Consider the following 57,671-nt stretch of genomic DNA (forward strand, 5'->3'; position numbering starts at 1 on the left):
GGAAATCGGAGTGAGTTTAGTCTGCATGCGCTGAACGCTGGTAAATTCGGTGACGGGCTGTAAAAGGTTACGCCTGGCATCGGATTTACCAGCAGTGAAGCAGCAGGCGGGCTGAAATCGTCTCCGATTTACTATAAATAGCAGGCTAAGGATGTACAAAAACTTTCACTTAAGAATGTACAGACTTTTCTGGATTATCTGTACATTTTTATTCCGTAACTTTTGTACATCGTGAAATATTCCATGACAATTGCAGACCTAAGAACATGAGTTATGAAAAAAGCAGGGAATGAGAACATTAAGTTTTCATTTCCTGCTTTTTATCTGCGTTAATTTAATGCTTTGCGATGATAGGGTTAATTCCATTAAAAAAACTGATTATAGTATGAGTGAAATATATTTTGAGCCAGTGCATAACCTTGCGAATCATAGGATATATCTATATTTTCGTGGTCTCCTGCCTGACCTTTGATTTTCTGCCCAATTAAAGTCCAAGTATCCTGAAGTTGATAATTTAAATTAATCCCCGAATCTTTTCGCAGAGCATTTTCTACATTTGATTCAATCGCGTCTTCAGTCAATGTTTTATTATTCTGCAGCATATTCAAGACAATCTGCTTACGTGTGGTCTTAACACTATGGTTGTAGTCATAATTAAAGATTACTGAATTGGAGGCTATCATGCAATATTTATAATTTACATAATAGGTTTGTGCGCTCAGTGTATAATATGGCGGAGCATAACGGATGGATTTAACAGAATAGGTATCCAGATACATAGCATTCACCGAATCTTCATCTACTTTTAAATATCGATTCGGATTATTTTCCAGTGTAGATAGGGATATGGCGAAGCTGGAGACCGGAATACATAGAATAGCGAGCAGTATGATCATAATTTTCTTCATAAAGATACTCCTTAGTGGTTCAAATATTCGAGGTATAACTAATTAAAAGTCCTGATTGTAGTAGGTTTTGAAAACGGCTTGTGCCATCCAATAAGGTCTTTCTGGATAAGCAGCATCATCAGAAATAGTTTCATGGGCAGAATCTTTTAACAACTGTCCATTAAATTTCCAGGATGCCAGGTATGTCATGCTATAGGTAATTCCAGAATTTTCCTGTACGGCAGTTTGTGCCCTGGAAATAATTACATCGTCATCAAGCGTTTCACCATTCTGATTCATATCAGAAACAATCCGGGTTAACGTGTAGTGCATACTGTAGTTATAGTCATAATTAAAAGTCTGGGTGCAGAGACTGATGTAATCATATGGGTAAAGTACAAAATAGGTTTTGGCACTCAGCGTGTAATATGGTGGAGAATAACGGATGGATTTGACGGAATATGTATCCAGATACATTGCAGCGGTGGAGTCTTCATCTACCTTTAAATATCTGTCCGGATTATTATGGAGCGTGGACAAGGTTATGGCGTAGCTGGAGAGTGGAATACACAGGATAGCGAGCAGGATAATCAGGATTTTTTTCATAAGATGTACCTCACTGTGCGAATAATGTTTATGCTATACATATAAATGAATAATTTATTATCTTTATTGTATCATCATGAATGGCCGAATTTTTACACATTGGATTTGATACGATATAGAAAATAGAGAAAAAAGATGAAAAAACAGACACAGTATAATTCCTTAATTACTTTGTTTTTTTACGCTTATCATTTATCCGCAATCAGAGAAAGGAGAAAAAATGTGTGACGTTCGAAGACTATTAAAAAATTGCCTGCTAATTCTATGTGTATGTATATTAATCCCGGCGTTTTGGTCTGGAGCGGCTGAGCCTGAGCTGGTACAGATTTCTGATTATACGGCCAATGAATTTTATCAGGGACTTAAAATACATAATGCAGCGAAAGAGACTAATTTACCTATGTCAGAAATGATAGATGAAATACAACCAAACAAGCCGTATGATATACATGCTATTATCAGTGGCAAAGGGGATGATGCAGTGGTTATCGGTCTTTTTACCAACAAATCAGGTTATGTGTCCAAGATTACTATTCAGGGAAATGCACATAGTGGAACTGCATTGAGTACGGCTTATAAATGGGAATATGTTGTTTTAGGGGTATTAGGGATAGATGATGCAACGGATCAGGATTTTATGTCATTTCTGGAAGGACAGAATCCGCCATTTCAAACAGCAATCTGGAATGAACAATCCAACCGAAATATTTTGGTCGAACATGGGCCATCACCTACCACGGTTAACTTGTTTTATATTCGTTTAACTGCATATGATCAGACGTTTGAATGAGAGGACGAGGAACATGTTTAAACGTATATTTTTTATGTTGAGCTTGCTGGTATTTGTAATCTGTGGTCAGACTGGTTATGCATATGGAACGAATGTGGCTTTAAATGACACAATTACAGCAGATGGCTTTGAAAAATCATTTAATGCAGTGGATGCTGGGGATTTGAGTTACGTGAAACTTTCAAAGGTGGAACAAACAAAGGCTGAAGAACCAGGCGAAATATCATGGTTTTATTGCTATGGGAATGAGAATTTTCAGACCGCCAATGGAATGTATTCTCCATATATTATTTTGGGGATTGATAAGTTGAATAGAATAAGACTGTTATCCGTATATGTTGACTCACAGGAAGATATGGAAGCATCATGGAAGTTATTAATGACTGAAATGCGAATAGCACTGGCTACTCTGGGAGAAGATAAGCAGGAGGATGGATCTAATGCGACATTCGCAATGTTGGATGCTTTAAAGAAGGGAATGGGAACCTATTGGAATTTTAAGAACAATAGACGGTTTATTCTCACCAGAAATTTTATTTCTGCAGAAACTCACCAAGGAGTTATGTTGAGTGTTCAGGCTGAGGAACAGTAAGAAAAATAAATTAAATTGCACCTAACGTAGTTAGTTATTGAGGAATATTTGCATTGGCTGGGTGAAGTAATTATATCTTGATGAAATGCTAAAATCTGAAATCTTTTGAATTTGCGTATGAATTTATGGCAGGGTCTGTAAACCAAGTTTGCGGACTCTTTTTTGTTTAAAATCTTCGCTATATGGTATACAATCTAAAAATAAGCATATATGGGGGGCTATTGAATGAGTAAGTTTTTTAAGGCTATGGCCCTGGCCGTTCTGATTGTAGGATTGGCTGGCGGGCTTTATGTGGGGAATCTTATATATACGGAATTTATGACGGCTCCATGGGACGTGGTTCTTGGTGTTAACGATGATTCCAGGGATATGTCGGTGATAAAAGCGGCAGAAAGTAAATACAGGTGGAAAGAGGTATTTATAACGGCTCCGGATGGTACGCGTCTGGCAGGTACTTACGTACCGGCAGCCAGAGATTTGCACAAGACGGTTATTATTTTTCATGGAATCTATCATAATCGGGGAATGTCGCTTACGTATGTTCCTATGTACCGGAAACTGGGATACAATGTGCTGCTTGTGGATCATCGTGGATTTGGAGAAAGCGGCGGCAGGGGTACCACCTGGGGAACGTATGAAATCGGGGACATTAATGCGTGGGTAACATGGCTCCGTACGAAGGATGCCCAGGTGAAGATTGGAATGCATGGCGTTTCCTTAGGGGCAGCGATGGAACTTCTGTATGCTCAGACGGATGGAGGACATACGATTGCATTCTATGTAGCTGACAGTTCATATGGAAACATTATGAGCATGGCCACGGGGAAGCTGGAGTCTATCCGTTCCGAAAGCCCGCTTATAAAAGGGGTAAAGATAATTACACCATTTGTAGAAGCTGCGACCTGGTTTCATACAGGCCATATGCTGGACTATTATGATCCTGGAGTTGCAGTGAAGCATATGACATCACCTGTATTGTTTATTCATGGGACGGATGATACACTGGTTCTGCCGGAGGAGGCCAGGGCGCTGTATGCGGCCTGCACCAGCCAGAAGAAGGAGATTTATTTTGCCAGAGGAGCCAGCCATGCCATGGCTTATCAGACAGATACAGGAGAATATGAACAGAAAGTTTATCAGTTTTTAGGAGAACATCCATCATCCGGCAGCAGAAAGAAATAACAGCCGGCAGTTCCGGAAGATTGTGAGCCGATATGGCGGAAGAGGTCAATATGGATGATATAAATCAGGTCTGGGACAGAATACTGCATATTAAGACTACTGGCAGGGATGACAGTATATCTGATTTCACCCGGTATCCTTATGAGCCGACAGATTATCCGGTACTTGCCCGTTTGTGTGAAAGCGGGTATATAGGGAAGAACAATACATTGGTGGATTATGGCTGTGGAAAAGGACGCGTGGATTTCTTTGTAGCTTTTCATACCAAATGCCATGCTATAGGCATTGAATATAATCCCCGTCTGTATGAACGGGCATTGCAGAACCGAAAGCAGGCCCCTTCAGGAAATCGAACGGAATTTATTCTGGGAGATGCTGTGGATTTTTTAGTTACTCCTGCAGTCGACCGTGCTTTTTTCTTTAATCCATTTTGCACAGATATTTTGTGTCAGGTGCTGGATAATCTCAGGGAATCCTGTAAAATATCCCCAAGGAACATGCTTCTTTTCTTTTACTATCCATCTGCATCTTATGTGGAAATGTTGAAAATGCGGGAAGAAATAGAATTCCTTGAAGAAATTGATTGCAGTGACTTATTTCCTCATAATGGAAGAGAATATATACTGGTTGTAAAGATGCATGTATAATAAGGGGAAAGAAAATGAAAAAAGATAGATTGGACAAACAGCTTGAATTTATATTAGCGATAGATAAGGAAAAGAATATATTTCGTCAGACCTATGTATCCGATGCATCGCGTATGGAGAATGATGCAGAGCATGCCTGGCATATGGCTGTTATGTGTATGATTCTCTCCGAATATGCGGAACATCCCATTGACAAGCTGAAAACCATGACCATGCTGCTTATTCATGATCTGGTAGAAATCTATGCCGGGGATACCTATGCCTATGCAGGGGTGGATGCCGAAGAGATACACCAGAGGGAATACGCAGCAGCTGAAAAGTTATATGGTATGCTTCCCGAGGAGCAGGGAATTTATTTCATGAATCTGTGGAAGGAATTTGAAGAAGGGAAATCCCCGGAAGCGCAGTTTGCCCGAACTATGGACAGAATTCAGCCAATGATGCTCAATGCAGCTACGGATGGCAGAGCATGGAAGGAGCATAAGGTGAGATTGTCACAGATTATGAAGAGAAATGAGCATACGGCAGAAGGTTCTTCTGTGCTATGGGACTATGCACTTAAACATTTTGTTATGCCGCATGTGGAAAGTGGCGAAATTATAGATGATGAAACACATTCCACTGGGCTGAAGTAAGGAATAGAGATAACAGGTTGTCTGACTGAGGTGGAACATATTATGGAAAGCAAACAGATTTTACTGATTAACGATCTTCCTGGTTATGGTAAGGTAGCTCTGGCGGCTATGATGCCGGTACTGGCTCATATGGGGCATATTCTGTATACACTGCCTACGGCGCTGGTATCGAATACACTGGATTATGGTCAGTTTGAAATTATGGAAACCACAGAGTATATGAAAAACACATTGAAAGTGTGGAAGAATCTGGGGTTCCATTATGATGCCGTTGCCACGGGGTTTATTGTATCTGAAGAGCAGGCTCAGCTGATTGCCCATTACTGTGAGGAACAGAAAAAGCAGGGAACCCTTATTTTTACCGACCCCATCATGGGAGATGACGGGAAACTCTATAATGGGGTGACAGAGAGTGCATTGATGCATATGAAGCACCTGACTGCCTGTGCAGATGTCATAGTACCTAATTATACAGAAGCCTGTTTGCTGGCCGGTGTGGAATATAAGGCAGAAGGTATAGATAGAAAATCTATGGTGGAATTGATTGAAAAGCTCAGACAGGCTGGAAGTAAATCCATAATTATCACCAGTGCTGTTGTAGAAGGTCAGGATGTGGTTTGCGGATATGAACATAAGACAGATTCTTGGTTTATGATTCCATTTCACAAGATTCCTGTCCGTTTTCCAGGGACCGGAGATATTTTCTCATCTCTGGTACTAGGGCATATGCTCCATGGTATGCCGCTTAAGGATTCTGTAAAGCAGGCTATGGATATGGTGGCAGCGGTTATTGCCCGGAATGCAGGAAATGAAGATAAGTATAAAGGTATTCCGCTGGAAACAGAACTGGATATGTTGAAATAACACAGCTATGTTGTGTAATGGCTGAAGTTATTGCAAGTGCAGGCTGGCGAAGAGCTCTTTTTCTGATAAAAATCAGGAAAGGGCTTTTTTGTTGTTCAATAGCGTGGAAGTTTGAGAAAAAATTGCCATTGTACGCTCTGAAGGAATGATTTGTGCAGCCGTTTTCAATGAAATAGGATTGTTGTACAGAAGCTTTGTTGCCTTCGGGGGAGCCCAGAGGAGAGTTCAGGCCATTCTCTGAGTGTTTTTATTGCGAGATTAATAAACGTACATTTATTGATAAAGAAGTGTGCATAAAACGTAAAGATAATGCAATTTAGTATTGAACAATGGTAGACGTAATGATACAATGTAATCGTAATAAATGTAAGGAGACCGTAATCCAGGGCTCATGTCACATGGGAGGTTTTTCATGTATAGTATTGCAGCAAAGCAGGCTAAGGGAAAGTTTGCACAGGATAATATTTTTGCAGCGAATAACAAGGCGGTAGCGCTGGCAGATAAGCTGGGAAATGATAAAGTCATTAACGCCACCGTAGGTTCCATTCTGGATGAAGATGGCAATCTGGTGGTTTTGGATGTTGTACAGGAAGAATATAAAAAGCTGACTCCACGCCAGTATTCTTCTTATGCGCCGATCCAGGGATATGCTGAATATCTGGATGACTGCATTGATCAGTGTTTTGGTGAATCCCGCCCTGCCGGATATATCCGCGCATGCTCCACTCCTGGCGGCACAGGTGTTCTTCACCATGCAGTACATAATTACAGTGAAATTGGGGATGAAATCCTTATCACCGACTGGCACTGGGGTGCTTATGACAGTGTAATCAAGGATAATAACCGTAAGATTCGTACGTTCTCCCTTATTAACAAGGAAGGCCATTTTGATCTGGATGATTTCCGTATTCAGCTTAATGACCTGGTATCTAAGCAGAAGAATACGGTTATCCTTCTCAACGGTATTGCTAATAACCCGACTGGGTACTGCATGACCGTAGCTGAATGGCAGGCAGCGGTTGATGCCATCAGAGCAGCAGTGGAAAATACAGATAAGAATGTAATCCTTGTTCCGGATGTGGCTTATCTTGACTACAGCGGAGAAAAGAAGGAATGCAGAAAGTTCTTCAAGGTTTTTGGCAATCTGCCAAAGAATATTCTTGTCATTGTTGCCTATACACTGAGCAAGGGCTTTACCCTGTATGGCCAGCGCATGGGTGCCATGATTGGGATTACATCTGATGAAGGGGTAGCTAAGGAATTTGTAGATATCAATCAGTATTCCAGCCGTGCTACCTGGTCTAACTGCAACTCTGCTCCGCAGCAGGCTATGATTGCTATCTGCAGAGATCCGGCTAAGATTGAAAAACTGGATGAAGAACGTAAATTCTATTTTGAAATGATTCAGCAGAGAGCCAATATTTTCATGAAGGAAGCGGATGAACTGGGAATCAAGTATGTACCATATATTTCCGGATTCTTTATTACCATTCCTATGGAAGGGGCACAGGCTGTATGCGATAAGCTGCAGGAAGATAATATTTTCATGGTTCCGCTGAAAAAGGGAATCCGTCTGGCTGTATGCTCTGTTTCCAAGAAGAAGATGCAGGGCCTGGCTGGCAAGCTCAAAGCAGCAATGGATGAAGTGGGTGTCAGACAGTAAGTGTCAGGATAAAGTCTGCAGGGAAGCAGATTATTGATGGGGTAAGGCACATATATTGTGCTTTGCCCTATTATTTTTTCAGGAGGTTTTTTATGGAAAGCCTGTTTGCCGCCGTTAACGCGGTGCTTTCTTTCATTACACCGGTATCCGATTTTTTCTGGGATTTCCCAAAGAATTTTACCTGGTATCAGCAGATACCGATTCTGGGAAATTTCTCACTGGCCATCATTGTGCTGGTCGGTTCCGGGCTTTATTTCACATTCCGGCTTGGATTTATTCAGGTACGGTATTTTAAGAAAGGGATCCGGCTTCTGGTGCACAGGCGCCGGTCCGATTCAGGGATTTCCCCTCTGGCGGCCTTCTTTCTGAGTTCGGCCATGCGTGTAGGGCCGGGCAATATTATCGGGGTTACCGGGGCTATTGCGGCTGGTGGTCCGGGGGCACTTTTCTGGATGTGGATTTCGGCCTTCTTCGGTATGGCTACCGCCTATACGGAAAGTGTTCTGGCTCAGCTGTTTAAGGAAAAGCGCGGGGATGAATTTGTGGGAGGACTTCCCTTCTACGCGCGCAAACTCCTGGGGGATAGAGCTTGGATAGGCGTGGCGCTGTCCTGTGTATATATTCTCTATGCCATGTTCTGCCTTCCTGCCCAGGGATTTAATGTAGTCACATCCATCGGAGCTATGGCGGAAGTGGCCACAGGAACATCCATACCGGTACAGTCTTCCTTTTATTATGTAGTGTCCATACTGGTGGTAGGGCTGGCCGCGCTGATTGCCTTTGGGGGCATTAGGCGGGTAACCCGGGCGACCGATGCCATGGTGCCGGTTATGGCGGTTGTGTATGTAGGTACGGTGCTTTTCCTTATTGTTACCAATCTGCATAGGGTCCCCTATTTCTTTGAAGCGGTGTTTGCCGGGGCCTTTAAGCCGGAAGCTGTATTTGGCGGGGCCTTTGGTGTGGCTCTGGTTCAGGGGGTTAAGCGTGGACTTATGTCCAATGAAGCTGGACAGGGTACCATAACCATGGCGGCTGCGGCTGCGGACGCCAGACATCCCTGTGAACAGGGACTGGTAGCGGCTCTGGGAGTATTTCTGGATACCCATATCATCTGTACCATGACAGGATTTGTAGTCATTATGGCACAGCAGTGGTCGGCCAATCCCGCTGGCTGGGAAGCGGCAGGGACATATCCTAAGTTCATGCTTTCCATTCATGCCATGGCGCCAGGGGCGCTGGATACGGTGGCTATGTTCCTGGTATCGCTGTGCTTCTGCCTTTTTGCCTATACGACCATGGTAGGGATGATTACATTCTCAGAAATTGCGGCCAACCGTATTTCTTCCACTCCGGCACTGATTTACAGTATCCGTCTGCTTGGTGTATTTGTAGCCGCCTTTGGTATTTTCTGCAATATTGCCGGATATGATCTGAGTAATCTCTGGGCCTTTTCGGATCTGGGAAATATCATTATTGTGTACTGCAACATTCCGCTGCTTTATATGGGGTTCCGGTATGTTCTTGGTGCAACCAGACAGTATAATCCGGACAGAGGCTCCGGATTCTGCAGTGATTCCATTGGGTTAAATACCTGTTGCTGGAGTGAACAGAAACAAAGGTAATTTAAAAAGCTTTGAATAACACATAGCGTTATTCAAAGCTTTTTTGATTGGCGACAGGCAGCGGGGCCCCTCCATATTGTGATTATTCTATTTTCCGGGAGGTGAGCCGGAGAGTGATATAGGAATCTTCCTGACTCAGTGAAATATAGGACTTAGGCCCTTCCCAGTAGGCATAGGCATCTCCCTTGATGGCGGGGGTGCCGTAAAGCTCTTTAACTGCTTCATAGCGGTGAGTGTACGGTCCGGACATATAGATTATGACAGCCTTTAATTTCTGACTGTAAAAGATGAGTTCCGCTGCAATGGGGCCTTTTATACCCAGTTCATTTTTTTTATTGGGAAGGATGGCTGCATAATGCTGCCCTGCGGCTTCTTTTCCCAGATATTCGAGTACAAATTTTTTCTGCATCGATGGCAGTGTCTCATTCCATGTCAGTTCCTCAAAGCCGCCGGGGTCATGGGACATCTGAGCCAGGTGCCGGGATTCTGCGGCATGAATTCCCGGGCAGGGCCAGCAGAGAAAGGCCAGACCCAGTAACCCGGCAGCCAGATATTTTGTATTCTTCATATATTCATCCCCTTTTGCCAAGCAACATAGTATTAAGACTATTGTATATGCATGCAGAGGAAAAGAGCAAGAGGGAATCTTGCAGACAGTTATTCGATGACGCAGTATCGGATAAGTAAGGCAATAAAAAACAGCCCGAAGGCTGTTTTTTATCATCTAAGCTGGCTATGGAAATAAATTATTTTTCTGCCTTTTCAGCAGCTTCTTTTTCCTTGCGTTCTTTGATTTCCATATCAAAGGATTTCTGAAGTCTTACATAATTCTGACGACGTTCCATCGCATCCCGTTCTGTCTTTTCAAAGAGAGCTTCGGCCTCTTCCGGGAAGAGTTTCTGCAGGGAAGAGAAGCGGACTTCTCCGAGGAGGAAGTCACGGAAATTGCCCTTTGGCGGACGGCTGTCCAGATGGAATGGGTTCTTACCCTGTTCTCTGAGCTGTGGGTTGTAACGGTAGTTGCACCAGTAACCACACTGAACGGCTTCCTTTTCTTCCTGGATGGAATGGCCCATACCCTTTCTGATGCCATGGTTGATACATGGGCTGTAGCAGATGATAAGGGATGGTCCCGGATAAGCTTCAGCTTCCGCGATAGCACGGAATGCCTGGTTCATGTCTGCACCGAGGGCAATCTGCGCTACATAAATATATCCATAGGAAATGGCAATCATGCCCAGATCCTTCTTCTTGGTCTTCTTGCCGGAAGCGGCGAACTTGGCAATAGCTGCAGCCGGAGTGGACTTGGAGGACTGACCGCCTGTGTTGGAGTATACTTCGGTATCCAGAACGAGGACATTGATATCTTCGCCGGAAGCCAGAACCTGGTCCAGACCGCCGAATCCGATATCGTAAGCCCAGCCGTCGCCGCCGAATATCCACTGGCTCTTCTTAATGAAGTGGTCTTTCAGTTCCAGCAACTGGCTGTATTCCGGATGAGCGGCTGCCGCGCTTTCCAGTGCTGTTTCCAGACGCTGTGCGCGCTGGCGTGTGCCGGCCCCTTCACTTCTGTGGCTGAGCCAGTCTTCCATGGCTTCTCTGGTTTCGCCTTCTGCGGATGGAAGGAGATCTTCTACCTTGCGGGTCAGACGTTCACGGAGTTTATTTTCTCCGAGGAGCATACCCAGTCCAAATTCCGCGTTATCTTCAAAGAGGGAATTTGCCCATGCCGGACCGTGGCCATTGTGGTCGGTGGTATATGGCATGGATGGAGCGCTGGCACCATAAATGGAGGAGCAGCCGGTAGCATTGGCAATCATCATGCGGTCACCAAAGAGGCTGGTAACCATATGGATATATGGAGTTTCGCCGCAACCTGCGCAGGCGCCGGAGAATTCAAAATAAGATGGCTGATACTGAGACCACTGTAGTGTGCCAGGGCGGAGAGGATTTTCCTTCGCCGGCAAGGAGATGGCATAATCCCAGTACTTCTGTTTTTCAATCTGTGTATCGATCGGTTTCATGACCAGAGACTTTTCACGGGTTGGGCAGACATTAGCGCAGAGTCCACAGCCTACACAGTCTTCCTGGCTTACAATAATACGGTATTTGAGTCCCTTTACCGGGCCACGGAAGTCTTTTACAATAAATCCTTCCGGTGCGTTAGCCGCTTCGTCTTCAGTTACCAGGAATGGGCGGATAGCTGCATGTGGGCAGACAACGGAGCACTGGTTACAGCCGATACAGTGTTCAGGAATCCATTCTGGTACGTTAATTGCCGTGGCAGCACGTTCATATTTGGTGGTGCCTGGAGTCATGGTGCCGTCTTCATGGTTAGTGAAGGTGGATACCGGGAGGGAGTCGCCTTCCTGGCGGTTCATGACATCACATACGTCGGAGACAAAGGCCGGACGCGGAATGCGGGCCAGTGTGCCGCCTGTGGTGGCATGTTCCCATTCTGCCGGAACCGGTACTTCCACAATGTTTTCCATACCTGCATCTACAGCATGGCAGTTCATATCGACTACGTTCTGTCCCTTACGGCCATAAGAGTGTTCAATGGATGCATAAAGCAGTTCACGGGCTTTGTCATCCGGAAGAATACCGGTAAGGTGGAAGAATGCAGCCTGCATAACCATGTTAATGCGTCCACCCAGGCCAATCTTACGGGCAATGTCAAAAGCGTTGATGATATAGAAACGGGCGTGGAGAGCAGCCAGCTTTCTCTTCATGGAAGCAGGGAGTACCTGATCCAATTCTTCTGAGCTCCAGCGGCTGTTCAGTACAAAGGTACCGCCTGGTTTAAGTCCTTTCAACAGATCATACTTATAAATATAAGATGGTCTGTGGCAGGCAATATAGTTAGCCTGGGTAATCAGATATGGCTTGCGAATCGGATTAGGGCCGAAACGAAGGTGGGAAATGGTTACGCCTCCGGACTTTCTGGAGTCATAGGAGAAATAGCCCTGTGCATACATGTCCGTGTTATCGCCGATAATCTTGATGGCATTCTTGTTAGCACCGACAGTACCATCGGAACCAAAGCCCCAGAACTTGCAGGCAATGCACCCATCATCTGGCTGTGGGAAGGAAACCGGAGCCAGGGAAAGATGGGTTACATCATCGGTGATGCCAAGGGTAAAGTTATGTCTTGGACGATCGGCTTTCAGATGTTCAAATACAGCCATAATATCTTCTGGAATGACATCCTTGGAGCCGAGTCCGTAACGGCCGCCAATGACGCGGATATCCCTGTCAGATGCGGCTACAGCACTCTGTACATCCAGATACAGCGGTTCGCCAATAGCACCTGGTTCGCGTGTGCGGTCCAGTACGGCAATCTTCTTTACCGATTCCGGAAGCTGGCTGAGGAAATGCTTTACAGAGAACGGACGGTACAGATGAACGTTCATGACGCCCACCTTTTCGCCTTTAGCCAGCAGAGCGTCGGTGACATCCTTGGCAATATCGGAAACAGAGCCGATGGAAATGATGACACGTTCTGCATCCTTTGCGCCATAATAGTCAAACAGATGATAGTGACGGCCGGTCAGGCGGGCAATGTCATCCATATATCCCTGCACAATGTCCGGAATAGCCAGATAGAATGGGTTGGCTGCTTCGCAGTGCTGGAAATATACATCCGGATTTTCAGCGGTTCCGCGGATAACCGGATGGTTCGGAGTCATGGAATGTTTTCTGAAACGGGCCAGTGCCTCTTTGTCGATCAGCGGTTCCAGTTCATCATAATTGAGGACTTCGACCTTCTGGATTTCATGACTGGTACGGAATCCATCAAAGAAATTGATGAATGGTACACGGCCTTTGATGGCTGCCAGATGGGCAATAGCGGACAGATCCATAATTTCCTGCGGATTGGATTCAGCCAGCATGGCACAGCCGGTAGCACGGGCGGACATTACGTCCTGATGATCACCGAAAATAGAAAGCGCATGGTTGGCCAATGCGCGGGCAGCAATATGGAAAACACCTGGAAGAAGTTCTCCGGCTACCTTATACATGTTAGGCAGCATGAGCAGCATCCCCTGAGATGCAGTATAGGTGGAAGTGAGGGCACCACTTTCCAGAGCTCCATGGAAGGCACCGGCAGCACCGCTTTCCGCCTGCATTTCTACTACATGTACAGTATCGCCGAAAATATTCTTTTTTCCGTGGGCAGCCCATTCGTCCACCATTTCGGCCATAGGGGAGGAAGGGGTAATCGGGTAAATTGCAGCTACTTCAGTAAAAGCGTAAGAAATATACGCTGCCGCAGTATTCCCGTCCATAGTTTTTGTCTTTCTCAAAGAGAGCACACTCCTTTTCAATGCAATGGATGTCTGTGTAAATTGAGTTAGCTCATACAAGTATGATAAAATATCATAAGAACTAACAGTTTTTCGTATAATGAATACGATGTCACATACTTTACTATTATTACGCCGAACACGTCATTTTTCGACACATCCTTGTATATTATAGGATAAATAAAGAGTAAGTACAATATAAGAGTACTATTATATTGCCCATGACCTGTATGTATCAGGTGGGATAGAACGGACCTCAATGAAGGAGCTGGTTGTATGGATTACCGTCATCTGAAATATTTTATGGAAGTAGCACAGCAGAAGAGTTTCAGCAAAGCTGCCCGCAGTCTGCATATTTCCCAGTCGGCTATCAGCCGTATGATAAAATCACTGGAAGATGAAATGGGGGTTACTCTGTTTCTCCGTAATGCTAAAACGGTTGAACTGACGGCGCCTGGGACTATTTTCCTGAATTATGCCAAGCGGGCACTGTTTGTATTTGAACACCTCAAATCTGACTTCGAAAATGAATTCAATCTTAAGCAGGACACGGTGGAAATCGGACTTCCGCCAATAACGGATGCCCATGTATTTGCCAAGCTGCTCGGAGAATTTAAGAAGGTTTACCCGCAGGTGGCTATAAAGCTGTATGAGCACGGTTCCAAGATTGTTGAGTCATCTGTGCAGGAAGGGGTTATCGATGTAGGTATTATCTGCACGATTCCAAACAAGAATTTTGAATCCTTATTTCTCTCAGAAGACCGTATGTGCGTGGTTATGCCGAAAGGATACAAGCTGGAAGCCTATGATGAAGTACCGATGAAGGCATTGGCCGATTGTCCGCTGGTTCTGTACCGGGACGATTTCAATCTGCATGATGATATCCTCAGCAACTGCCGGAAGATTGGTTTTACTCCGAAAATCGTATTTGAAACCAGCCAGCGGGAGCTTATGCTGCAGACTGTGGGATGCGGACTGGGAGTGGCCATTCTGCCGAGCAGGCTCTGTGCTGTGGATTCCCGGAAAAACCAGGTCTCTGTGCGGCCGCTTACGGAACCGAGGATGACCCATCATCTGTATGCTATCTGGAAAAAAGGACGTTATCTGTCCCGGGCGACCAGGCTGTGGATTGAATTCACAAAAGAACATCTGGAACTGCTTCATGAAAATGTTATCGGGGAATGAGCATTCCTGCGATAATCGGTATGCAGGATAAAAGCCTGTGGCTGAAAAGGGCGGCAGGCTTTTTGTATTGGTGGAAAGGGAAGAGCTGGATTTTCGGACAGCCTTTTACGGAAAAAGGCCAGGTTATATACTAATGTGTGTTAAAATGTAAGAGAATTCACCGGAATTTCCGGCTGGATGTGCTTATGATTCATTGGGAACCATCCCATGTCGGGGAATGAGGAATGTATGCTGAATCAGATAACCGCTTTATTTATGACAATGCGTGCCTGGGATATTCTGGATGTTCTGGTAGTTACGTTATTTTTATATAACCTTTATGTACTTATAAAGAACACCCGTGCTACGGCCCTGCTTAAAGGGTTGCTGCTTCTTGGGCTGTTCACACTTCTGGCCGGGTGGCTGCAGCTTCATGCGGTCAGCTGGATTATGGAGAAGCTGATGACCATGATACTGGTCGCTTTGCCGGTTGTATTCCAGCCGGAACTGAGAAGGGCACTGGAGCAGATTGGACGGGGCAAGTTTTATGTATCATCTCCCATTATGACAGAGCAGGAATGGACCAACGTTATCGATAACGTTGTGGATGCGGCAGTGGAAATGGGTAAAAAAAAGATAGGGGCTCTTCTGGTATTTGAACGTACGGTGGGGCTGGATGATTACATTGATACGGGGATCCGTATTGAAGGACTTGTTTCGGAAGAATTGCTGGGCAATATTTTTATTGTGAATACACCACTTCACGATGGAGCAGTCATAATCCGGGAAAACCGGATTATGGCAGCAGGGTGTTTGTTGCCGCTTACCAGAGACCGCTCGCTGTCATCAGAACTGGGGACCCGTCACCGGGCTGCCATTGGTATTTCTGAACAGGCCGACTGTGTGGTGCTGGTAGTCAGTGAAGAAACCGGGACGATTTCCTATACCTATGGAGGACATATTTACCGCCATATGGATGCAGAAACACTGAGAAACCGGCTTCGTGGTTTCCTTATGCAGGGACATCGCCGTGGTGTCAGTGATGTGATACAGAAATGGAGTCCGCTTAAGAAATGAAAATAACTAAATTACACTGGTGGCTTCCGAAAATATTATGTTTCATTGCTGCCTGCGCTTTATGGGTCTATGTAATGAATGAACAGAACCCACAGGTTGAAAATACATATACCGTACCGGTAGAGGTACGGAACCTGGATCGATCCCTGGTGGCAGTGGATTTACCCGAAAAGGTAAAAATTGTTGTCCGCATGTCCCGCAGTGAGATGATTAATACCCGAAGCGATGATATTAAGGCATATGTTGATCTTACCCGGGCAGATGCAGGGAATGTAAAGGGAGTGCCGATTCAGGTTGTCCTTCCTTCTTCTGATGAAACTGTAGTTTCCATTGATCCTAAGAGTGTGGATATCCGGGTAGAACCTTATGCAGTGAAGAGTCTGCCGGTTACGGTATACTTCTTCGGAACACCGACTGAAAGCTTTACTCCATCCGTACAGCAGGTGACACCGGATACTATTACTATTGCCGGCAGCAGAAGTCAGGTGGCTAAGGCGTCTAAGGCCGTGGTATCTGTCAATGTGGCGAACAAGACGGAATCCTTTACCGAATTTGAGACGGTCAATGTGCTTGATGCATCCGGACGGGCAGTCAAAGGGCTGCAGATTATGCCGGTACAGGTACAGCTTGCGATAGGGGTAACAGAAGATAAGAGAACGGCATCTCTTCCTCTTGTGGTAAACACCACCGGAACCCCGGCGCTGGGATACTCTGTACATCGAGTAGTGTCTAGTCCGGCTATGGCTACGGTAACTGCGCCGGTAAGTCTCTTTGCTTCACTGAAAGAGATTAATCTTCCACCTGTGGATGTATCAGGGGCCAATGCCTCGGTACAGAGGGATGTGACTATACCGATACCGGAAAATGCAACTATTTCGCCTGCGACAGCCAGCGTGTCAGTCGAAATAGGTCCGTCCAGCCGGTAGTTCTTGACGAAAATCAGAAAAAAGCGTTATTATGGTTCAGTTGTATTGTATGAGCGATTCAAAGACCTGTACAATTTGGGGAGGATTTATATGGTTACTTTATTTGGAACCGATGGCGTCCGTGGTGTTGTTAATGCAACCTTGCTTCCGGAGCTGGCATTTCAGCTGGGAAGAGCGGCTGGTGCTTATTTTAGCGGAGAGGCAGGAGTACATCGTTTTCTGGTAGGACGGGATACCCGTATCTCCGGCACTCTGATTGAAGCGGCACTGGCTTCCGGTCTCTGTGCGTCCGGAATTGATGTGGATATTGTGGGAGTTATTCCAACACCAGGGGTAGCCTATCTGACCCGGGTCAAGGGTTATGATGCCGGGGTAGTTATATCTGCTTCCCATAATCCGTTCCCGGACAATGGGATTAAGTTCTTTGACAGCCATGGGTTCAAACTTCCAGATGCGACCGAAGAAAAGATTGAAGAGCTTCTCAGGCACAGCGACGAAATACCAAGACCGACCGGAGAAAAAGTAGGGGTTATCCGCCATGTACATGATCTGGCCGACATTTATCGCAACTATGTAAAGAGCACGGCAGGCACAACTTTGTCCGGTTTCCGCATTATAACGGATTCCGCCAATGGGGCAGCCAGTGACTATCTCCCGCAGATTCTTGAAGAACTGGGAGCGGAAGTCATTGCCACCCACAGAGAGCCAAATGGAGTGAACATCAATAATAACTGCGGTTCCACCCATATTGAAAGTCTGCAGGAACGCGTGCTTGCGGAAGGCGCAGACTGCGGTATTGCCAATGACGGGGATGCGGACAGATGTCTCTTTGTAGATGAAAGAGGACAGGTCCTGGATGGGGATCATCTCATGCTTATCAATTCCCTGCGTATGAAGAAGGAAGGCCGTCTGAACCATGATATGGTGGTAGGCACGGTTATGAGTAATCTGGGATTTGGCAAAGCGCTTAAGGAACACGGAATTAATACGGTTTCCACCAAGGTAGGGGACCGCTATGTACTGGAAGAAATGAGAAAGAACGGCTATTCCATCGGGGGAGAGCAGTCCGGTCACATTATTTTCCTGGATTACAATTCCACAGGGGATGGTCTGATTACGGCAGTACAGACACTGGTTACGCTCAAGGAAAGCGGAAAGAAATTGTCTGAACTGCGTGACCTCATGACCACGTATCCGCAGATTCTGAAAAACGTAAAGGTTTACAGCAAGATTGGCTGGGAAGACAATGAGCTCATTCAGGCAGCCATTGAAGCTGGAAAACAGGAACTGGGAAGCGAAGGCCGCATCCTTGTCCGTGCCTCTGGAACCGAACCGCTGATCCGTGTTATGGGGGAAGCCAGCTCCCTGGATATGTTGGAACGGATTATTAATGATATTGCGTCCGTCGTTCAGCAGGAACTGGGCATTGAAAATGAATAAAATCAGAAAAACAGCCTGCGGGCTGTTTTTTGATGGGCGATTATATTTCTGAGGAACAGATTAAGGTGGAATAAAGTCCGCAATTCGAGTATGATAGGTTCAACATAAAAAGACTTATCAGTTATTTCTGAAAGAAGTAATCCCTATGCGTCATACACTGGAAGAAACATTACATAATACAGGCATCATGGTGATTGATGGGGCGATGTCCACAGCGCTGGAAGCCTTGGGCTGCAATCTGGCGGACTCTCTCTGGAGCGCCAAGATACTGGCGGAAGCTCCGGAAAAGATTAAACAGGTACACAGCGATTATTTTAAGGCTGGTGCTGACTGTGGAATCACGGCCAGCTATCAGGCCACCATTCCAGGATTTATGGCCAAAGGGGCAACCAGAGAGGAAGCGGAAGGATTCATACGCCGGGCAGTAGAGCTTTTTAAAGAAGCGCGCAGCGAGTGGTGGGAAGAAGAAGGCCGCGAATCTGGCAGGACATATCCTCTCTGCCTTGGAGCGGTGGGACCTTATGGCGCGTATCTGGCGGATGGTTCAGAATATCGCGGACATTATGGAATTACCCGGGACGAACTGGAAGCCTTCCACCGTCCAAGAGTGGAAATCCTGTGGGGCGCCGGGGCGGATCTGATTCTTTTTGAAACCTGTCCATCTCTGGAAGAAGCTAAAGTGGAAGCAGGGATTGCGGAAGATATGGGAATTCCGTACTGGATCAGCTTCAGCTGTCAGGATGGTGGACATACCTGCGAAGGAACGCCGATTGAGGAATGTATGAAGGAATTTGAGCAGAGGGACAAGTATCCGAATCTGCAGATGGTGGGCATAAACTGCACGCATCCACAGTACATTACCGAACTGATCCGCCGTATGAAGAGTATAACCTCACTGCCGGTGGCTGTATATCCTAACAGCGGTGAAATATATGATCCGGTAACCAAGACCTGGCATGGGGATTTTGTCAGTGGCCGATATGAACAGTGGGCACTGGAATGGATGGAAGCCGGCGCGTCCGCGGTAGGGGGATGCTGCCGCACCGTGGCAAAGCATATTGAAGAAGTAAGCCATGCCCGTGAAAAATTTCTGAACAGATAACGAAATGAGGTCCCGTGTATGAAGAAAAAGGCGGCACTGTTGCAGATGAGACCGGAATGGGCCAGCCCGAAGGCAAACCGGAAACAGGTGGAACAGCTCGTTTCCCGGGCTATGGAAGAGGCGGAAGACATCCTGGTACTTCCGGAGCTCTGGGATACTGGATTCTTCCCTTCGGAAAATCTGGACAGTCTGGCTGATGTGGACGGATGTAAGGCCAAAAATTTTCTGTCAGAAATGGCCAGACGCTATCGCGTGAATATCGTAGGCGGCTCCGTACTGGTAAAAGAAGGAAGCTGTTACTATAACCGGGCCTATGTGGTAAACCGGTCAGGACAGGTAACTGCTGAATATGACAAGGTACATGGATTTTCCCCGGCAGGGGAACAGAAGCTGTTTACCGGAGGAAATCGTACGGTACATTTTCTTCTGGACGATATTCCATGCTCTATGGCCATCTGTTACGATATCCGCTTTCCGGAATTCATCCGCAGAGAAGCGCTGGAAGGGGCTAAACTGTTCTTTGTGCCTGCGGCATGGCCGCTCAGACGGATTGAACACTGGAAGATTTTAAACCAGGCCAGGGCCATTGAGAATGAAATGGTTGTCTTGGCGGTTAATCAGGCCGGGCTTGTGAACGGTACGATGTATGGCGGCGGTTCTATGGCGGTAACACCGCTGGGAAGCATGCGCTGTCTGCATGAGGAGGAAAATCAGATTCTCCGGGTGGAATTCGATATGAATGAGGTGGATAAGGCCAGACAGTCGATTCAGGTGTATCAGGACCGTCGGATAGATATGGACAGACTCTGAAGGCATAGAAAAAAGGACAGGAAAACATTTCGTTTTCCCGTCCTTTTCTGTATCTTGAACGGATGAAGTTTACATATGGTCGAAAAATGCGGTGACAGCGTCTACCAGATAAGAGGTATCCTTGACGCCGCAGGTTTCATATGAAGAGTGCATAGCCAGCTGCGGAAGGCCGATGTCCACGGTGGGCATGGCGAGCCGTGTGTTGGAAATATGTCCCAGCGTAGAGCCGCCGGCCATATCGGAACGGTTGGTAAATACCTGAACCGGGATATGAATGGTCTGGCAGAGTCTGCGGAAACGGGCAGCAGTGAATCCATCGGTAGCATAGTGACGGTTGGCGTTGTACTTAATGACAATGCCGCCGTTTAATACCGGCTTATTCACCGGATCGGCCAGCTCCGGATGATTCGGATGTACGGCATGGGCATTATCGGCAGAAATCATAAAACCTCTGGCGGTAAGGGCCATAATCTTATCCATGGAATATCCAAGGGCCTGGCCCAGGCGGAATACCGTATTTACCAGGAATGTGGAGCCGGCGCCTTCATTGGAGCCGCTTCCGATTTCCTCGTGGTTGAACAATACATACATGCATATGTCCTTATCCTTCTTTGACATGGTGAACCCACGGAAGGAACCGAAGGCGCACTGCATATCATCCAGACGGGGAGAGGAAAGAAATTCACCTTCTACGCCCCAGATGGTAGCGGGTACACGGCTATACAGGAACAGGTCATGTCCAAGAATGTCTTCTGCCTTTACTTTGGCGGCGCGGGCAATCATATCCATAAAGGAGGTGCCTGTGCTGGATGTGCCGTACAGAGGGAGAAGTTCCTTCTGTACATTCCAGACATGCCCTTTGTTTACGGTCTTATCCATATGGATGGCCGTGGATGGAATAACCAGTGTTGTGCCATCCATGGCAACAAGATGAGGAACGATGCGGCCATTGTCATTGACATAGACGCGGCCGGCCACGGAAAGCGGGCGGTCGAGCCATGACCCCATATTCATGCCGCCGTATCCTTCTACATTGAGACGGATATACGGGCCGTCCCGGAGTTCCGGATTTTCCTTAATCTGGAATGTGGGAGAATCCGCGTGGGAAGCCACAATGCGGAATGACTGCGGTTCTTCTTCCGGAACGGTAAATGCAATCAGCGCAGCACCGTTTCTGGTTACCACATAATGTCCGCCCTTTTCGATGGTCCATTCGTCTTCTTCACGAAGTTCGGTGAATTTGGAATAGGTCAGAGCGGCCTTCATGCTTCGTACGGTATGGTACGGAGACGGGCTCTTCGCGATAAAGTGAATTAAATCCTTTGAAATATCTTCAGGAGATGGTTTGTTTGTAATTTTCATAATTATTTCTTGTTGTGGCTGGTCTTTCTCTGATATACAGCTTCTGCCATAGCGGCACGATCCTTAATGACCTGGTTCGGGGAATTGATGGATTCCGGAGCGAAGTTGCTGGTGTAGTGCAGCTTCTTGGTTCTCTTTTCCATTTCCTTGACCTGAATGGTTCCCGCGGTTCTGTCATAAACGTAGGTATAGGTGCAGGTTCCATTGTCCGGCAGGGTTTCCACCCCTACAAATTCAAGAACTTCATGGCCATCTTTTGTGGTCTTTACATGGGTCTGTTCCATATCGATGGTCATGGTGTCATTGTATTTCCAGAAAGTTTCTGCATGAGCAGTAATTCCGCCAGCTGTGGTCAGAGCTGCGGCAATGCCTAATGCAATCAGAAATTTTTTCATATGATTCACTCTCTTTCTTAAATAGATAGGTTAAAATCCGGATGTTTTCATTATAACATAGAGTGTTATCTTTTTTTGTACATCCGGAAAGAAAGGAGAATTTAATGGCGGAAATTTTCCGCTGGTTAGTGATTTTTCATACACACCCACCCTGGCGTGTCGTGGTATAATGATTACACATGAAATTTATCATAATCTGTTGTTTATAAATACAAAGGGGAATCGTATGCAGGCGGATATAAAACTTGTGGCCATTGATCTGGATGACACCCTGCTCAGGGATGATATTTCCATTTCTGACTATACAAAAGAAGTGCTGCAGAAGATCAAAGCGCAGGGAGTACGGATTGTCATTGCTACTGGGCGGATGTTTAAGGCGGCCCGTCCATGGGGGATGGTCCTTAACCTGGGGGATGTGCCCATGGTGGTCTATACCGGGTCGATGACGGCGCGTTGTGAGAGCGGCACCATCCTTAATGAGCATCTGATGAATCTGAATACAGCAAGACAGATACTGCAGACCGGAAGGGAACATGGCTGGTATATGCAGAGTTATATTGATGATGAACTGTATGTACCCTATCGGGATGACCGGACAGACAGTTATGAGAAGAACTGTGGGGTTACGGCGCATGTGCTCGGCGACGCGTTCTGGGTACCGGAAAAGGCGCCGCTAAAGGTACTTGTGTATGAAAACGATCCGGCGGTTATGGAAGAGGTCAGCCGTGTCATGATTGAAAAATATGGGGACAAGGCAGGATATGTCCGTTCCAGCCGGTATTTTTTTGAACTGAACAGCAAACAGGCTTCTAAAGGAGAAGCGCTGACTGAACTTTGCGCCCAGTGGGATATTCCGCTTCAGAACATAGCGGTTTTTGGCAATGCTCAGAATGACGTGTCCATGCTGAAACTTACCCCGTGGTCATTTGCGGTGGCAAACGCTGCGGAGTCCGCCAGACAGGCGGCACGATTTATAACCGCATCCAATAATCAAGATGGTGTAGCGAAAGCACTGGAAAAATATATATTGAAATAAGATGCAGGAGGCAAAGAATGGATAAAATGGATAATTTCCGCTTTGTGATTGTTACCGGTATGAGCGGAGCAGGGAAAACTACGCTGATGCAGTATCTGGAAGATATCGGATACTATTGCGTGGATAATCTGCCGGCCATCCTTCTTTCGAAGTTTGCCGACCTCTGCTGGAACAGCACATCAAAAATACAGTATGTGGCCGTAGGGACAGATACCCGGGGAGGCACGTTCTTTGATGCTCTCCCACAGGCCTTATATGAACTGGAACAGAGAGAAATACCGCATGAAGTGGTATTTATGGAAGCGTCCAACGAAGCGCTGATCCGCCGGTACATGGAAACCAGAAAGACACATCCGCTGTCTCACGGCAACCGGATTCAGGACGGCATTGAGGAAGAACGCAAGATTCTGGCGGCTATCCGTACCCAGGCGGATATGATTATTGATACTACGGATATGAAGGCCAAAGACCTTCGCGGGGTAGTAATCAGCCGCTTCGGCATCCACAGAAATCATGATGAAATGGACATCACGGTCTTCTCCTTTGGATTTAAGTACGGGGTGCCTATTGACGCAGACATCGTATTGGATGTGCGTTTCCTTATCAACCCGTTCTACGTGCAGAAATATAAGCACTGGACAGGCCGGGTGAAGGAAGTCGCCGACTATATAGAAAAGGAACAGACCACAAAGGATTTCCTGGTTCACCTCTATGATTTCATCGACTTTGTAGTCGATCAGTTCCAGCGTACAGGAAAACGGCAGCTTACCATTGCCATCGGCTGTACAGGCGGGATGCACCGCTCCGTGTTTGTGACAGAAAAGCTGGGCGCGCATCTGGCAGAAAAACACAGCCATGTCAATATTGAACACAGGGATATGCATCGCAATAAAGTAGAACATGATGCGGATGGTGAGTAACCATGAAATGGTATGTACAATGGCTATATCCCGGACTGAAGATTAAGCGCTGGCTATTTCTCTTTTCCATTGGACTGATGACTCTGGTATTCGGAGCGACTATGCTGATGAACTATCAGATTTTCGGCATTCTGGAAGAGGAAATATTTATGCTGGCCTATCAGATGACCGGAAACTACAGTTATACGGCCCTGGTCTTATTCGGCATATTCCTTTCCATCGCGGGCATACTGATGATGATGATTGGGGTGCGCAAACTGGTGAAACGTTTTATTGCGCTGGTGGTGCCGGATGATCAGAACCGGGTATCCCGGCAGGTGCTGGGACGCATTGAACTGGCCAAGGGGCCGCATATTGTGGCCCTTGGGGGAGGACATGGGCTGTCCATGCTTCTCCGAGGTTTGAAGAATAAGACATCCAACCTGACCGCCATCGTGACGGTGGCCGATGATGGAGGATCGTCGGGAAGACTCCGTGAAGAAATGGATATTATCGCGCCAGGCGATCTTCGTAACTGCCTGGTGGCGATGGCAGATAAGGAAAGTGTACTGGAACAGCTCTTCCAGTACCGGTTTGGAGGAAATGGCGAGCTGGCCGGCCACAGCCTGGGCAATCTGTTCCTCGCAGCGCTGATTAAGGAATTCGGAAATCCGGAAAACGCGCTGGAAGCGGCCAGCAAGGTCCTGAAGATTCGCGGCAAGGTTATTCCATCTACCACGGAAGAAGTGCGTCTGGTAGGAAAGATGTCCGATGGCAGCGTGGTAGAGGGCGAATCAGAGATTGCCGCCTATCCGGCAGATATTGTCTCCCTCTCCACCATTCCTGAAAATCCTATTGCCGTAGGGGATGCGCTGGAAGCCATCAAACAGGCGGATATGATTATTCTGGGGCCGGGCAGTCTGTATACGTCCATTATGCCGAATCTGCTGGTGCCGGAACTGCTTCAGGCAATCCGGGAAAGCAGCGCGCCCTGCATTTATATCTGCAATGTAATGACCCAGCCGGGAGAAACCACCGGCTATACCGTAGGTGATCATCTGGAAGCGTTGAAAAAGGTGACCGGGGACGGGGTCATTGGCTATGTACTGGCCAATAAGCAGCCTGTCAGTGAAAAGATACGGGAACAATATGCCCGGGCAGGATCGTATCCGGTAAAGATAGATGAAGGTAAGGTGGAGAAGCTGGGGGCGTTTCTTATTACAGCTGATCTGCTGGGAGTGGAATCCGGGGCTGTCCATGACCAGAACATTCTGGCAGGAAAGCTTATGGCTATTCAGAATCTGCTCCACGCGTCTATAAGCAGCGATAGCCTTAAGGCCTATCTGAAAGGAATCAGAGAATAATGTCATTTACCGAAGATGTGAAGAATGAACTGGCGCGAAAACACAGAGAAAGTCCGAAAGAAAGGGCAGCGGAACTGCTGGCCCTTCTGCGGATGAGCGGTTCTGTAATAACCGGTGCCGGTGGCAAATGGGGAATGGAGTTCTCCACGAGCAACAGTGCGGTGGCCAGAAGGGTGCTGATTTCGCTGAAGAAGGATTTCGGCCTGGCTCCTGCGGTCATGGTACGGCAGGGAAGACGGCTCAGAAAGAAAAATGTGTACACGCTGACCGTATTACCATTTGAAGGGGGAAGTCATTTCCTTGAAAAGATGGATATCTGGTCCATGGGGAAGATTCATGATTGCGAAAAGCTGACAACGACCGAGGAAAAACAGGCTTATCTGGCCGGTGCCTTTTTAGGCGGTGGAACAGTGAGCCGTCCGCAAAGTGACTATCATCTGGAGATGGTGACCAGGTCGTCGGTATTTGCAGAAGAAATATGCAAAGTCATGCGGGTGCTCTCTCTGCATCCTAAAATGACGGACAGAAAAAATGACTATATTGTATATATAAAAGATGGCGATGAGGTGAGTGCCTTTCTGCAGATTACCGGAGCGTCCCAGTGCTATCTCGAATTTGAGAATGTCCGTGTAATGAAAGATATGCGCAACCGGGTAAACCGCCAGGTAAACTGTGAAACAGCAAATCTGCAGAAATCCGTGGACGCGGCACTTCGCCAGCTCAGGCAGGTGCACCTGGTTATGAAGTATATGGACCTCTCGGCATTGCCCCCAAAAGTCAGAGAGGCAGCAGAAAAAAGGCTGGAAAATCCTCATAAATCTCTGGGGGAACTGGCGGAACTGCTGGGGATAAGTAAGTCGGGACTGGCCCACAGATTTCAGAAAATTTCCGCACTGGCCCGTGAGTTCGAGGCCAGAGAAAAAGAAGAAAGAAAATAAGGAGACGGTTATTGTGCGCTGGAAAAGAAAAATAGGATTATGGATGGCCATGCTGGCCATCCCGGCTGCAGCTGGTGCCGCAGATCTTGTAAATCCGTTTACGGAGTCCTATCAGGAGATTCCGATGAAAACCACAGTGAAGGAAGGCACATTGCTGGTGTCTGATTCCCCGGAGTATCCAAATGCAGCGGGAATTCTGGCTAAAGGGACAATTAAGGGAAGAGGACGGATTTATTATTACAATGTTAATGCTTCTGGAGCGCCGGTCCGGTTGGTGATCTATGCGGATAACAAAAAGAATGCGGATATTCAGATAGAAAGAAATCTGACCGGGGATGGCAGCATGGATTATATTTCTACAGGAAGGACATTGTCCTACCGGGAAGCCACGGTGGAAGCTGCGCAGCCGGAAAAGATAAAAATAAAGGCTAAAAGCCACAGATACTGGCGGCAGCCAGCCCGGATCCGATTCCGGACCAGATGCTGGTAAGTGGTATACTGGAAGTTAATACGAAAAAGTCGGTTACCTTTGGCGTAGCCGTTTTGCCGGCAGATGCCAATACTGAGGAAGCGGAGGAAAAGGCACTGAAGGATCTGGAGGTCCTTCCGGCCGATTTCCACAATCGTCGTGGTGTATTTCCGATGGCCATAGAGAAGGAAAATGAAGCGCCCTGGGATGTGGCCGAGAGACCGGGGAGTATAGTTATTGGCGATGGAAAGATTGATTCCTACTATCCGGGTTATGATGAACTGGATAAGGTCAATCGTTCTAATGCAGGAAATTTTGGTATGGAGTATGATATCACTGTTCATACAAAGGGAACAGGACAATACCGACTTCTCTTCAATCCCCTGGGAGGGATTTATGAAGGTACATTCACCGTATGGGAAAAGGTTATTCCTTCCGTATATAATGTAGAAGGACATAATGGATATTTTGGAAACAAAACCATATATGATGTATGGAATATGGGAGTATGGAATGCAGGCAATGATTTGCATATCCATTTCACAGTAGCAGGAGCTACGTATCTCCCGTTCCGTTTTCTGCTGATTCCTGTAAATGGAGACCAGAAGGCTTTCCCTGCAGAAGATAAAGTATAGAAGTTCCAAGGAGGAAAGGATGAAATTCATTCAGTATAAGATTGGGGACATTGTGCAAATGAAGAAAAAACATCCCTGTGGTTCTCAGGAGTGGGAAGTTATGCAGCTGGGGGCGGATATGCGTGTAAAGTGCTGTGGATGCGGCCGCATGGTCCTCATTGCCAGGCCTAAATTCATAAAGGGGACAAAAAAGATTCTTAACCGGGATATGAATGAAAAGCTGGAACTGGAAAAACGTAGCGAAGAATCCACCATGGGCTGAAAAATGGTAATGACTGGTAAGTGAGAAAGAAGTATTGAGAAATCAATGCTTCTTTTTTTTGAGGATGTATAAAAGAAAAAATAGAAAAGGATGGGGATGAGGGAAATTATCTTTCAGATAAGAGGAGGGAAAAGCCAGGCAGAATGGGGTTTTTCAGAAAATCAGGGAAAATGTAAATTATTTTTTCTAATATGTATAGACAACGTAAGTTTATGGTGCTATAATCTATAAACGTGATAGGAACGGCCAACACGGCCTGAAAGATGAAAGAAAAGAGCACTTGACAATATAAATTGTCTGATGTAAAATGTATTTCGTCACTTATCTGCTGGCGTAGCTCAGTTGGTAGAGCAGCTGATTTGTAATCAGCAGGTCGTAGGTTCAAGTCCTATTGCCAGCTCCAATTATGGATGGATGCCCGAGTGGTTAAAGGGAGCAGACTGTAAATCTGCCGGCTCACGCCTACATAGGTTCGAATCCTATTCCATCCACCATTTTTTTCGCGGGGTGGAGCAGTTGGTAGCTCGTCGGGCTCATAACCCGAAGGTCGTAGGTTCAAGTCCTACCCCCGCAACCATGTTTTTTATACGAATATTCGTTTAAATATATTTGCTGATATAGCTCAGTCGGTAGAGCGTATCCTTGGTAAGGATAAGGTCACCAGTTCAATCCTGGTTATCAGCTCCATTGGCGGTATAGCTCAGCTGGCTAGAGCAAGCGGTTCATACCCGCTGTGTCCGGAGTTCAAATCTCTGTACCGCCACCAACACAAAATCTTGACCCGAAAGGGTCTTTTTTTTATGTTTTTTCATGTATCATTCTTGAGAAACCACATATAAGAATGTATAATGAATACAGCAAATTTTTTTCATATGGAGGAATTGAAAATGGCAAAAGCACATTATGAAAGAACTAAGCCGCATGTTAACATTGGTACAATTGGCCACGTTGACCACGGCAAGACAACTCTGACTGCAGCAATTACTAAGGTACTGGCTGAAGAAGGTAAGGCAAACTTCCAGGACTATGCATCCATTGATAAGGCACCGGAAGAAAGAGCCCGTGGTATTACCATTAATACTTCTACTATCGAATATGAAACCGAAACCCGCCACTACGCACACGTAGACTGCCCAGGGCACGCTGACTATGTTAAGAACATGATCACCGGCGCAGCTCAGATGGACGGCGCTATCCTGGTTGTATCCGCAGCTGACGGCCCGATGCCGCAGACCCGCGAACACATCCTTCTTGCTAAGCAGGTAGGCGTTCCGGCAATCGTAGTATTCCTGAACAAGGCTGACCAGGTTGATGATCCGGAACTGATTGAACTGGTAGAAATGGAAGTCAGAGACCTCCTGTCCGAATACGGCTATCCAGGCGATGAAGTACCGATTATCGTTGGTTCCGCACTTGGCGCTCTCAATGGCGATCCGAAGTATGAACAGTCCATCCGCGACCTTATGAAGGCTGTTGATGAATACATTCCAACTCCGGAACGTGATACCGATAAGCCATTCCTGATGCCAGTGGAAGACGTATTCACCATTACCGGCCGTGGTACCGTAGCAACTGGCCGAGTAGAACGTGGTACTCTGAAGGTAGGCGACGCAGCTGAAATCGTTGGTCTCCAGGATAAGCCAACTGAAACTGTTGTAACCGGCGTTGAAATGTTCAGAAAGACTCTGGACCAGGCACTGGCTGGTGACTCCATCGGCGCTCTGCTCCGTGGTATTGACCGCGATGATATCGAACGTGGTCAGGTTCTGGCTAAGCCGGGCACTGTTCACCCACACACTGAATTCACCGCTCAGGTATATGTTCTGACCAAGGAAGAAGGCGGCCGTCATACTCCGTTCTTCAACGGCTATCGCCCGCAGTTCTTCTTCAGAACCACTGACGTAACCGGCAACATCCAGCTGCCGGAAGGCACCGAAATGTGCATGCCAGGCGATAATGTAGAAATGGACGTTAAGCTCATTACTCCAATCGCTATGGAAGAAGGTCAGCGCTTCGCAATTCGTGAAGGCGGCCACACTGTAGGTGCAGGCGTTGTAGCTAAGATTGTTAAGTAATTAACAGTAAATAACGCGCTATAAAAAGATGAGGATTCATTCCTCATCTTTTTTGTGCCCGCATGAGAACGCTCATCGGAATCGAGTCGAAAGAAAATAAAAAGTTAAAAATGTACTCTTGACATCGTATGGCATAAGGAGTATTATACATTCAACAATTTTTATACGTCTATGATAAACCTGTGACGCGGAAGTAAAAACGATGTCGTGCATGCACAGAGAGCCGGAGGGGATGAGAACCGGTCAACGCAGCTCGTTAAATGGACCGCTGAGGGCAGGGTGAAAGGCTGAGGCTGAGTATCCCCTGACGTGAAGGCATACGTAAGTTGCCGGGAATATGTTGGTATTCCGTCGAGAGCAGAGAGGTTTACTCTCTGAATTTAAGGTGGCACCGCGGATAAAATCCGTCCTTGATAAATCACATTTATCATGGACGGATTTTTTGTATTCAGGAGGACATCTATATGATGACATTGCAGGAAATCCTTACCTACCGGGGAGCCTATAAAGTAGTTCCAGTGGCCGATGAAATGTACGCAGATGTGCGGACACCGATGGAAGTGTTTCGAATCGTGAGAAATATCAGTTCTCACTGCTATATTCTTGAAAGTATGGAAGACAGCCACAATCGGGGACGTTACACCTTTATCGGATACGACCCGCAGCTGGGGATAAGCTGCCGGGATGGACAGGTGCGGATTCGTACGGGGACAACGGTGAGCATAAAGACAACCCGTCCGCAGGATCTCATTCAGCAGATTCTGGAAGAAAACAAGGCACCACGTATTGAGGGGATGCCGCCATTTACCGGCGGACTGACAGGATATTTCTCGTATGAATTTATCACGTACGCGGAACCGTCGCTGCATCTTTCGGCGGAAGATGATGAAGGTATTTCCGATCTGGATCTCATGCTTTTTGATAAGGTCATTGTGTTTGATAACCTGAAGCAGAAAATTCAGCTGATTGTCAATGTAAGACTGGATGACGCGGAAGAAAATTATAACCGGGCATGTCTGGAAATACGCAGGATGAAGACATTGATTAAGGACGGAAATCCGGCACCGGAAAATCCGCTGATTCTTCAGAGCGAGTTTACCCCGCTATTCTCCCGGGAAGCCTATTGCCGCATGGTGGAAAAGGGAAAGCAGTATATCCATGAAGGGGATATTTTCCAGGTGGTCTTATCCAACCGGCTGGAAGCTAAGGCGAAAGGAAGCCTGCTTGACACATATCGGGTGCTTCGCACATTGAATCCTTCGCCTTATATGTTTTTCTTCAGCGGGAGTGATGTGGAAATTGCCGGCGCTTCACCGGAAACCCTGACCAAATTACAGAATGGGAAATTATATACGTTTCCACTGGCTGGCTCCAGGCCTCGCGGCAGTACGGCAGAAGAGGATGCCAGACTTTGTGAGGAGCTTAGAAACAATGAGAAGGAGCTGGCAGAACATAATATGCTGGTCGACCTGGGAAGAAACGATCTGGGTAAAGTTAGCCGGTTCGGAACCGTATGCGTGGAAAGATATCTGGATATTCATAAGTATTCCCACATCATGCATCTGGGCTCTACAGTGAGCGGTGAAATACAGGAAGGCAAGACCGCGCTGGATGTTATTTCCGCGGTGCTTCCGGCAGGGACCCTGTCCGGAGCTCCTAAAATCAGAGCCTGCCAGATTATTGATGAACTGGAAGGACGTCGGCGTGGAATCTACGGCGGAGCCGTCGGATATATTGATTTCACCGGAAATATGGATATGTGCATAGGTATCCGCCTGGCTTATAAGAGAAATGATCATGTATATATCCGCGCGGGAGCGGGGATTGTGGCAGACAGTATTCCTGAAAATGAATACCAGGAATGTATCAATAAAGCCAAAGCGGTAGTTCTGGCCGTAAAAGAAAGCAATGGAGGTCTGGATGATGATAGTGCTCGTTGATAACTATGACAGTTTTTCCTATAACCTCTACCAGATGCTGGGAGAGATGGACAGACATATCGCAGTCGTAAGAAATGATGAAAAGACAGTCAGTGAAATTGAAGCTATGCATCCTGATTACCTGGTAATTTCCCCGGGGCCGGGCAGACCGGCGGACGCGGGAATCTGCGAAGAGGCTATTCTGCATTTTGCAGGGAAAGTCCCCATCCTCGGGGTATGCCTGGGGCATCAGGCCATATGTGAAGTGTTTGGCGGGGAAGTTACCTATGCGGATCACCTGATGCATGGAAAACAGTCCATAGTGCATCTGGACACCCGGTCCCCCATATTCGCGGGGATGGGGAAAACAACCAAAGTCGGGAGATACCATTCCCTGATAGCGAAAAGGGATAACCTGCCGGATTGCCTTCAGGTAATAGCGGAAACGGACCAGAAGGAAATTATGGCAGTAAGCCACAGGGACTATCCGATATATGGACTTCAGTTTCATCCGGAATCCATCCTTACACCGGATGGACGGCAGATGATGGAAAATTTTCTGAATATCAGAGAGGGAGGAAATAAAAATGATTAAGGAAGCAATTATCAAGCTGGTTAATAAAGGCGATCTTACCTATGACGAAGCAAAGCAGGTTATGCTGGAAATCATGAAAGGGGAAACCACGGCTACACAGAACGCGGCTTTCCTGGCTGCGCTGTCTACTAAGAGCACAAAGGCAGAAACCATTGATGAAATTTCTGGATGCGCTGAGGCTATGCGCTCGCTGGCAACTCCGGTACCGCATCCGGGAATGGAAGTAATGGAAATCGTAGGAACTGGCGGAGATGGAGCTCATTCTTTCAATATCTCCACCACATCAGCCTTTGTGGTGGCAGCAGCCGGCGTCAAAGTGGCCAAGCACGGAAACCGGGCAGCTTCTTCTCTCTGCGGTACAGCGGATTGTCTGGAAGCTTTGGGGATAAATATTAATCAGCCTCCGGAAAAAGCGCTGGAAATGCTGGAAAAGACCAATTTTTGTTTCCTGTTTGCTCAGAAGTATCATGCGGCCATGCGGTTTGTAGGGCCTATTCGCAAAGAGCTGGGGTTCCGTACAGTATTTAATATTCTGGGACCGCTCACCAATCCGGCAAAACCGGAATATTTCCTGCTGGGGGTCTATGATGAATATCTGGTAGAACCTCTGGCTAAGGTATTGGCATCTCTTGGTGTAAAGAGAGCCGCTGTAGTTTACGGACAGGCGCGACTGGATGAAATTTCCCCTGTCGGTTCGACCACCATCTGTGAACTCAGAGATGGTTATTACCGTACAACAGTAATCCGGCCGGAAGACTTTGGAATGACGTCGGGGAACAAGGAGGAACTGGTTGGCGGTGTGCCGGAATTGAATGCGCAGATCACCCGGGATATCTTGTCCGGAAAGACTAAGGGAACCAGAAGAAATGCTGTACTGCTTAATGCAGGGACCGCATTGTTTACTGCCGGCAGAGCAGAGACTATTGCGGACGGAATTCAGCTGGCGGCTCGAATGATTGACAGTGGAAAAGCTATGGAAACGCTGGAAAAGTGCATAGCAGTAAGTAATCAGTGAAAGGACTACCTATGATACTTGATGATCTGGTAAAGGCGGCTGAAGAAGCGCTTAAAGGGGATAAGGCGGCGATTTCCCCTGAACAGATGGAAGCTCTGGCGGAGACCTCTCCATATAAACCGGACTTTCCTTTTGAAAAGGCTCTGTCGAAAGATGGTATTTCCTTCATCTGTGAAGTGAAGAGAGCATCTCCCTCTAAGGGGATGATTTCTCCTTCCTTTCCTTATCTGGATATTGCCAGAGAGTACGAACGGATAGGGGCATCTGCCATTTCTTGCCTCACAGAGAGGAAATATTTCCTTGGGAAACCGGAATATCTTCGGGATATAGCCAGTATAGTATCCATTCCGGTACTGAGAAAAGATTTTATTATTGACGAATATCAGATTTATGAGGCCCGTGCGCTGGGAGCTTCCGCTATTCTTCTCATCTGCGCCATCCTTACGGATGAAAAGATGAAGCGTTTTATGACACTGGCCGATTCTCTCGGGCTGTCTGTGCTTACCGAAGTGCATGATGAGGAGGAAGTCAGACGGGCGCTGGCCGCGGGAGCCCGGATTATTGGGATCAATAACCGGAATCTGAAAGATTTTACGGTCTCCCTCTCCAACGCGGTCAGATTGAGTTCCCTGATTCCGGAGGATGTCCTCTTTGTGGCGGAAAGCGGAATCAGAACGCGGAAGGATATTGAAACGCTGGAGCAATGTGGAGCTGATGCGGTACTTATCGGCGAGACATTTATGAGGGCGCCGGACAAGGAAAAGATGTTTGATACCCTGAGGGACGGTACAAGATGATGAAAGTAAAGTTCTGCGGGCTTAAGCGGCCATGTGATGTACTTTGGGCGAACCGCCTTCAGCCAGATTATGTCGGGTTTGTCTTTGCGGGACGTAAACGGCGTATATCCGACCTGCAGGCACGGAAACTGAGGAAGCTTCTGGACAGGAAGATTCCAGCGGTTGGGGTGTTTGTCAATGCACCGACAGAGCACATCATCCGCCTGGTGCAGAAGGACATCATTCAGGCAGTACAGCTCCATGGGCAGGAAGGCGAAGCGGATATACGGCGTATCCGGCAGGCCGTAATCTGTCCAATCATTCAGGCGTTCTCGCTTAACGGGGATGAAGATGTGGCCCGAGCAGAGAAAAGCGGGGCGGATTACATTCTCCTGGAGGCTGCCGGGGGCGGCAGTGGAGAACGCTTTAACTGGAAATGGCTGTGTCAGATAAGGCGGCCGTTTTTCCTGGCCGGGGGGCTGACAGCTGAATGTATAGAAGAAGCCAGCCGGTATCATCCGTTTGCTCTGGATGTGAGCAGCGGTATTGAGACAGATGGTTTTAAAGATAAGAAAAAGATGGAGAAGTTCATCAGAGAAGCAAGACGTATTTAAGGAGGAAAGACCTATGACAGAAGGAAGATTTGGTCCGTTTGGAGGACAGTATATTCCTGAAACATTGATGAATGAAATTCATCGACTGGAAAAAGCTTACAATTTCTATAAACACGATGCGGATTTTCAGGCAGAACTGAAGGACCTGCTGGATAATTATGCCAACCGTCCATCCCTTCTCTACTACGCGAAGAAGATGACAGAGGATCTGGGCGGAGCCAAAATCTATCTGAAGAGAGAAGATCTCAATCATACCGGAGCACATAAGATTAATAATGCGCTGGGACAGTGCCTGCTGGCTAAGAAAATGGGTAAGACCCGCGTCATCGCGGAAACTGGCGCGGGACAGCATGGGGTGGCTACTGCCACGGCAGCGGCGTTCCTGGGACTGGAATGTGAAGTATTCATGGGAGAGGAAGATACTAAGAGACAGGCATTGAACGTATACCGCATGGAACTGCTTGGCGCTAAGGTACACGCCGTGACTTCTGGCTCCCGGGTGCTGAAGGACGCGGTTAATGAAGCTATGCGTGAATGGGTAAGCCGTGTGGATGACACACATTATGTCATTGGCTCTACTATGGGACCACATCCATTCCCGATGATGGTCAGAGATTTTCAGGCGGTAATAAGCAAGGAAGCCCGCCAGCAGATTCTGGAAAAGGAAGGCCGGCTGCCTTCTGCCGTACTGGCCTGTGTAGGCGGCGGAAGCAATGCCATGGGCATGTTCTATCATTTTATTCCGGACAAGGACGTGAAGCTGATTGGATGCGAAGCGGCCGGAAAAGGTATAGATACTCCTTATCACGCGGCAACCATTGCTAAAGGGCGCATGGGGATATTCCACGGTATGAAATCTCTGTTCTGCCAGAATGATCAGGGCCAGATTGATGCCGTATACTCCATTTCTGCAGGGCTGGATTATCCGGGAATCGGCCCGGAACATGCGTATCTGCATGAATCCGGAAGAGCGCAGTATGTTCCGGTTAAGGATGATGAAGCGGTAGAAGCTTTTGAATACCTGGCCCGGACCGAAGGAATTATCTGTGCCATCGAAAGTGCGCATGCGGTTTATCATGCGATGCAGATTGCGCCGACTATGAGCCGGGATGATATTATTCTCATCTGCCTGTCTGGACGCGGAGATAAGGATGTGGCAGCTATTGCCCGCTATAAGGGGAGGGATTTACATGAGTAAGATTGGAAATGCATTTAAGAATGGAAAAGCCTTTATCGGATTCCTTACTGCAGGAGATCCGTCACTGGAAGATACTCTGCGCTTTATGAAAGCTATGGAAAGGGGCGGTGCCGACCTGATTGAACTGGGGATTCCTTTCTCTGATCCTATTGCTGAAGGTATAGTTATTCAGGAAGCTGATTTGCGGGCTCTGGAGCATAACACCTCGGTAGATGACGCTTTCCATGTGGTGGAAGAATTCAGAAAAGAATCCGATCTGCCGGTTGTATTTATGGGCTATGTAAATCCTATATTCAATTACGGATATGACCGCTTTTTCCACAAGTGTGCAGATATTGGTGTGGATGGAGTCATTGTGCCGGATGTACCATTTGAAGAACGTAATGAATTTGCGGATGTGGCCAGAACCTATGGAATCGATATTATTTCCATGATTGCGCCCACATCCCATGACCGAATTAAACAGATTGCCCGTGTTGGGGAAGGATTCCTTTATATTATTTCTTCTCTGGGAGTTACCGGTACACGAAGCGAAATCACAACCGATATCCGGGAAATCACCAGCCTGGCTCATGAGGTGACCGATGTTCCCTGCGCAGTAGGGTTTGGTATCAATACGCCGGAACAGGCGGAAGAAATGGCGGCTCAGGCCGATGGTATCATCGTGGGAAGTGCCATTGTGAAGATTATTGCCAGATATGGAAGTGAGGCAGCGGAACCTGTGTATGAATATGTAAAGACGATGAAACAGGCCGCCGCCAGAGCTGGGAAATAATACATCACACGTAAATGTGCATACTGGAAATGAAACATTGAACCAGTATGGAAAGGAAACAGGGACTCCGGAGAGGATAAGCTTTCCGGAATCCCTGTTCCCGCCTTTCTGTATATGTATATATGGTTAATACAATAATATAAATACAGGGAATGGCAGGGAGGAAGCCCCAGCAGATACAGTAAAGACAGAAAATATATGAAAAAAGTGAAAAAAGAGCATTTTACAGCTTGCTTAGTAGAGTTTCTTATGTTAGAATGATTCTGCTGGGAAAAACCCGGCTTTTTTAAATGAAAAATCCAATTGACTCGCAATCATGCGTATGATATACTTACTAGGCATGTTGTAATAGGATTGACCGGAAAGATTCAAGTGAGGTGTAAACAATGCGTGATGGAATTACTCTTGCTTGCACAGAATGCAAGCGCCGCAATTATCGCACAAACAAGAACAAGAAGAATAATGCGGAACGTATCGAAATGATGAAGTATTGCAAATGGTGCAAGAAGCACACCCTGCACAAGGAAACCAAGTAATATATCTGTTTAGTGAACTGGGGTGTAAGCATGGCGAAACGTCGAGTATCATCTGTAGAAGAAAAAAGTAATGCATGGACCCGATTCTTCCGTGAAACAAAAATGGAAATGAAAAAGGTCATCTGGCCGACGAAGAGACAGTTAACGCAGTATACGATAGCCGTTGTCTCGTCCGTAGTACTTGTTTCCTTCCTGATCGTTATCGTTGATTTCGTGTTTATGCAGCTCTCCAAGCTGTTGGTAGGAACCATTGGCTAAGGGAGGAGGATAGCATGACTGAGATTAAAAATGACGAACTGAATACGGTAGATGAACAGAAGGCAGAAAGCCCGAAAAAGGATATCCGCTGGTATGTGATTCATACCTATTCCGGATATGAAAACAAGGTATTGGATACTCTGACCCGTAAGGTTCATTCCATGGGAATGGAAGATACCATTAAGGAAATTCTGCTCCCAATGCATGATGAAGAAGAAGTAAAGGATGGGGAAAAGAAAGTGGTTTCCCGCAAGATTTTCCCGGGATACCTTCTGATTCATATGGAAGTAAATGATCACAGCTGGTACGTTGTCAGAAATACGCCAGGCGTTACCGGTTTTGTTGGTACAACCACCAAGCCGATTCCGCTTACAGATGAAGAAGCTCAGCGTATTCTCAACGCTAACCAGAAAAAGGTGGCTGTACATACCCGCGTCAAGGTGGGAGACAAGATCCGTATTACCCAGGGGGCATTTGCGGATAATGTGGCTACCGTTACAGAAGTAGCTGAAGACCGCAAGAGTATTCATGCAGAAATCAGCGCTTTTGGCAATACAAGTACTATTGAATTAGAAGCAGGGTTCTTTGAACCACTGAACTAATTATACATTCAGGCGTCAGCCTGATGCGGGCAGGCCTTGTACTTGACCTGTCCGCTGTGGGAGGGCCCGTTACAGCCCGTAACAACCACATTCCCAATAAGGAGAAGGAGGTGTAACATACAAAATGGCAAAGAAAATTTCTAAGGTAGTTAAACTGCAGGTAGCTGCAGGCAAAGCCACTCCAGCACCGCCAGTAGGTCCAGCACTGGGCCAGGCAGGTGTCAACATTATGGCTTTCGTTAAGGATTTCAATGACCGTACTGCAAAGCAGATGGGCCTGATTATTCCTGTTGAAATTACCGTATTTGAAGATAGAAGCTTCACATTCATCTGCAAGACTCCGCCAGCAGCAGTACTGCTGAAGAAGGCTGCAGGGATTGAAACAGCTTCTGGTGAACCGAACAAGACCAAGGTCGGCAAGGTCACCAAGGCACAGGTTAAGGAAATCGCTGAAACCAAGATGCCTGACCTGAACGCTAATACCGTTGAAGCAGCAATGCGCATGGTAGAAGGCACAGCTCGCAGCATGGGTATCGAAGTTGTAGACTAAGACTGAATCATTCGTGGCAGGGGAAACCCGTTGACCACAAAGGAGAAAATAATGGCAAAACTGACAAAGAAACAGAAGGCAGTAGCAGCCATCGTTGACAGTCATAAGCTCTATGACCTCGACGAAGCTGTAAGCCTGCTCAAGAAGGCAGCAACTGCGAAGTTCGACGAATCTGTTGAACTCTCTTTCCACTTAAATGTTAATCCGAAGTTCGCTGATCAGCAGATCCGTGGCGCAACTGTTCTTCCATTTGGTACCGGCAAGTCCAAGAAGGTTCTTGTATTTGCAAAGGATCATCAGGAAGAAGAAGCTAAGGCTGCAGGCGCTGACTATGTAGGCGGCAAGGAATACGCAGATAAGATTATGCAGGGTTGGCTCGACTTTGATGTAGTTGTAGCTACCCCGAATATGATGGCTGTTGTTGGTCGTCTCGGCCGTATTCTCGGACCGAAGGGTTTGATGCCAAATCCGAAGGTTGGAACCGTAACCATGGACGTAACCAAGGCTATCAATGAAATCAAGGCCGGCAAGGTTGAATACCGCGCCGACAAGGCTGGCAATGTACAGGCTCTCGTAGGCAAGGCTTCCTTTGATGAAGAAAAGCTGAAGGGAAATATCCGTGCATTGTTCGATCAGATCGTGAAAGCTCGCCCGGCATCCGTTAAGGGTGTATACATGAAGAGCGCTACTATTTGCTCTACCATGGGACCAGGCGTTCACCTCGACCTGACCAAGATTGCAGCTCCAAAGGCTGAATAATTTTTGTTTATTTACGCTTAGCTTAAGACCGGCGGTATGTTATAATGGGCATTAAGCCCGCCTCCCGAGGCTGAGTACTGACTAATACAGCAGTACCACAACCTCGCCGGACGTGCGAGGTTGTTTTAGCTAACGTGATAAATATATATCTTACAAGCAGAGGAGGTGTACTATGAGCGATTACAAACTTAAGATCCGCCCTGAAAAGGCGGCAGTAGTTGAAGAAATGAAGGAAAAACTGTCCAGCAAAGGCGTTGCCCTCGTAAGCTTCAACAAACTGACAGTAAAGGACGCTACCCAGCTTCGTCGTATCTTCAGAGCACACGGTGTAGAATATAAGGTTATCAAGAATACCCTTACCCGCATCGCTGCAGACGAACTTGGTTATAACGGACTTGATGATCTTCTGACAGGTGCTAACGGTCTTGCTGTAAGCAAGGACGATCCAGTTGCTCCGGCAGCAGCACTGAAGGAATTCATGAAGAAAAACAAGACCGAAAGCATTACCATTAAAGCAGGCCTGCTTGATGGCAAGCTTATCGGCCTGGAAGAAATGAAGGCCCTCGCAGACCTTCCGTCCAGAGAACAGCTCCTGGCTATGGTTGCTTCTGCACTGCAGGCACCAATTACCGGACTGGCTCGTGCCCTCAACGGCAACATTCAGAATCTGGCATATGCTCTCGAAGCTGTGCGTAAACAGAAAGAAACCGCGTAATTTAAACGCAACTTATTTATTTGGAGGAATCTAAAAAATGACAAACGAAGAAATTCTTGAAGCCATTAGCAGCATGTCCGTTCTCGAACTGAGCGAACTCGTAAAAGCAATTGAAGACAAATTCGGCGTATCCGCAGCAGCACCAGTAGCAGTTGCAGCAGCAGCAGCTCCGGCAGCAGCAGCAGCTGAAGAAAAGACTGAATTCGACGTAATCCTCAAGGATGCTGGCGCAACCAAGATCAAGGTTATCAAGGCTGTTCGTGAACTGACCGGCCTCGGCCTGAAGGATGCTAAGGCTCTCGTTGACGGCGCTCCGAAGGAAGTTAAGACTGGCGTAGCTAAGGCTGATGCTGAAGCTATGAAGGCTAAGCTTGAAGAAGCTGGCGCAACTGTAGAACTCAAGTAATTTTAATTACTTCTATTACAGTAAATAAAAAGAGCTGGGATTATCCTGGCTCTTTTTTTATGCCCTTCCTGGCGGCCATATTTTCCGATGGCCCCTGTTAATTATAAATTATTTTTATCACTCTTTTCGGAGTTTACGATTTACGATATACTTATACCATAATTATCCTCAATCACCGATTTACAAATCCGGTGATTTTCAATGTGGAAGCGAGCAAAAACACATGGCCTGTAAATTTAATCCTTCGGATACGGAAAGAAAAGGCAGTTTCCTGTTTCGTACCATCCTGCTTATTTTTCTTCTGTTGTCCTTTCTCTGCGTATCGGATCTTGCCACGGCTGCCTACGGCAAAGGGGTTTCTGAATTTACACCTGTCCGCGTCGGAGTCATTCATTATCCGGATGATGTATATGTATCCGGAAAATATCTGTATAACTACGATACGGAATTTATGGGACGGGTCGCTCAGTTTGGCAAATGGGATCCCCGGTTTGTTTTTTATTCCAACCGTAAGGACCTGCTTAACGCGTTAAAAGAAGGAAAAATACAGATTGCCCTGGGCGTAGATAAAGCCTGGGGAAACGAAGAGCATCTGATCTTTTCCGATGGCCCATATTTTGTGGGGACGTCTCAGATTGTAGTGCCTGATACAGAGAAACGGCTGAATCCGTCTGATTTCCGAACAGTGGAAAAAATGCGGATTGGCATATCAGGGAATGAAGGGTATATTCATTTTATTAAGGAATGGGGCAAGAGATACAATCTGAATCTGCATCTTGTTTCCTTTCCTGATGACCGGACACTGCGGATTGCTGTGACGGAACATAAAGTGGATGCCGCTATTTTTGATAAGATGCCACGGAACGGATATCGAAGGATTGTTGTCAGTCTGCCGAAGATGCTGTATGCCGCCTTTCCTGCAAATGATTCGGTACTGGCGCAGCAGTTTAATTATGCTATGTCCATGACGGCCGGACATTATCCGTTGCTTCAGCTTCAGCTCTACGGAAAATACAATCAGCAAGAAGATCACGCCCTTTCACTGACCAGGGCGGAGAAGGCGTACCTTATGGCACATCGGGGGAAGCCTTTTATTGTTGCGGTTGTGCATGGGGATTATCCGTTTTATTATCGGGAATTAGGAATTGACTCCGGGATTATTCCTGAGTTTTACAGGGAAATAGAGATGGCGCTTCAGGGCCAGGTCCCCGGGGTTTCCTTTACCTGTAAAGAGTACCCTTCCGTAAGCGCAGCGGTAGCCGCTGTGCAGAAAGGCGAAGCGGATATCCTGGGGATGACCTCTATGGATGTGCTCCGTGCAGCAGCAGATAATATTCATCTGTCGACCCCGTTTATGACAGAAAACCTGGCCATGCTTTCACAGGATGAACCAACCGGAGAAAAAGATTTCCGGTATGATCGGAAGGTGCCGGTCATCGCGACAACGGAAGAAAATCGGACTTCCGGCTATACCTACGCAGGAACAAAGTATGTGATACGGACATATCCTAACTATGAAGAAGCCTACCAGGCGCTGATGAACCGCCAGGTGGATCATGTAGTGACGACCATGTCCCAGGCCACATGGCTTATGAACCAGCATCGAAATGGACGCTTTATTATGGACATCATTCCCAGTACGCAGAATATTTCCCTATGCGGCGGTGTAAGTGAAAGGAACTGGATTCTTGCAGATATCCTGTCTGAAACCGCAGACAGTACAGGGACAAATTTCCTTTCCATTGTTCAAGCAAACATAGCGCCGCAATCTGATTTCGCTACCTCTCTGCAGCGAATGTCACCTGAATCCATGCTCATCTGCGCGGCGCTGTTGCTAACCGGCGTATGTGGAAGCGCCTTCCTCATTATTCGCAACATCCGGGGTCAGGAAGTGCAGAAGCGAAATGAAATGCTTATCAATTCGCAGCGCCGTGTCATTTATGCCTATGAATATGATGGACTGACCGGTTTGCTTAACCGGGATACGGCGATGTCCAAGTTTGAAAAGCTGCTTGCGGATACGAAGTCTTATTCCGTGGTCATCATTAATCTGGATAATTTCCGCATTATCAATGAATCGTATGGCCATGAAATCGGGGATATCGTATTAAAGGTTATTTCCGGACGTATCTGGAATATCTGTCAGCAGGACGCGATGAGTCGCTTCGTTGCCAGATACAGCGGCGATGAATTCCTGATGATAGTGAAAAACAGAAAACTTACCGAAGATGATGCGCTTGTCCGTGAAGTGCTGGCGTCCTGTAATCAGCCGATTCCACTGAAGGAACTGATGCAGACAGAAACGATTCTGCCAGGGGATAAGATAGAATCTCTCGTTACCTATCTGGGCGTAGGGATTGCGGTATCGGATGGGAAGTCCTCTTTCCGGAGACTGGTGCAGAACGCGGTCGTAGCTATTAATACAGCGAAAAAGGCAGGTAGTAATTCCGCCTGTGTGTATGAAGAGGCTATGCAGGAAGATGTTCACCGGAACAACCGGATTCGCGATCTGCTTCTTGATGCGATGAAAAATGACGGGTTTTACATGCTGTATCAGCCGCAGATTGATATTCAGAAGGGAACAGTTTCCGGTACAGAAGCGCTGGTACGCCTGAAGAAGGAGCGGATTTCCCCTGGATTATTCATTCCGGTAGCGGAAAAAGAAGGATTTATCCGGAGGATTGGCCGGATTACCACCCGTCTGGTTATCGAACAGATTGTCCGATGGCGAGAAGCCGGCGAACCACTGTATCCGGTATCTATTAATTATTCCAGCAGTCAGCTGGGGGACGCGGGATATGTGGATTATCTGCTGCAGCTGATGGAGAAGAATCATATTCCTTCATCGCTGATTAAACTGGAATTTACGGAGAGCATGTTCTTCAAGAACAACCAGGTTACTCAGCGGCTGCTTAAGAAACTGCAGGATGCCAATATATCTCTCAGTCTGGATGATTTTGGTACCGGTTATTCGTCGCTGAAATATCTTACCTATATTCCGGTGGATTATCTGAAACTGGACAAGAGCATTATCGACTCCTACCTCACAGAAGAGGCGGAGGCAGAGGGAAAGGATCGATTTATCCGGGATATCATTTCTCTTGCCCATGACCTGGGAAAGAAAATTGTGGTAGAAGGGGTGGAAACTGCCTGGCAGGCTAAGCGGCTTAAGTCTTTCGGCTGCGATATCATTCAGGGATATTACTACTCCCGCCCGATATCACCGGAAGAGATAGCCACATTTATCGTCCGTACAGAGGATTAAATAAAAAATATTAATTCCACGGCGTTATTGAGCCGAAAATAACACGATTCTTTCTTGCTAATGGATGGAAAACATGATAAAATTACATGGTATGAATTAAACCGACGGGAGGTGAAAACATTGCCACAGATCAAAGCTAGTATCAAGAGTGTAAAGACCGACGCAGTTAAGAGAGCTGCTAACGCTGCAGTTAGATCCCAGATCCACACTGCAGTAAAGAAGGCAGTTGCTGCAGCAGCTACTGAAAACCAGGACGCTGCATTCCGCAATGCTGTAAGCGTAATCGATTCCGCCGCTGCAAAAGGTATTCTTCATAAGAACACTGCAGCTCGCAAGAAATCCCGTCTGAGCGCACGTGTACAGGCTGCTGCTAAAGCAGACAAGTAATTGTACAACATAATGAAAGCAAAGGTCCGTTGATCTTTGCTTTTTTTATTGCCTGTTTTTACAAGTGCCGTTTCTTTTTGTACAATATTAAGAAGATGAAGAGACAGGAGGAAGACTATGCGGGTAGGCATTGATCTGGCAAAGACAAAACGATGGGAAGCCCTGGTGAAGAAGCATCCACAGCGGGTCGGTACCATCTTTACAGAAGAGGAACTGGCTCATTGCAGGAAAAAGGGTCTGCATGCGTATGAGTCCATGGCGGCTCTCTGGGCAGTGCGTGAAGCCGTTGGCAAAGCGCTGGGCATTGGTTTTTTTCGCTCCGGATGGCAGGATGCCTATGTCAGCTGGTCAGAATATGGGGCTCCCATCCTTCACCTCAAAGGAAACTTTAAAAAGAGGGCTGATGAACTTGGGATAATCGATATGGCGGTATCCATTACCCACGAAGATGGGATGGCTGCCGCCGTGGTGATCATGACAGGAGGTACAAATGAAGCTGCTGAACAGAGATGAAGCGAGAAAATTGGATACTCTGGCAATGAATACCTATGGGCTGCCGGAAGCTGTCCTTATGGAAAACGCGGGAGCTTCTGTCGTTGCTCTTACTGAAGGGGATGTATCCTGGAAAGACGCCAGAGTGGTCATTCTCTGTGGGAGCGGAAACAATGGTGGCGACGGCTTTGTTACCGCCCGCTATGCGTCGCTGGCCGAAGCTGACGTAGTGGTTTTCCTCATGGGGGATGAGTCGCACATGAGTGATGCCTCCCGCATGTATTATCAGGTATGCGAGAAAATGGTGATTCCGGTCAGGAAAATAAAAAAAGCGGAAGAGGCGCAGCCTTTCCTCGATGACGCGGATATTATTGTGGACGCGCTGATTGGAACAGGACTCCGTCAGGGCGTTTCTGGGGAAAAGGCCGATCTTATTGACCGGGCTAATGCTAGCCGTGCGGTACGTATCGCCGTGGATATTCCCAGCGGTCTCATCTGTGACAGCGGACAGGCGGAAGGGGCGGTAATCCATGCGGATTATACGGTGACTATGGGGACATTGAAGCGGGCGCATATCCTTTATCCTGGAAATGAGTACTGCGGCAGCGTAAAAGTAAGCCCCATCGGCATTCCTGGGGGTGCTGCTGATGAATTTCCTGCGGAATGGGTAACGGCAGCTGATGTAAAACCGCTGATTCCGGTAAGAACAAGAATAAGCCATAAGGGATCCAATGGATATCTGGGAATCATCGCCGGATCTCAGGGAATGGCCGGAGCCGGACTCCTGGCAGCACAGGGGGCGCTGTATGCCGGTGCAGGAAAAATTAGTTTATTTACTCCGCAGAGTCCGGCTGAGGAGCTGACCGGACTGCTACCAGAGATTATGGTGAGACCGGCTTCCACCTATGGAGAATTCCGGGGAGAGGATGTGGAAGACGTCCTTTCCGGGACAGATGCCTGCGATGTGCTGGCTATTGGGCCGGGACTGGGGAGAAAGCAGGAAACTCAGGATTTTGTATGTCAGGTACTGGAAGAAAGTGAAGGCCCGATTATTGTGGATGCTGACGCCCTGTATGCTGTGGCGGCAAAGAAATTTCCTCTTCGGTCCTGCGGCGGACAGCTGATACTTACGCCTCATGTAGGCGAATTTGCCCGGCTGACTGGGAAAAGCGCGACGGAGATAGAACAGCACCGTATAGATATGGCGGCCAGCTATGCCAGAGAAAATCAGGTGATTCTCGTCCTCAAGGGAGCACCGACCGTTACGGCGGCACCTGACGGCCGGATTGCGGTAAACAGCACAGGCAATCCGGGAATGGCCAGTGGTGGTATGGGGGATACACTGACCGGCATCATTGCGGCCTTGTGCGGACAGGGCCTGGACGTATGGGAAAGCGCCGTTCTTGGCGTATATCTCCATGGTCTGGCTGGGGATATACAGGCAGAAAGACATACTGTGGGATTCACTGCATCAGATGTTGCGCGAACCGTTCCAACAGCCAGGGAGAGACTGCTGGGCGCGGATTAATTTCAGGGGAGTTAACCAATTATAAGGGGAAAATATGAGGGGACATAGGGTAAGAAAGGCAGCAGGATGTATTTTCGTTCTGCTTCTTTTTGTTTTTATTATCTGTTTAACCGGATGTCATTTCGGTCGGAATGATTCAAAGCTTTCCATCCATGTACTGGCTATTGGTCAGGGGGATGCCATATTACTGCAGCGGGAAGGGGAATTTGCGCTGATTGATACGGGGGACATAGAACACCGGGCGGTGTTAAAACAATATCTTAGTGACAGGGGTGTGCATACTTTGCGAGCCGTAATTATAACACATCCTCATGCCGATCATCTGGGAGGCATGTATATAGTATGTAAGGATTTCCGGGTACAGCAGGTTTATGATAATGGAGTGACTACTGGGGAAAACAGTTACCTGGAATATCAGAAAGAAATGCAACGTCACTGGATCCCAAGGCAGACTGTCCATGCCGGAGAAGACATAGATATACTTCCCGGGGTGATATTCCATGTGCTGAGCGATGCGAAGAGCGTGGAATCCACAGAAGGGAAAAGGAATCTGAACAACACATCCCTGGCAGGCCGTCTGGAATATGGTCGTTTTTCCATGTTCTTTACCGGCGACGCGGAGAAAGAAGAAGAACTGGCTATGCTGCAGCGGAAAGAACCTGTCCGCAGCACCCTGCTGAAAGTGGGCCACCATGGAAGCCGTACAAGTACCTGCGCGCAGTTTCTGCGGGCGGTACGTCCCAAGGCGGCCATCATTTCCGCAGGACCGGGCAATTCCTATCATCTGCCTCATGAGGTGACGATACATAAGCTGAAAAAAGCCGGGAGCCGCATCTTCCGGACAGACAGGGATGGCACGGTATGTATTATTACGGACGGAAATCGGGTCAATATAATAAGAGAAATACAATAACGCGGGAGGATATCGAGGTGTGGTCAACCATTTACAGTAATGGAAAAAACTGGATAAAAGGAAATGTGGAACTGTTTCTGGCATTTACAGGAATGATTGGAATACTCCTGGCAGCGGGGAATCAGGCGGTAATCTGGCCGGCCATCCAGTGGAATGTACTGGCCATACTGATGTGCCTCATGCTGATTCTGGGAGGATTGCGCCAGGCAGGCGGTATTCAATGGGTGTGCTATCATCTGCTCCGGCGCTGCCATTCCGTAAAGGCCGTATGCGCGTTTTTCATTTTTTCTTGCTTCATCAGTTCCATGGTGATTACCAATGACGCGTCCCTGCTGCTGTTTGTACCGGAAAGTATATGGTTGTTTCGTAAACTGAAGAAAGATGACTGGCTTCCATTTCTGGTGGTGCTGGAGACTATTGCGGCCAATATGGGGAGTACGCTGCTTCCTTCAGGAAATCCGCAGAACCTGTATCTTTACTTTATGTATGGAATGAAATTCTCTGATTTTCTGAAGATTACCGTCCCCATTACCGCGCTGTCCGGACTGCTGCTCCTGGGAATCCTGTGGGGACGGAGAAATGAAGCTATGGCGCTTCCACAGCAGAAGGCTCCGGCTGTCCGTGGCAGACCGGCGGCGCTGTTTACCTTCCTGCTGGGAGTTATCTTCCTGGTACTGCTTAAAACACTGGTATGGTGGGTTGCCGCCATGGTGGTTATCCCACTGGCGGTATTTTTAGATTACCGCCTGCTGAAACAGGTGGACTGGAAGCTTCTTCTCCTGTTTATCTGTCTCTTTGTATTTGCGGGCAATATGTCGCATATGCCCTGGGTCATTCGTCATCTTACGGGGAATCCTCTGCTGCAGGGCGTTTTCTGGAGCCAGATTATAAGCAACGTTCCGGCAGCGGTTCTTCTCTCCTCTGTAAATACGCAGGGGGAAATGCTGGTGGCCGGAACCGATATTGGCGGGCTGGGAACGCTTATTGCTTCCATGGCCAGCCTTATTTCCTACAGGGCATATAAACAATACGCGGGAAGGAATATAAGGGAATATCTGGTTATCTTTACCGCGTGGAACCTTTTATTTCTGGCAGTTTTGCTGCTGGAAGCCTGGCTGATTTTCTAAGCGGAACCAGAGGGAGTCCGGGAAAGTATAGGATGAAGAGTGCTGTTCTTTCCCATGTTCCGGGTTGATAGACTTTTAAGTTCAGAGGATTTTCTCCTCGTCCCTCATCTGACGCATTATAAAACACCGTATATCCGGAAATGGGTATACGGTGTTTTATAATGCGTCAGTTCTTATTCATTATCATCATGGCTGATAGTGGTATCAATGGCATTGGCCGGATTCTGCGCGGTGCGGACAATTTCAGAACGAATCTTTTCGATTTCTGCGGAATCGCTGTCGGAAACTTTCTTTAATACCACTGGAGTGCCATCGGCATTGGTAAGAGAAGTTTCAATGGTATGATTCATGCGGTTGAAGGAAAAGGATACCGGGGAAGAGCCATCTGCTGGCGTGATAGTCAGACGTCCGCCATCACGTACTGCGGTACCAGACAGATCACCTGTCAGTTCCCGTGCTCCACGCTGTACCTTCTGATCCACAATAATAGAGTCACCGTTGGAAGTAAAGGTAAAGGTTTCCAGAATCTTAATATTGTCACCTGACCAGTTCAGTCCTGCATCCTGGACACCCCACCAGGTGCCTTCCCAGGAGCTGGTAAAAAATGAGGTGGCTGCAAAATAGCCACCTGCGATGGCTGCCGCAAGGGCGATAATCAGGACAAGTATTTTCTTCATGGCATAATCCTTTATAAAAATGACAGGTTTACAGTAAATGAATTCTTTAACGACATCACGTTTTATTATTATAACCCAGAAAAATGGTAAGAGTAAAGGCGGGAGAAAATAGAGAAAAACAGGGCCTGTATAAGAAATAAGCAGAGAGTATGAAAAAATAATAAAACAAAATAATTGATTTCGTTTTACTTTGTATAAAAATCCTTAAAAAAGGCCTTAAAAGACGATTACGTGAGTTTTTACCCTTTTTATGGTATAATAAAAGAGTAAATTATTAAGTAGTTGGGGCTGTGAAACTTCGGCCGGTTGGCCGGATTTTTTTATGGCCTGAAAAGGAGTAACAATGGACTGGGAAGAAGGAAAAATCATCTCTGCACCTCTGGAAGAGCAGATGAAAACGTCCTACATTGACTATGCCATGTCAGTTATTGTAGCCCGTGCACTTCCGGATGTGCGAGATGGTCTCAAGCCGGTACACAGACGAATCCTTTATGCGATGCAGGAAGCGGGTATGCTTCCGGGCAAACCATATAAGAAGTCGGCTCGTATTGTCGGCGATGTTCTTGGTAAGTATCATCCGCATGGTGATACCGCCGTATATGAATCCGCAGTACGTATGGCACAGGATTTTTCTACCCGCTATCTGCTGGTAGATGGGCATGGTAACTTTGGCTCCATTGACGGAGACTCTCCGGCCGCAATGCGTTATACCGAAATGCGTATGACCAAACTGGCTGTGGAAATGCTCCGGGATCTGGACAAGGATACCGTTGATTTTATGCCAAACTATGATGGTTCCCTGCAGGAACCGGTAGTACTGCCATCCCGTATCCCGAATCTTCTTGTTAATGGTTCCTATGGGATTGCCGTCGGCATGGCAACCAATATTCCGCCGCACAATCTGGGGGAAGTAGTAGATGGCCTGTGCATGATGATTGATAATCCGGATGTCACCATTGATCAGCTGATGACTAAGATTAAGGGACCGGATTTCCCAACAGGGGGCCTGATTCAGGGCCGGGACGGGATTGTCAAAGCATACACTAAGGGACGCGGGGGAATTGTGGTACGTGCCAAAACCCATATTGAAGAGATGTCCCATGGCAAACACCGTATTGTAGTAACAGAAATCCCATATCAGGTAAACAAGGCCAGAGTCATTGAAAGTATTGCCGATCTGTCCCGCCAGAAGATACTGGATGGAATTACCGGACTTCGCGATGAATCCGACCGTACCGGTATGCGTATTTCCATTGAACTGCGTTCTGACGTTAATCCGCAGATTATGCTGAACAACCTGTTTAAGCATACCCAGCTGCAGACCACATTTGGAGCCATTATGCTGGCTCTGGTGGATGGACATCCACGGGAACTGAACCTGAAGGAAATCCTGTATTACTACCTGAAACATCAGGAAGAAGTAGTAACCCGGAGAAGCCAGTTTGAATTGAACAAGGCTAAGGCCAAGGCTCATATCCTGGAAGGCCTCCTGATTGCGCTGGACAACATTGATGCGGTAATCAGAACCATCCGTGAATCCAAGACCGATGCTATCGCCAAGGTAGCATTGATGGATAATTTCAAGCTTTCCGAAAAGCAGGCTATTGCCATTCTGGATATGCGTCTTCGTCGTCTTACCGGACTGGAACGGGAAAAGATTGAAGAAGAATATAAAGAAATTCAGGAACGTATTGCCTACCTGGAAGATCTGCTCTCCAGCCATGACAAGATTATGGGCGTAGTAAAAGAAGAACTGCTGGAAGAAAAGAAGAAATTCGGCGATGCCCGCCGCAGTCAGATCGTAAGGGCAGCGGATGATTTTGATGTAACTGACCTGGTACCGGATGAACCGATGGTTATCATTATGACCAGACAGAATTACATCAAGCGTATGTCTGTTGATACCTGGCACGCACAGGCCAGAGGAGGCAAGGGCGTTATCGGTATCAAGACCAAAGAAGGGGACTACGTATGGAAGGTGCTTAACACCTCTACCCATCACAAGGTTCTGTTCTTTACCAATACAGGCAGGGTATACATGCGAAGCGCTATGGATATTCCGGAATCCAGCAACCGTAATTCCAAGGGCAGTGCGTTGATTAACTTCATTCCGTCACTGACACCGGGAGAAAAGGTTACGGAGCTGTATGATATTGATGACAGCGAAGTGGATATCGCTAAGTATCTGTTCATGGTCACCAAGTTTGGCTATGTAAAGAAGACCTCTGTGGATGAATACAGAAATATCCGCCAGAATGGTCTGATTGCCATTAAACTGCGTGAAAATGACTCCCTGGTAACCGTGCTTCATGTATCGGGCGGCGAAAAGATATTCCTGGCGACCAAGAAGGGCATGGGTATCTGCTTCCCTGAAGAAGAGGTTCGCGCTATGGGACGGGCAACCGGTGGTGTACGCGGCATAGACCTTGGTCGTGATGATGAAGTGATTGGCGCAGTTATCGCGGAACCGGACCGTGACATTATCACCATTTCCTCGGATGGACAGGCTAAGAGAAACCCGGTATCTTCCTATCGCGCTCAGAGCCGTAATGGCAAGGGCACCCGTAATTTCAAACGGGGATATGAAGTAGTAGCTGTCATCACCGCTGTAGATGATGATGACCTGGTGGGGGTATCCGAAAAGGGCGTAACCATCAAGGTAAGGGTAGCTGATATTTCCACGAAGAAGTCCAGAGGCTCCCAGGGCGTAAGCATTCAGAACCTGGAAGAAGGCGACCGTGTAGCATCCATCGACGTCATCCCGAAGGATGACGAAGAATAAGGAAACCGCGGAATCGCAAGAATTTCCGTGTAAACAAAAAGGCATTAATCCATAAAATCTGTGGATTAATGCCTTTTTTGCCATGTAAATGAAAAAAACAGCTAAAAAAATATAAAAATTTTTTATGCAGAATGCCCGGCATGCGGCTGGGAAAACGGAGATCGAGTATGCTTGAGTATGCACCGGTATGCTACGGTATGCCAGAGTATGCTCAGGTAAAGACTAAAATGCATTTTTCTGTATTTGATTGAAAACAGGCAAAATATTATAAATTTATCGAAAAAGTGCTCATAAATATAACTTTTATGCATTTGTACACCATTTTATGCACTTGAAATTCTTTGTTCTTTCTAGTACTATGGATTGCGGCCGATGAGGCCAGGAGACAAATTTTCAGGGCATGGACCGGTAATGCCCCGTATAAAGCCATTATATATGTATAAAGCATCTCCTGACTTCAGTTAACAATTTAATCTTAACGACGTTGAGCTGTTCCAGATTCCAGAGAAGAACTGGATATATATCCTGGTTTGGGTCTGAATCCCCATATGATTCCTGGGAGTATACTATGAGCACAACTAAAAAAATGAGCGTTACGCAGTTAATTATCATTACTGCGGTAAACATGATGGGATCCGGTATCGTTATGCTGCCGGCAAAGCTGGCACAGGTAGGCGGATTATCCATAATTTCCTGGCTGGTTACGGCAGTAGGTTCCATGTTACTCGCGTACGCATTTGCAAAATGTGGAATGTATTCACAGAAGAGCGGCGGTATGAATGGATATGCTGAGTACACGTTTGGTAAAGCAGGGAACTTCCTCTGCGGATATTCTTACGGCATCTCTATAATCATTGCCAATGTGGCAATTGCTACTTCGGCAGTGGGCTATGGCGCAACTTTCCTGGGCGCAGAGCTTACACCGGGGATGACCTGCCTGGCTACCATTGCCGTTCTCTGGATAGCCACTCTTCCTAATTTCGGAGGTCCTGGAGTAACAGGCAGACTGAGCTCCATTACAGTTTGGGGAGTAATTATTCCGATTCTGGCTATGTCTACAGCGGGATGGTTCTATTTTTCCGGAGATATGTATGTAGCTAACTGGAATGTCCACAATCTGCCATTTGGTGAAGCAGCAACTAATGCGATTACCATGACACTCTGGTCTTTCCTGGGATTGGAATCCGCCTGCGCCAATGCAGATGCGGTAGATAATCCGGAAAAATCGGTTCCAACTGCGGTGCTGTGCGCTACCGCCCTCTGCGCGGTTATCTATATTGCCTCCACCAATGTACTGTTTGGCATGCTGCCGGCTGCGGAAATTGAACAGAGCTCCGCGCCATTCGGACTGGCCTTTGCCCACATGTTTGGTCCTCTGGCAGGCCGGGTGGTTATGGGGATGATGACCATTGCCTGCATGGGATGCCTCATGGGGTGGCAGTTTACCCTTCCTAATATTTTCAAATCCATGGCCCGTGAAGGATTCATGCCATCCGCCTTCGCCTATACTAATCGGTTCGGTGCACCGGCAAAAGGCATGCTGATACTGACATTGATTCAGACCGCTATGGCATTTATGGCCATCAGCCCGAATCTTAATCAGCAGTTTGAAATCCTTGTCAATCTGGCAACCATCGCTAATCTGATATCCTATATTCTCTGTATGTCCGCAGTAAAGAACATACTGATTACAGCCAACAAGCAGAAAGAAATGGCATTCTCACTCTTTGCCGCTGCGGTTGGCGGCGTATACAGCCTGTATGCGGCGTATGCGTCTGGTTTTGAGGCCATGACTTATGGTTCACTGGTCGTATTTGCAGGAATGCTCTTCTATGGGTACATTTCTTCCCGATATGATCTGGCAACCAGTAAGGCCTGACATATAGCCGGATATCTTTCTGGCATTCCCCAAAATAAAATGGAGTATGATACAAACACCATACTCCATTTTATTTTGCATAATCCTTACAATAAAACCCCGTATGAACCAATCATACGGGGTTTTATTGTCTTTATTCTTCCCAGTCAAACCAGGTCAGTGCCTTTTCCAGATCAAAGAACGATTTCCCGTCCCACAGGATATCTTCAGTCAGATGGTTCAGGCAGTCTTCCGGATCATCGGATTCATAACTGTAAACCATACCCAGAAAATCAGCAAAAGGCTCTTTTGTATAATGATACTTCTCAACACTCACCGTATACGTGCCCCGCATAGGATTATGGCGAAGTCTGGAGAAACGATATACGTACCCTTTGTACCGTACACAGGCGCTGTCATCATACAGAGAATAAATGAAATCATCCACATTACCATTTTTCATAGACGGATACTCCTTAAGGAATCATTTATTTCTCATTATAAGGAGGAGGGCGTGAAGAGTCAAAAGGGACCAGGTTAAGGTGGCGCAGGGTAAAAAACAATAATTTACAAATAATTAATAAAATTAATTATTTGTAAATTAAAATAAACTAAATATTAAAAAACGAACAATAAAATGTTTGGTTATTAATACAAAACAAAAACAAAACACAATAATATCAATATATTTATGTGGAATATATTATAGCTTAAATATCCAAATAACTGCAAATTGAAGACAAATGAAGGCTTAAAGTACAGTAAAAAAGAACATCATCACATACATAGAAAAAGATAACTAGATAGCTGTGAAGAAGGATATGTAGTTAACAATTTGAAAATTGGAAAAAGCGTGATATTGAGAAAGTACATGATATAAAAACTTGTTTTGATGATGAAATGATTGAGAAAAAAGTGTAGCACAAAAAAATGTAAAAAACAGCATAATATAAGGATATTTGTAAAGAGACTGCTATTTGTAAATACAGAAAACCTCGGATAAACTACAGATGTCATGTGGGAGGGCATACAAGTCGAAATGTGACAGTCAACCTTAAAATAAGATTTGAAACAAGCCATTTTAGTTATTTACTAAATACGAGGTTGACAATAAGACTTCTAATTATTGAACGTGTTAGTTGGAAGATAATGACGATTTGTAGAGCAAGATTCCTGATCAGCATGATTCGATTTTTTTAGTTTTTTGCAGATAAGGAGTAAACAAAATGCAAAAGGTAAAAAAGATGGGGGTTTGGGAATTAACCCTTCTGGTACTCGTCAACATGATGGGGTCCGGTATTATTCTTCTGCCGACAAAGCTTGCTTCTGTTGGTACAATTTCAGTTCTTAGCTGGTTTATTACCGGTGGTGCAGTAGCATGTCTTGCATATGCATTTGCAAAATGCGGTATGTTTAGCCGTCGTGGTGGTGGCATGGGTGGTTACGCTGAATACTCGTTTGGTAAGGCTGGTAACTTCATGACGAATTATACCTATTCCATTACGGCTTTACTTGCTGACGTAGCTATTGCGCTGACAGCAGTTGCTTATGCATTACAGGTTCTTGGTGTTGAATCTAATGCAACAACCATTTGTGTTGGTACTTTGATTGCCATCTGGGCAGCTACAGCATTGAGTCTTGGTGGTCCAAAATCTGTTGGTAGAATTACTTCTTTCACAGTTCTTGGTGTAGTTGTTCCAGTATTAGGTATTTCTCTAATTGGTTGGTTCTGGTTCAGTCCATCGTTGTGGATTAGTCAATGGAATCCGCATAATCTTCCATTCTTTGATGCAGTAAGCTCTTCTATCGCATTAACACTGTGGGCATTTGCAGGATTTGAATCTGCGGTATCTAACTCTGACGCTGTTGAAAATCCGGAAAAGAATGTTCCAATCGCAGTTATGGCAGCTACTCTTGGTGCAGCAGCAGTTTACGTTGTTTCCACTAATGTTATTCAGGGGATTGTTCCAAGTGCAGAACTTGTTAATTCAAATGCTCCATTTGGCGTAGCATTTGCACATATGTTCAGCCCGGCAGTAGGACAGGTCATTAATGCGTTCTTCGTACTGAGTTGTTTTGGTTCCCTTATGGCATGTCAGTTTACAGCTGTACAGTGTCTTAAATCTGGTGCAGATGCTGGTTATTTCCCGGCTATTTTTGCAAAGGAAACTAAGCGTGGACTTCCGCTGATGGATATGATTATCGTTGCAATTCTTCAGTCTATCTTTGTAATTATGAGCGCAAGCCCAGAATTCTTCTCTCAGTTTGAAGCAGCAGTTGATTTGTCCGTAATGACAAACTTGATTCCTTTCATCTTCTCCATGGGATCTATTCTGGTTATTCAGAAAGCAGCTACCGGAAAGACAGATTTTGTAACTAACATCTGTGCAGTAATCGGTTTGATTTACAGCTTCTATGCTCTGTATGCATGTGGTACAGATGCTCTTGTATGGGGTTCTCTGGTTACATTCCTTGGTATTGCTTTGTATGGCATTGTATCCCCGAAGTACGATCTCGAAGCTGCTGTTGCTTATAACAAGAAGATTGATGCAGAAAAGGCAGCACAGAATCAGTAATCTGGTGCTTTAGGTAATCCCTGGCTTATTTTAAGCCGGATATAATATTCAGTTTTCAATATTTTTTGGGAGGAATTTATTAATGAATTTCTTTAAAGTAGGTTATAGTCCATTAGCAGAACCGTATTTCAACACCATCGGTGTTCGTCAGAAAGTTTGTCTTGATGATGCAGATCTTACCAACATTGGTGCTGCAGTAATCACTGACCAGGAATTGGAATATGTTGATAAGGTATACAACACTGGTTTTGAAACTCCTATTTTCCTCGTAAATACTAAGCATGAAGAACTTCCGGAAGAAGTTCTTGGTAAGATTAACCATGTTATTGATGGAGATCCAAGCACAATTTCTAAAGGACTCTATGACCGTGGGATTGAAGAAGCAGTAGTTGCATTTGATAATAAGGTAACTCCACCTTTCCTCAAGACTATGATTAAGCATGTAGAAAATGGTACTTTTGAATATTCCTGCCCTGGTCATCATGGTGGTAATTTCTTCAGAAGAACACCAACTGGCGCTAAGTTTGTAGATTTCATGGGTGAAAACGTATTCCGTGGTGATTTGGGACATGGCGCAGCTCTGGATATGGGCGACCTTCTTTTGCACAATGGTGTGGCTAATGATGCAGAAGTTCTGGCCGCGAAGGTATATAACGCAGATAGAACATTCTTCGTATTGAATGGTACTTCCTGCTCCAACCACATTGTCTGCAGCGCATTACTTACACCAGGCGACATCGTACTTTATGATCGCAACAATCACAAGTCCATTGACCATGGTGCTTGCATTCTGGCAGGGGCTACCCCTGTTTTCCTGGAAACGGTTCGTAATTCTGCCGGCTTAATTGGTGGTGTTCCGGCTAAATGCATCAACGAAGATTACATCCGTAATCTGGTAGCTGAAAAGGATCCAGTTAAGGCTAAGGCTAAGAGACCGATTCGTTTGGCTGTATTTGAAATGAGTACTTATGACGGCACAATCTATAATGCCCGCCAGGTTCTTGATAAGATTGGTCACCTCTGCGACTATGTATTGTTTGACTGTGCATGGACTGGTTATGAACAGTTCATCGATATTATGAAGGACTCCAGCCCATTGCTGATGAAGCTTGGACCGGAAGATCCAGGTATCATTGTAACTCAGTCCGTTCATAAGCAGGGCGCAGGTTGGTCTTCTTCTTCCTGGATTCATAAGAAGGACAGTCATATTAAGGGACAGAAGCGTTATTGCAATGATAGCGTATTCAACAATGCATATCTGCTTCATTACAATACATCCCCATTTATGCCGATGTGGGCAAGCATTGAAGTCAATGCAAGAATGCATGAAGGCAAACAGGGTAAGATGATGTGGAAGAAGGCTCTGTGTGATATTATTGAAGCTCGTAAGACTATCTTCAAGAGATGCCATTATCTGAAACCGTTTGTTCCGCCGGTAGTTCATGGAAAACCGTGGTGGGATGCTGATACAGAAACCATTGCAACTGATCTGGCTTACTGGAAGTTTAATCCGGAAGAAAACTGGCATGGTTATAAGGGATATGACAAGGATCAGTATGTAGTTGATCCAATGAAGCTGCAGCTGATTACACCAGGTAT

General features: G+C 46.6%; 54 protein-coding genes and 5 tRNA genes (1 of these 59 running past the window's edge). 51 read left to right on the top strand and 8 right to left on the bottom strand.

The window, feature by feature from the left end; translation table 11 throughout:
* Positions 1 to 365 precede the first annotated feature (365 nt).
* Both BLQ79_RS01210 and BLQ79_RS01215 read right to left on the bottom strand, forming a co-directional pair.
* On the bottom strand, positions 366 to 908 hold the full coding sequence (locus tag BLQ79_RS01210) for a hypothetical protein (protein ID WP_091363007.1): 543 nt from the start codon (positions 906 to 908) through the stop codon (positions 366 to 368).
* A gap of 42 nt (positions 909 to 950) precedes the next feature.
* On the bottom strand, positions 951 to 1,493 hold the full coding sequence (locus tag BLQ79_RS01215) for a hypothetical protein (protein WP_091363009.1): 543 nt from the start codon (positions 1,491 to 1,493) through the stop codon (positions 951 to 953).
* Positions 1,494 to 1,713: 220 nt separating this feature from the next.
* Here BLQ79_RS01215 and BLQ79_RS01220 point away from each other — a divergent pair, with 220 nt between their 5' ends.
* The 8 genes from BLQ79_RS01220 (at position 1,714) to BLQ79_RS01255 (ending at position 9,488) form a co-directional block, all read left to right on the top strand.
* Complete coding sequence (locus BLQ79_RS01220; RefSeq protein WP_091363011.1) at positions 1,714 to 2,283, top strand: hypothetical protein; 570 nt, start codon at positions 1,714 to 1,716, stop codon at positions 2,281 to 2,283.
* A gap of 13 nt (positions 2,284 to 2,296) precedes the next feature.
* A complete protein-coding gene (locus BLQ79_RS01225) occupies positions 2,297 to 2,875 on the top strand; it encodes a hypothetical protein (RefSeq protein ID WP_091363013.1) in 579 nt (192 codons plus the stop codon).
* 225 nt (positions 2,876 to 3,100) lie between these two features.
* Positions 3,101 to 4,057: an alpha/beta hydrolase gene (locus tag BLQ79_RS01230; protein ID WP_091363014.1), complete on the top strand. Its 957-nt coding sequence runs from the start codon at positions 3,101 to 3,103 to the stop codon at positions 4,055 to 4,057.
* A gap of 50 nt (positions 4,058 to 4,107) precedes the next feature.
* A complete protein-coding gene (locus BLQ79_RS01235) occupies positions 4,108 to 4,704 on the top strand; it encodes an SAM-dependent methyltransferase (RefSeq protein ID WP_091363016.1) in 597 nt (198 codons plus the stop codon).
* Positions 4,705 to 4,718: 14 nt separating this feature from the next.
* Positions 4,719 to 5,339, top strand: coding sequence for an HD domain-containing protein (locus BLQ79_RS01240; RefSeq protein WP_091363018.1), 621 nt, complete (start codon positions 4,719 to 4,721; stop codon positions 5,337 to 5,339).
* Between the two features lie 42 nt (positions 5,340 to 5,381).
* Positions 5,382 to 6,203 (top strand): pyridoxamine kinase, encoded by an 822-nt coding sequence (locus BLQ79_RS01245; protein ID WP_091363020.1) that lies wholly within the window; start codon positions 5,382 to 5,384, stop codon positions 6,201 to 6,203.
* 412 nt (positions 6,204 to 6,615) lie between these two features.
* Positions 6,616 to 7,866, top strand: a complete 1,251-nt coding sequence (locus tag BLQ79_RS01250; RefSeq protein ID WP_091363022.1) for a pyridoxal phosphate-dependent aminotransferase — start codon at positions 6,616 to 6,618, stop codon at positions 7,864 to 7,866.
* A gap of 92 nt (positions 7,867 to 7,958) precedes the next feature.
* Positions 7,959 to 9,488, top strand: a complete 1,530-nt coding sequence (locus BLQ79_RS01255) for an alanine/glycine:cation symporter family protein (RefSeq protein WP_091363024.1) — start codon at positions 7,959 to 7,961, stop codon at positions 9,486 to 9,488.
* An 82-nt stretch (positions 9,489 to 9,570) separates the two neighbouring features.
* On the opposite strand, the gene BLQ79_RS01260 is transcribed toward BLQ79_RS01255, so the two are convergent.
* The gene (locus BLQ79_RS01260; RefSeq protein ID WP_091363026.1) at positions 9,571 to 10,056 is read right to left on the bottom strand and encodes a hypothetical protein; all 486 of its coding nucleotides are present in this window, start codon (positions 10,054 to 10,056) and stop codon (positions 9,571 to 9,573) included.
* Between the two features lie 178 nt (positions 10,057 to 10,234).
* Positions 10,235 to 13,777, bottom strand: a complete 3,543-nt coding sequence (nifJ, locus tag BLQ79_RS01265) for a pyruvate:ferredoxin (flavodoxin) oxidoreductase (protein WP_200779805.1) — start codon at positions 13,775 to 13,777, stop codon at positions 10,235 to 10,237.
* A gap of 294 nt (positions 13,778 to 14,071) precedes the next feature.
* On the opposite strand from nifJ, the gene BLQ79_RS01270 reads away from it, so the two are divergent.
* The 6 genes from BLQ79_RS01270 to BLQ79_RS01295 all read left to right on the top strand — a co-directional run bounded on the left by BLQ79_RS01270 (position 14,072) and on the right by BLQ79_RS01295 (position 20,314).
* Positions 14,072 to 14,980: a LysR family transcriptional regulator gene (locus BLQ79_RS01270; RefSeq protein WP_091363029.1), complete on the top strand. Its 909-nt coding sequence runs from the start codon at positions 14,072 to 14,074 to the stop codon at positions 14,978 to 14,980.
* A gap of 228 nt (positions 14,981 to 15,208) precedes the next feature.
* On the top strand, positions 15,209 to 16,036 hold the full coding sequence (gene cdaA, locus BLQ79_RS01275) for a diadenylate cyclase CdaA (protein ID WP_091363031.1): 828 nt from the start codon (positions 15,209 to 15,211) through the stop codon (positions 16,034 to 16,036).
* A gap of 74 nt (positions 16,037 to 16,110) precedes the next feature.
* Positions 16,111 to 16,962 carry a CdaR family protein gene (locus BLQ79_RS01280; RefSeq protein WP_234944884.1) on the top strand — a complete coding sequence of 284 codons (852 nt, stop codon included), beginning with the start codon at positions 16,111 to 16,113 and terminating at the stop codon, positions 16,960 to 16,962.
* Between the two features lie 90 nt (positions 16,963 to 17,052).
* Positions 17,053 to 18,402: a phosphoglucosamine mutase gene (glmM, locus tag BLQ79_RS01285; protein WP_091363034.1), complete on the top strand. Its 1,350-nt coding sequence runs from the start codon at positions 17,053 to 17,055 to the stop codon at positions 18,400 to 18,402.
* 145 nt (positions 18,403 to 18,547) lie between these two features.
* Complete coding sequence (gene mmuM / locus BLQ79_RS01290; RefSeq protein WP_091363035.1) at positions 18,548 to 19,504, top strand: homocysteine S-methyltransferase; 957 nt, start codon at positions 18,548 to 18,550, stop codon at positions 19,502 to 19,504.
* An 18-nt stretch (positions 19,505 to 19,522) separates the two neighbouring features.
* Positions 19,523 to 20,314 carry a carbon-nitrogen family hydrolase gene (locus BLQ79_RS01295; protein WP_091363037.1) on the top strand — a complete coding sequence of 264 codons (792 nt, stop codon included), beginning with the start codon at positions 19,523 to 19,525 and terminating at the stop codon, positions 20,312 to 20,314.
* A gap of 69 nt (positions 20,315 to 20,383) precedes the next feature.
* Here BLQ79_RS01295 and BLQ79_RS01300 read toward each other — a convergent pair whose 3' ends face one another.
* Positions 20,384 to 21,676 (bottom strand): M18 family aminopeptidase, encoded by a 1,293-nt coding sequence (locus tag BLQ79_RS01300; RefSeq protein WP_091363038.1) that lies wholly within the window; start codon positions 21,674 to 21,676, stop codon positions 20,384 to 20,386.
* Positions 21,677 to 21,678: 2 nt separating this feature from the next.
* On the bottom strand, positions 21,679 to 22,071 hold the full coding sequence (locus BLQ79_RS01305) for a hypothetical protein (protein ID WP_091363040.1): 393 nt from the start codon (positions 22,069 to 22,071) through the stop codon (positions 21,679 to 21,681).
* A gap of 226 nt (positions 22,072 to 22,297) precedes the next feature.
* Here BLQ79_RS01305 and BLQ79_RS01310 point away from each other — a divergent pair, with 226 nt between their 5' ends.
* From BLQ79_RS01310 to BLQ79_RS01470, 33 genes are all read left to right on the top strand, one after another.
* Positions 22,298 to 23,107, top strand: coding sequence for a Cof-type HAD-IIB family hydrolase (locus tag BLQ79_RS01310; RefSeq protein WP_091363042.1), 810 nt, complete (start codon positions 22,298 to 22,300; stop codon positions 23,105 to 23,107).
* 26 nt (positions 23,108 to 23,133) lie between these two features.
* Positions 23,134 to 24,027, top strand: a complete 894-nt coding sequence (gene rapZ, locus BLQ79_RS01315) for an RNase adapter RapZ (RefSeq protein ID WP_091363271.1) — start codon at positions 23,134 to 23,136, stop codon at positions 24,025 to 24,027.
* Positions 24,028 to 24,029: 2 nt separating this feature from the next.
* Entirely contained in the window at positions 24,030 to 25,370 is a 1,341-nt protein-coding gene (gene yvcK / locus BLQ79_RS01320; protein ID WP_091363043.1) for a uridine diphosphate-N-acetylglucosamine-binding protein YvcK, read from the top strand.
* A complete protein-coding gene (gene whiA, locus BLQ79_RS01325; RefSeq protein WP_091363045.1) occupies positions 25,370 to 26,308 on the top strand; it encodes a DNA-binding protein WhiA in 939 nt (312 codons plus the stop codon). Before yvcK ends, whiA begins: the two co-directional genes overlap by 1 nt.
* Before the next feature lie 13 nt (positions 26,309 to 26,321).
* Positions 26,322 to 26,798: a hypothetical protein gene (locus BLQ79_RS01330; RefSeq protein WP_091363047.1), complete on the top strand. Its 477-nt coding sequence runs from the start codon at positions 26,322 to 26,324 to the stop codon at positions 26,796 to 26,798.
* Positions 26,789 to 27,412 carry a hypothetical protein gene (locus BLQ79_RS01335; RefSeq protein WP_091363049.1) on the top strand — a complete coding sequence of 208 codons (624 nt, stop codon included), beginning with the start codon at positions 26,789 to 26,791 and terminating at the stop codon, positions 27,410 to 27,412. Before BLQ79_RS01330 ends, BLQ79_RS01335 begins: the two co-directional genes overlap by 10 nt.
* 19 nt (positions 27,413 to 27,431) lie before the next feature.
* On the top strand, positions 27,432 to 27,674 hold the full coding sequence (locus BLQ79_RS01340; protein WP_091363051.1) for a DUF951 domain-containing protein: 243 nt from the start codon (positions 27,432 to 27,434) through the stop codon (positions 27,672 to 27,674).
* A gap of 327 nt (positions 27,675 to 28,001) precedes the next feature.
* Positions 28,002 to 28,077, top strand: a tRNA-Thr gene (locus BLQ79_RS01345).
* Between the two features lie 5 nt (positions 28,078 to 28,082).
* Positions 28,083 to 28,168: transfer RNA gene (locus BLQ79_RS01350), tRNA-Tyr, on the top strand.
* A 7-nt stretch (positions 28,169 to 28,175) separates the two neighbouring features.
* Positions 28,176 to 28,251 (top strand) — tRNA-Met (locus tag BLQ79_RS01355).
* Positions 28,252 to 28,285: 34 nt separating this feature from the next.
* A tRNA-Thr gene (locus tag BLQ79_RS01360) sits at positions 28,286 to 28,361 on the top strand.
* 2 nt (positions 28,362 to 28,363) lie between these two features.
* Positions 28,364 to 28,440 (top strand) — tRNA-Met (locus tag BLQ79_RS01365).
* Positions 28,441 to 28,561: 121 nt separating this feature from the next.
* Positions 28,562 to 29,749 carry an elongation factor Tu gene (gene tuf / locus BLQ79_RS01370; RefSeq protein ID WP_091363053.1) on the top strand — a complete coding sequence of 396 codons (1,188 nt, stop codon included), beginning with the start codon at positions 28,562 to 28,564 and terminating at the stop codon, positions 29,747 to 29,749.
* Between the two features lie 464 nt (positions 29,750 to 30,213).
* Entirely contained in the window at positions 30,214 to 31,689 is a 1,476-nt protein-coding gene (locus BLQ79_RS01375) for an anthranilate synthase component I family protein (RefSeq protein ID WP_200779801.1), read from the top strand.
* Entirely contained in the window at positions 31,673 to 32,263 is a 591-nt protein-coding gene (locus BLQ79_RS01380; protein WP_091363273.1) for an anthranilate synthase component II, read from the top strand. Before BLQ79_RS01375 ends, BLQ79_RS01380 begins: the two co-directional genes overlap by 17 nt.
* Positions 32,256 to 33,278, top strand: a complete 1,023-nt coding sequence (trpD, locus tag BLQ79_RS01385) for an anthranilate phosphoribosyltransferase (protein ID WP_091363055.1) — start codon at positions 32,256 to 32,258, stop codon at positions 33,276 to 33,278. The genes BLQ79_RS01380 and trpD overlap by 8 nt, the downstream gene beginning before the upstream one ends.
* Positions 33,279 to 33,289: 11 nt before the next feature.
* Positions 33,290 to 34,075, top strand: coding sequence for an indole-3-glycerol phosphate synthase TrpC (gene trpC, locus BLQ79_RS01390; protein WP_091363059.1), 786 nt, complete (start codon positions 33,290 to 33,292; stop codon positions 34,073 to 34,075).
* On the top strand, positions 34,072 to 34,668 hold the full coding sequence (locus BLQ79_RS01395; protein ID WP_091363061.1) for a phosphoribosylanthranilate isomerase: 597 nt from the start codon (positions 34,072 to 34,074) through the stop codon (positions 34,666 to 34,668). The genes trpC and BLQ79_RS01395 overlap by 4 nt, the downstream gene beginning before the upstream one ends.
* A gap of 13 nt (positions 34,669 to 34,681) precedes the next feature.
* Complete coding sequence (gene trpB / locus BLQ79_RS01400; protein WP_091363063.1) at positions 34,682 to 35,866, top strand: tryptophan synthase subunit beta; 1,185 nt, start codon at positions 34,682 to 34,684, stop codon at positions 35,864 to 35,866.
* Positions 35,859 to 36,641: a tryptophan synthase subunit alpha gene (gene trpA / locus BLQ79_RS01405; RefSeq protein WP_091363065.1), complete on the top strand. Its 783-nt coding sequence runs from the start codon at positions 35,859 to 35,861 to the stop codon at positions 36,639 to 36,641. Before trpB ends, trpA begins: the two co-directional genes overlap by 8 nt.
* Positions 36,642 to 37,027: 386 nt before the next feature.
* Positions 37,028 to 37,177, top strand: a complete 150-nt coding sequence (rpmG, locus tag BLQ79_RS01410) for a 50S ribosomal protein L33 (RefSeq protein ID WP_091363067.1) — start codon at positions 37,028 to 37,030, stop codon at positions 37,175 to 37,177.
* 30 nt (positions 37,178 to 37,207) lie between these two features.
* Entirely contained in the window at positions 37,208 to 37,435 is a 228-nt protein-coding gene (secE, locus tag BLQ79_RS01415) for a preprotein translocase subunit SecE (RefSeq protein ID WP_091363070.1), read from the top strand.
* Positions 37,436 to 37,449: 14 nt separating this feature from the next.
* A complete protein-coding gene (nusG, locus tag BLQ79_RS01420; RefSeq protein ID WP_091363072.1) occupies positions 37,450 to 38,037 on the top strand; it encodes a transcription termination/antitermination protein NusG in 588 nt (195 codons plus the stop codon).
* 124 nt (positions 38,038 to 38,161) lie between these two features.
* Positions 38,162 to 38,587, top strand: coding sequence for a 50S ribosomal protein L11 (gene rplK, locus BLQ79_RS01425; RefSeq protein WP_091363074.1), 426 nt, complete (start codon positions 38,162 to 38,164; stop codon positions 38,585 to 38,587).
* A 51-nt stretch (positions 38,588 to 38,638) separates the two neighbouring features.
* The gene (gene rplA / locus BLQ79_RS01430) at positions 38,639 to 39,346 is read left to right on the top strand and encodes a 50S ribosomal protein L1 (protein ID WP_091363076.1); all 708 of its coding nucleotides are present in this window, start codon (positions 38,639 to 38,641) and stop codon (positions 39,344 to 39,346) included.
* A gap of 172 nt (positions 39,347 to 39,518) precedes the next feature.
* Positions 39,519 to 40,061: a 50S ribosomal protein L10 gene (gene rplJ, locus BLQ79_RS01435; protein WP_091363079.1), complete on the top strand. Its 543-nt coding sequence runs from the start codon at positions 39,519 to 39,521 to the stop codon at positions 40,059 to 40,061.
* 37 nt (positions 40,062 to 40,098) lie between these two features.
* Positions 40,099 to 40,467, top strand: coding sequence for a 50S ribosomal protein L7/L12 (rplL, locus tag BLQ79_RS01440; protein ID WP_091363081.1), 369 nt, complete (start codon positions 40,099 to 40,101; stop codon positions 40,465 to 40,467).
* A 223-nt stretch (positions 40,468 to 40,690) separates the two neighbouring features.
* Positions 40,691 to 43,732, top strand: coding sequence for an EAL domain-containing protein (locus tag BLQ79_RS01445; RefSeq protein WP_091363083.1), 3,042 nt, complete (start codon positions 40,691 to 40,693; stop codon positions 43,730 to 43,732).
* A gap of 120 nt (positions 43,733 to 43,852) precedes the next feature.
* The gene (rpsT, locus tag BLQ79_RS01450) at positions 43,853 to 44,119 is read left to right on the top strand and encodes a 30S ribosomal protein S20 (protein ID WP_091363085.1); all 267 of its coding nucleotides are present in this window, start codon (positions 43,853 to 43,855) and stop codon (positions 44,117 to 44,119) included.
* A gap of 117 nt (positions 44,120 to 44,236) precedes the next feature.
* Positions 44,237 to 44,632, top strand: a complete 396-nt coding sequence (acpS, locus tag BLQ79_RS01455; protein ID WP_091363087.1) for a holo-ACP synthase — start codon at positions 44,237 to 44,239, stop codon at positions 44,630 to 44,632.
* Positions 44,610 to 46,139 (top strand): NAD(P)H-hydrate dehydratase, encoded by a 1,530-nt coding sequence (locus tag BLQ79_RS01460; protein ID WP_091363090.1) that lies wholly within the window; start codon positions 44,610 to 44,612, stop codon positions 46,137 to 46,139. The genes acpS and BLQ79_RS01460 overlap by 23 nt, the downstream gene beginning before the upstream one ends.
* 34 nt (positions 46,140 to 46,173) lie before the next feature.
* Positions 46,174 to 47,052 carry a ComEC/Rec2 family competence protein gene (locus BLQ79_RS01465; protein WP_091363094.1) on the top strand — a complete coding sequence of 293 codons (879 nt, stop codon included), beginning with the start codon at positions 46,174 to 46,176 and terminating at the stop codon, positions 47,050 to 47,052.
* A gap of 17 nt (positions 47,053 to 47,069) precedes the next feature.
* On the top strand, positions 47,070 to 48,179 hold the full coding sequence (locus BLQ79_RS01470) for an SLC13 family permease (protein ID WP_159427812.1): 1,110 nt from the start codon (positions 47,070 to 47,072) through the stop codon (positions 48,177 to 48,179).
* A gap of 173 nt (positions 48,180 to 48,352) precedes the next feature.
* Here the strand turns inward: BLQ79_RS01470 and BLQ79_RS01475 are convergent, their stop codons facing one another.
* Positions 48,353 to 48,856 (bottom strand): succinate dehydrogenase, encoded by a 504-nt coding sequence (locus BLQ79_RS01475; RefSeq protein WP_091363098.1) that lies wholly within the window; start codon positions 48,854 to 48,856, stop codon positions 48,353 to 48,355.
* Positions 48,857 to 49,199: 343 nt separating this feature from the next.
* On the opposite strand from BLQ79_RS01475, the gene gyrA reads away from it, so the two are divergent.
* Positions 49,200 to 51,638, top strand: coding sequence for a DNA gyrase subunit A (gene gyrA / locus BLQ79_RS01480; RefSeq protein ID WP_091363101.1), 2,439 nt, complete (start codon positions 49,200 to 49,202; stop codon positions 51,636 to 51,638).
* A 568-nt stretch (positions 51,639 to 52,206) separates the two neighbouring features.
* Complete coding sequence (potE, locus tag BLQ79_RS01485) at positions 52,207 to 53,517, top strand: putrescine-ornithine antiporter (RefSeq protein ID WP_091363103.1); 1,311 nt, start codon at positions 52,207 to 52,209, stop codon at positions 53,515 to 53,517.
* 133 nt (positions 53,518 to 53,650) lie between these two features.
* Here the strand turns inward: potE (BLQ79_RS01485) and BLQ79_RS01490 are convergent, their stop codons facing one another.
* Positions 53,651 to 53,959, bottom strand: a complete 309-nt coding sequence (locus BLQ79_RS01490; RefSeq protein WP_091363105.1) for a hypothetical protein — start codon at positions 53,957 to 53,959, stop codon at positions 53,651 to 53,653.
* Between the two features lie 763 nt (positions 53,960 to 54,722).
* Here BLQ79_RS01490 and potE (BLQ79_RS01495) point away from each other — a divergent pair.
* Positions 54,723 to 56,072, top strand: coding sequence for a putrescine-ornithine antiporter (potE, locus tag BLQ79_RS01495; protein WP_091363108.1), 1,350 nt, complete (start codon positions 54,723 to 54,725; stop codon positions 56,070 to 56,072).
* Positions 56,073 to 56,154: 82 nt separating this feature from the next.
* A protein-coding gene (speC, locus tag BLQ79_RS01500) for an ornithine decarboxylase (protein WP_091363110.1) crosses the window boundary here: on the top strand, positions 56,155 to 57,671 show its 5' portion. Its footprint extends 706 nt past the window's final position; 1,517 of the gene's 2,223 nt are visible here — the first part of the coding sequence; its start codon is at positions 56,155 to 56,157; the stop codon falls past the right edge of the window.

The organism is Dialister histaminiformans (genome assembly GCF_900103425.1).
Lineage (GTDB): Bacteria > Bacillota > Negativicutes > Veillonellales > Dialisteraceae > Allisonella > Allisonella histaminiformans.

Bases quoted from the DNA above. Each gene is read 5' to 3' on its own strand.
- BLQ79_RS01210 (WP_091363007.1), bottom strand. From the start codon at position 908: ATGAAGAAAATTATGATCATACTGCTCGCTATTCTATGTATTCCGGTC.
- BLQ79_RS01215 (WP_091363009.1), bottom strand. From the start codon at position 1,493: ATGAAAAAAATCCTGATTATCCTGCTCGCTATCCTGTGTATTCCACTC.
- BLQ79_RS01220 (WP_091363011.1), top strand. From the start codon at position 1,714: ATGTGTGACGTTCGAAGACTATTAAAAAATTGCCTGCTAATTCTATGT.
- BLQ79_RS01225 (WP_091363013.1), top strand. From the start codon at position 2,297: ATGTTTAAACGTATATTTTTTATGTTGAGCTTGCTGGTATTTGTAATC.
- BLQ79_RS01230 (WP_091363014.1), top strand. From the start codon at position 3,101: ATGAGTAAGTTTTTTAAGGCTATGGCCCTGGCCGTTCTGATTGTAGGA.
- BLQ79_RS01235 (WP_091363016.1), top strand. From the start codon at position 4,108: ATGGATGATATAAATCAGGTCTGGGACAGAATACTGCATATTAAGACT.
- BLQ79_RS01240 (WP_091363018.1), top strand. From the start codon at position 4,719: ATGAAAAAAGATAGATTGGACAAACAGCTTGAATTTATATTAGCGATA.
- BLQ79_RS01245 (WP_091363020.1), top strand. From the start codon at position 5,382: ATGGAAAGCAAACAGATTTTACTGATTAACGATCTTCCTGGTTATGGT.
- BLQ79_RS01250 (WP_091363022.1), top strand. From the start codon at position 6,616: ATGTATAGTATTGCAGCAAAGCAGGCTAAGGGAAAGTTTGCACAGGAT.
- BLQ79_RS01255 (WP_091363024.1), top strand. From the start codon at position 7,959: ATGGAAAGCCTGTTTGCCGCCGTTAACGCGGTGCTTTCTTTCATTACA.
- BLQ79_RS01260 (WP_091363026.1), bottom strand. From the start codon at position 10,056: ATGAAGAATACAAAATATCTGGCTGCCGGGTTACTGGGTCTGGCCTTT.
- nifJ (WP_200779805.1), bottom strand. From the start codon at position 13,777: ATGGACGGGAATACTGCGGCAGCGTATATTTCTTACGCTTTTACTGAA.
- BLQ79_RS01270 (WP_091363029.1), top strand. From the start codon at position 14,072: ATGGATTACCGTCATCTGAAATATTTTATGGAAGTAGCACAGCAGAAG.
- cdaA (WP_091363031.1), top strand. From the start codon at position 15,209: ATGCTGAATCAGATAACCGCTTTATTTATGACAATGCGTGCCTGGGAT.
- BLQ79_RS01280 (WP_234944884.1), top strand. From the start codon at position 16,111: ATGAATGAACAGAACCCACAGGTTGAAAATACATATACCGTACCGGTA.
- glmM (WP_091363034.1), top strand. From the start codon at position 17,053: ATGGTTACTTTATTTGGAACCGATGGCGTCCGTGGTGTTGTTAATGCA.
- mmuM (WP_091363035.1), top strand. From the start codon at position 18,548: ATGCGTCATACACTGGAAGAAACATTACATAATACAGGCATCATGGTG.
- BLQ79_RS01295 (WP_091363037.1), top strand. From the start codon at position 19,523: ATGAAGAAAAAGGCGGCACTGTTGCAGATGAGACCGGAATGGGCCAGC.
- BLQ79_RS01300 (WP_091363038.1), bottom strand. From the start codon at position 21,676: ATGAAAATTACAAACAAACCATCTCCTGAAGATATTTCAAAGGATTTA.
- BLQ79_RS01305 (WP_091363040.1), bottom strand. From the start codon at position 22,071: ATGAAAAAATTTCTGATTGCATTAGGCATTGCCGCAGCTCTGACCACA.
- BLQ79_RS01310 (WP_091363042.1), top strand. From the start codon at position 22,298: ATGCAGGCGGATATAAAACTTGTGGCCATTGATCTGGATGACACCCTG.
- rapZ (WP_091363271.1), top strand. From the start codon at position 23,134: ATGGATAATTTCCGCTTTGTGATTGTTACCGGTATGAGCGGAGCAGGG.
- yvcK (WP_091363043.1), top strand. From the start codon at position 24,030: ATGAAATGGTATGTACAATGGCTATATCCCGGACTGAAGATTAAGCGC.
- whiA (WP_091363045.1), top strand. From the start codon at position 25,370: ATGTCATTTACCGAAGATGTGAAGAATGAACTGGCGCGAAAACACAGA.
- BLQ79_RS01335 (WP_091363049.1), top strand. From the start codon at position 26,789: ATGCTGGTAAGTGGTATACTGGAAGTTAATACGAAAAAGTCGGTTACC.
- BLQ79_RS01340 (WP_091363051.1), top strand. From the start codon at position 27,432: ATGAAATTCATTCAGTATAAGATTGGGGACATTGTGCAAATGAAGAAA.
- tuf (WP_091363053.1), top strand. From the start codon at position 28,562: ATGGCAAAAGCACATTATGAAAGAACTAAGCCGCATGTTAACATTGGT.
- BLQ79_RS01375 (WP_200779801.1), top strand. From the start codon at position 30,214: ATGATGACATTGCAGGAAATCCTTACCTACCGGGGAGCCTATAAAGTA.
- BLQ79_RS01380 (WP_091363273.1), top strand. From the start codon at position 31,673: ATGATAGTGCTCGTTGATAACTATGACAGTTTTTCCTATAACCTCTAC.
- trpD (WP_091363055.1), top strand. From the start codon at position 32,256: ATGATTAAGGAAGCAATTATCAAGCTGGTTAATAAAGGCGATCTTACC.
- trpC (WP_091363059.1), top strand. From the start codon at position 33,290: ATGATACTTGATGATCTGGTAAAGGCGGCTGAAGAAGCGCTTAAAGGG.
- BLQ79_RS01395 (WP_091363061.1), top strand. From the start codon at position 34,072: ATGATGAAAGTAAAGTTCTGCGGGCTTAAGCGGCCATGTGATGTACTT.
- trpB (WP_091363063.1), top strand. From the start codon at position 34,682: ATGACAGAAGGAAGATTTGGTCCGTTTGGAGGACAGTATATTCCTGAA.
- trpA (WP_091363065.1), top strand. From the start codon at position 35,859: ATGAGTAAGATTGGAAATGCATTTAAGAATGGAAAAGCCTTTATCGGA.
- rpmG (WP_091363067.1), top strand. From the start codon at position 37,028: ATGCGTGATGGAATTACTCTTGCTTGCACAGAATGCAAGCGCCGCAAT.
- secE (WP_091363070.1), top strand. From the start codon at position 37,208: ATGGCGAAACGTCGAGTATCATCTGTAGAAGAAAAAAGTAATGCATGG.
- nusG (WP_091363072.1), top strand. From the start codon at position 37,450: ATGACTGAGATTAAAAATGACGAACTGAATACGGTAGATGAACAGAAG.
- rplK (WP_091363074.1), top strand. From the start codon at position 38,162: ATGGCAAAGAAAATTTCTAAGGTAGTTAAACTGCAGGTAGCTGCAGGC.
- rplA (WP_091363076.1), top strand. From the start codon at position 38,639: ATGGCAAAACTGACAAAGAAACAGAAGGCAGTAGCAGCCATCGTTGAC.
- rplJ (WP_091363079.1), top strand. From the start codon at position 39,519: ATGAGCGATTACAAACTTAAGATCCGCCCTGAAAAGGCGGCAGTAGTT.
- rplL (WP_091363081.1), top strand. From the start codon at position 40,099: ATGACAAACGAAGAAATTCTTGAAGCCATTAGCAGCATGTCCGTTCTC.
- BLQ79_RS01445 (WP_091363083.1), top strand. From the start codon at position 40,691: ATGGCCTGTAAATTTAATCCTTCGGATACGGAAAGAAAAGGCAGTTTC.
- acpS (WP_091363087.1), top strand. From the start codon at position 44,237: ATGCGGGTAGGCATTGATCTGGCAAAGACAAAACGATGGGAAGCCCTG.
- BLQ79_RS01460 (WP_091363090.1), top strand. From the start codon at position 44,610: ATGAAGCTGCTGAACAGAGATGAAGCGAGAAAATTGGATACTCTGGCA.
- BLQ79_RS01465 (WP_091363094.1), top strand. From the start codon at position 46,174: ATGAGGGGACATAGGGTAAGAAAGGCAGCAGGATGTATTTTCGTTCTG.
- BLQ79_RS01475 (WP_091363098.1), bottom strand. From the start codon at position 48,856: ATGAAGAAAATACTTGTCCTGATTATCGCCCTTGCGGCAGCCATCGCA.
- gyrA (WP_091363101.1), top strand. From the start codon at position 49,200: ATGGACTGGGAAGAAGGAAAAATCATCTCTGCACCTCTGGAAGAGCAG.
- potE (WP_091363103.1), top strand. From the start codon at position 52,207: ATGAGCACAACTAAAAAAATGAGCGTTACGCAGTTAATTATCATTACT.
- BLQ79_RS01490 (WP_091363105.1), bottom strand. From the start codon at position 53,959: ATGAAAAATGGTAATGTGGATGATTTCATTTATTCTCTGTATGATGAC.
- potE (WP_091363108.1), top strand. From the start codon at position 54,723: ATGCAAAAGGTAAAAAAGATGGGGGTTTGGGAATTAACCCTTCTGGTA.